Annotated in this window: 51 protein-coding genes (2 of these 51 only partly in view); 18 read left to right on the top strand and 33 right to left on the bottom strand. The window is 55.5% G+C overall.

All coding sequences use genetic code 11. The features are described from left to right. The 3 genes from ACPXSQ_RS02430 to mntR form a co-directional block, all read right to left on the bottom strand. Positions 1 to 708, bottom strand: the 5' portion of a protein-coding gene (locus ACPXSQ_RS02430) for an HlyD family secretion protein (RefSeq protein ID WP_015700686.1). It extends 438 nt beyond the left edge of the window; the window shows 708 of its 1146 coding nt (coding positions 1-708); it begins with the start codon at positions 706 to 708; its stop codon lies beyond the left edge, outside the window. Positions 709 to 850: 142 nt separating this feature from the next. Continuing rightward, positions 851 to 1960, bottom strand: a complete 1110-nt coding sequence (locus tag ACPXSQ_RS02425; protein ID WP_013025175.1) for an SLC13 family permease — start codon at positions 1958 to 1960, stop codon at positions 851 to 853. A 24-nt stretch (positions 1961 to 1984) separates the two neighbouring features. After that, positions 1985 to 2443, bottom strand: coding sequence for a manganese-binding transcriptional regulator MntR (mntR, locus tag ACPXSQ_RS02420; RefSeq protein ID WP_013025174.1), 459 nt, complete (start codon positions 2441 to 2443; stop codon positions 1985 to 1987). 220 nt (positions 2444 to 2663) lie between these two features. On the opposite strand from mntR, the gene ACPXSQ_RS02415 reads away from it, so the two are divergent. Next, entirely contained in the window at positions 2664 to 2852 is a 189-nt protein-coding gene (locus ACPXSQ_RS02415; protein WP_014606238.1) for a hypothetical protein, read from the top strand. A 441-nt stretch (positions 2853 to 3293) separates the two neighbouring features. Here the strand turns inward: ACPXSQ_RS02415 and ompX are convergent, their stop codons facing one another. Continuing rightward, positions 3294 to 3806 carry an outer membrane protein OmpX gene (gene ompX / locus ACPXSQ_RS02410; RefSeq protein WP_014606239.1) on the bottom strand — a complete coding sequence of 171 codons (513 nt, stop codon included), beginning with the start codon at positions 3804 to 3806 and terminating at the stop codon, positions 3294 to 3296. 366 nt (positions 3807 to 4172) lie between these two features. Here ompX and rhtA point away from each other — a divergent pair, with 366 nt between their 5' ends. From rhtA to glnQ, 5 genes are all read left to right on the top strand, one after another. Continuing rightward, positions 4173 to 5084, top strand: a complete 912-nt coding sequence (gene rhtA, locus ACPXSQ_RS02405; RefSeq protein WP_014606240.1) for a threonine/homoserine exporter RhtA — start codon at positions 4173 to 4175, stop codon at positions 5082 to 5084. A gap of 322 nt (positions 5085 to 5406) precedes the next feature. Then, positions 5407 to 5910, top strand: a complete 504-nt coding sequence (gene dps, locus ACPXSQ_RS02400; protein WP_014593274.1) for a DNA starvation/stationary phase protection protein Dps — start codon at positions 5407 to 5409, stop codon at positions 5908 to 5910. Positions 5911 to 6243: 333 nt separating this feature from the next. Continuing rightward, positions 6244 to 6990, top strand: coding sequence for a glutamine ABC transporter substrate-binding protein GlnH (gene glnH / locus ACPXSQ_RS02395; RefSeq protein ID WP_207806343.1), 747 nt, complete (start codon positions 6244 to 6246; stop codon positions 6988 to 6990). Between the two features lie 76 nt (positions 6991 to 7066). Next, the gene (glnP, locus tag ACPXSQ_RS02390; protein ID WP_014593272.1) at positions 7067 to 7726 is read left to right on the top strand and encodes a glutamine ABC transporter permease GlnP; all 660 of its coding nucleotides are present in this window, start codon (positions 7067 to 7069) and stop codon (positions 7724 to 7726) included. Further along, on the top strand, positions 7723 to 8445 hold the full coding sequence (gene glnQ / locus ACPXSQ_RS02385) for a glutamine ABC transporter ATP-binding protein GlnQ (RefSeq protein ID WP_014606242.1): 723 nt from the start codon (positions 7723 to 7725) through the stop codon (positions 8443 to 8445). The genes glnP and glnQ overlap by 4 nt, the downstream gene beginning before the upstream one ends. 35 nt (positions 8446 to 8480) lie before the next feature. On the opposite strand, the gene rlmF is transcribed toward glnQ, so the two are convergent. Then, positions 8481 to 9404: a 23S rRNA (adenine(1618)-N(6))-methyltransferase RlmF gene (rlmF, locus tag ACPXSQ_RS02380; RefSeq protein WP_165836178.1), complete on the bottom strand. Its 924-nt coding sequence runs from the start codon at positions 9402 to 9404 to the stop codon at positions 8481 to 8483. A 237-nt stretch (positions 9405 to 9641) separates the two neighbouring features. Further along, positions 9642 to 10748 carry an SDR family oxidoreductase gene (locus ACPXSQ_RS02375; protein WP_014593269.1) on the bottom strand — a complete coding sequence of 369 codons (1107 nt, stop codon included), beginning with the start codon at positions 10746 to 10748 and terminating at the stop codon, positions 9642 to 9644. A gap of 318 nt (positions 10749 to 11066) precedes the next feature. Here ACPXSQ_RS02375 and ACPXSQ_RS02370 point away from each other — a divergent pair, with 318 nt between their 5' ends. Beyond that, on the top strand, positions 11067 to 11696 hold the full coding sequence (locus ACPXSQ_RS02370) for a flavin reductase family protein (RefSeq protein WP_014593268.1): 630 nt from the start codon (positions 11067 to 11069) through the stop codon (positions 11694 to 11696). 3 nt (positions 11697 to 11699) lie between these two features. Here the strand turns inward: ACPXSQ_RS02370 and ACPXSQ_RS02365 are convergent, their stop codons facing one another. The 7 genes from ACPXSQ_RS02365 to hutI form a co-directional block, all read right to left on the bottom strand. Next, a complete protein-coding gene (locus tag ACPXSQ_RS02365) occupies positions 11700 to 13199 on the bottom strand; it encodes an HAL/PAL/TAL family ammonia-lyase (protein WP_072138657.1) in 1500 nt (499 codons plus the stop codon). Beyond that, a complete protein-coding gene (locus tag ACPXSQ_RS02360) occupies positions 13199 to 13990 on the bottom strand; it encodes an ABC transporter ATP-binding protein (RefSeq protein ID WP_013025163.1) in 792 nt (263 codons plus the stop codon). The genes ACPXSQ_RS02365 and ACPXSQ_RS02360 overlap by 1 nt, the downstream gene beginning before the upstream one ends. A gap of 1 nt (position 13991) precedes the next feature. Further along, complete coding sequence (locus tag ACPXSQ_RS02355; protein WP_013025162.1) at positions 13992 to 14723, bottom strand: ABC transporter permease; 732 nt, start codon at positions 14721 to 14723, stop codon at positions 13992 to 13994. Positions 14724 to 14734: 11 nt separating this feature from the next. Next, entirely contained in the window at positions 14735 to 15454 is a 720-nt protein-coding gene (locus ACPXSQ_RS02350) for an ABC transporter permease (protein ID WP_015700691.1), read from the bottom strand. A gap of 12 nt (positions 15455 to 15466) precedes the next feature. After that, complete coding sequence (locus ACPXSQ_RS02345; RefSeq protein ID WP_426142648.1) at positions 15467 to 16315, bottom strand: transporter substrate-binding domain-containing protein; 849 nt, start codon at positions 16313 to 16315, stop codon at positions 15467 to 15469. Between the two features lie 662 nt (positions 16316 to 16977). Continuing rightward, entirely contained in the window at positions 16978 to 17769 is a 792-nt protein-coding gene (gene hutG, locus ACPXSQ_RS02340) for an N-formylglutamate deformylase (RefSeq protein ID WP_014593263.1), read from the bottom strand. After that, on the bottom strand, positions 17766 to 18983 hold the full coding sequence (gene hutI / locus ACPXSQ_RS02335) for an imidazolonepropionase (RefSeq protein WP_014593262.1): 1218 nt from the start codon (positions 18981 to 18983) through the stop codon (positions 17766 to 17768). Before hutI ends, hutG begins: the two co-directional genes overlap by 4 nt. An 84-nt stretch (positions 18984 to 19067) precedes the next feature. Here hutI and ACPXSQ_RS02330 point away from each other — a divergent pair, with 84 nt between their 5' ends. Beyond that, positions 19068 to 20423 carry a formimidoylglutamate deiminase gene (locus ACPXSQ_RS02330; protein WP_015700693.1) on the top strand — a complete coding sequence of 452 codons (1356 nt, stop codon included), beginning with the start codon at positions 19068 to 19070 and terminating at the stop codon, positions 20421 to 20423. Continuing rightward, complete coding sequence (locus tag ACPXSQ_RS02325) at positions 20420 to 20965, top strand: HutD/Ves family protein (RefSeq protein ID WP_426142645.1); 546 nt, start codon at positions 20420 to 20422, stop codon at positions 20963 to 20965. The genes ACPXSQ_RS02330 and ACPXSQ_RS02325 overlap by 4 nt, the downstream gene beginning before the upstream one ends. On the opposite strand, the gene hutC is transcribed toward ACPXSQ_RS02325, so the two are convergent. Next, complete coding sequence (gene hutC, locus ACPXSQ_RS02320) at positions 20949 to 21704, bottom strand: histidine utilization repressor (protein WP_014606249.1); 756 nt, start codon at positions 21702 to 21704, stop codon at positions 20949 to 20951. The genes ACPXSQ_RS02325 and hutC overlap by 17 nt on opposite strands. A 303-nt stretch (positions 21705 to 22007) precedes the next feature. Here hutC and hutH point away from each other — a divergent pair, with 303 nt between their 5' ends. Both hutH and hutU read left to right on the top strand, forming a co-directional pair. Continuing rightward, complete coding sequence (gene hutH / locus ACPXSQ_RS02315; RefSeq protein WP_014593259.1) at positions 22008 to 23564, top strand: histidine ammonia-lyase; 1557 nt, start codon at positions 22008 to 22010, stop codon at positions 23562 to 23564. A gap of 10 nt (positions 23565 to 23574) precedes the next feature. Continuing rightward, positions 23575 to 25257 (top strand): urocanate hydratase, encoded by a 1683-nt coding sequence (gene hutU, locus ACPXSQ_RS02310; RefSeq protein WP_014593258.1) that lies wholly within the window; start codon positions 23575 to 23577, stop codon positions 25255 to 25257. A gap of 98 nt (positions 25258 to 25355) precedes the next feature. Here hutU and ACPXSQ_RS02305 read toward each other — a convergent pair whose 3' ends face one another. Next, the gene (locus ACPXSQ_RS02305; protein WP_014593257.1) at positions 25356 to 26669 is read right to left on the bottom strand and encodes an MFS transporter; all 1314 of its coding nucleotides are present in this window, start codon (positions 26667 to 26669) and stop codon (positions 25356 to 25358) included. A 72-nt stretch (positions 26670 to 26741) separates the two neighbouring features. Next, entirely contained in the window at positions 26742 to 27938 is a 1197-nt protein-coding gene (locus ACPXSQ_RS02300) for an L-talarate/galactarate dehydratase (protein ID WP_013025150.1), read from the bottom strand. 270 nt (positions 27939 to 28208) lie between these two features. Between ACPXSQ_RS02300 and ACPXSQ_RS02295 the strand changes: the two genes are divergently transcribed. Beyond that, positions 28209 to 29264: a LacI family DNA-binding transcriptional regulator gene (locus tag ACPXSQ_RS02295; RefSeq protein WP_019106162.1), complete on the top strand. Its 1056-nt coding sequence runs from the start codon at positions 28209 to 28211 to the stop codon at positions 29262 to 29264. 142 nt (positions 29265 to 29406) lie between these two features. Beyond that, positions 29407 to 30570, top strand: a complete 1164-nt coding sequence (locus ACPXSQ_RS02290; protein WP_024470907.1) for a M20 aminoacylase family protein — start codon at positions 29407 to 29409, stop codon at positions 30568 to 30570. On the opposite strand, the gene ybiB is transcribed toward ACPXSQ_RS02290, so the two are convergent. From ybiB to ACPXSQ_RS02270, 4 genes are all read right to left on the bottom strand, one after another. Continuing rightward, positions 30567 to 31535 carry a DNA-binding protein YbiB gene (ybiB, locus tag ACPXSQ_RS02285; protein WP_014593253.1) on the bottom strand — a complete coding sequence of 323 codons (969 nt, stop codon included), beginning with the start codon at positions 31533 to 31535 and terminating at the stop codon, positions 30567 to 30569. The genes ACPXSQ_RS02290 and ybiB overlap by 4 nt on opposite strands. A gap of 27 nt (positions 31536 to 31562) precedes the next feature. Then, positions 31563 to 33725: an ATP-dependent DNA helicase DinG gene (gene dinG, locus ACPXSQ_RS02280; protein ID WP_014593252.1), complete on the bottom strand. Its 2163-nt coding sequence runs from the start codon at positions 33723 to 33725 to the stop codon at positions 31563 to 31565. Positions 33726 to 33919: 194 nt separating this feature from the next. Then, the gene (locus ACPXSQ_RS02275; protein WP_072137902.1) at positions 33920 to 34450 is read right to left on the bottom strand and encodes a GNAT family N-acetyltransferase; all 531 of its coding nucleotides are present in this window, start codon (positions 34448 to 34450) and stop codon (positions 33920 to 33922) included. Further along, entirely contained in the window at positions 34447 to 35010 is a 564-nt protein-coding gene (locus ACPXSQ_RS02270) for a helix-turn-helix domain-containing protein (RefSeq protein ID WP_072137901.1), read from the bottom strand. Before ACPXSQ_RS02270 ends, ACPXSQ_RS02275 begins: the two co-directional genes overlap by 4 nt. Before the next feature lie 149 nt (positions 35011 to 35159). On the opposite strand from ACPXSQ_RS02270, the gene ACPXSQ_RS02265 reads away from it, so the two are divergent. Further along, complete coding sequence (locus ACPXSQ_RS02265; protein WP_013025143.1) at positions 35160 to 35894, top strand: MerR family transcriptional regulator; 735 nt, start codon at positions 35160 to 35162, stop codon at positions 35892 to 35894. Between the two features lie 172 nt (positions 35895 to 36066). Here the strand turns inward: ACPXSQ_RS02265 and ACPXSQ_RS02260 are convergent, their stop codons facing one another. The 8 genes from ACPXSQ_RS02260 to bglX form a co-directional block, all read right to left on the bottom strand. Then, complete coding sequence (locus ACPXSQ_RS02260; protein ID WP_072137900.1) at positions 36067 to 36798, bottom strand: ABC transporter permease; 732 nt, start codon at positions 36796 to 36798, stop codon at positions 36067 to 36069. After that, positions 36786 to 37733, bottom strand: a complete 948-nt coding sequence (locus ACPXSQ_RS02255) for an ABC transporter ATP-binding protein (protein ID WP_013025140.1) — start codon at positions 37731 to 37733, stop codon at positions 36786 to 36788. Before ACPXSQ_RS02255 ends, ACPXSQ_RS02260 begins: the two co-directional genes overlap by 13 nt. Then, positions 37720 to 38901 carry an ABC transporter permease gene (locus tag ACPXSQ_RS02250; RefSeq protein ID WP_042677795.1) on the bottom strand — a complete coding sequence of 394 codons (1182 nt, stop codon included), beginning with the start codon at positions 38899 to 38901 and terminating at the stop codon, positions 37720 to 37722. The genes ACPXSQ_RS02255 and ACPXSQ_RS02250 overlap by 14 nt, the downstream gene beginning before the upstream one ends. A 3-nt stretch (positions 38902 to 38904) precedes the next feature. Then, positions 38905 to 39816: a glycine betaine ABC transporter substrate-binding protein OsmF gene (gene osmF, locus ACPXSQ_RS02245; RefSeq protein WP_014606256.1), complete on the bottom strand. Its 912-nt coding sequence runs from the start codon at positions 39814 to 39816 to the stop codon at positions 38905 to 38907. A gap of 181 nt (positions 39817 to 39997) precedes the next feature. After that, on the bottom strand, positions 39998 to 40531 hold the full coding sequence (gene idi, locus ACPXSQ_RS02240) for an isopentenyl-diphosphate Delta-isomerase (protein ID WP_014593247.1): 534 nt from the start codon (positions 40529 to 40531) through the stop codon (positions 39998 to 40000). A gap of 148 nt (positions 40532 to 40679) precedes the next feature. Continuing rightward, positions 40680 to 42575 (bottom strand): methyl-accepting chemotaxis protein, encoded by a 1896-nt coding sequence (locus tag ACPXSQ_RS02235; RefSeq protein ID WP_026021034.1) that lies wholly within the window; start codon positions 42573 to 42575, stop codon positions 40680 to 40682. A 178-nt stretch (positions 42576 to 42753) separates the two neighbouring features. Continuing rightward, positions 42754 to 43860: a suppressor of fused domain protein gene (locus ACPXSQ_RS02230; RefSeq protein WP_072137899.1), complete on the bottom strand. Its 1107-nt coding sequence runs from the start codon at positions 43858 to 43860 to the stop codon at positions 42754 to 42756. Positions 43861 to 44055: 195 nt separating this feature from the next. Further along, a complete protein-coding gene (gene bglX, locus ACPXSQ_RS02225; protein WP_013025134.1) occupies positions 44056 to 46353 on the bottom strand; it encodes a beta-glucosidase BglX in 2298 nt (765 codons plus the stop codon). 151 nt (positions 46354 to 46504) lie between these two features. On the opposite strand from bglX, the gene dld reads away from it, so the two are divergent. Further along, complete coding sequence (gene dld, locus ACPXSQ_RS02220) at positions 46505 to 48208, top strand: D-lactate dehydrogenase (RefSeq protein ID WP_019106157.1); 1704 nt, start codon at positions 46505 to 46507, stop codon at positions 48206 to 48208. A gap of 62 nt (positions 48209 to 48270) precedes the next feature. On the opposite strand, the gene ACPXSQ_RS02215 is transcribed toward dld, so the two are convergent. The 3 genes from ACPXSQ_RS02215 to ACPXSQ_RS02205 form a co-directional block, all read right to left on the bottom strand. Then, positions 48271 to 50721, bottom strand: coding sequence for a DUF3772 domain-containing protein (locus ACPXSQ_RS02215; protein WP_024470901.1), 2451 nt, complete (start codon positions 50719 to 50721; stop codon positions 48271 to 48273). Between the two features lie 135 nt (positions 50722 to 50856). Beyond that, a complete protein-coding gene (gene pbpG, locus ACPXSQ_RS02210) occupies positions 50857 to 51804 on the bottom strand; it encodes a D-alanyl-D-alanine endopeptidase (protein WP_426142635.1) in 948 nt (315 codons plus the stop codon). Between the two features lie 175 nt (positions 51805 to 51979). Further along, the gene (locus ACPXSQ_RS02205; protein ID WP_013025130.1) at positions 51980 to 52567 is read right to left on the bottom strand and encodes a Yip1 family protein; all 588 of its coding nucleotides are present in this window, start codon (positions 52565 to 52567) and stop codon (positions 51980 to 51982) included. A 207-nt stretch (positions 52568 to 52774) separates the two neighbouring features. Between ACPXSQ_RS02205 and ACPXSQ_RS02200 the strand changes: the two genes are divergently transcribed. Next, positions 52775 to 53356: a DedA family protein gene (locus ACPXSQ_RS02200; protein WP_064352691.1), complete on the top strand. Its 582-nt coding sequence runs from the start codon at positions 52775 to 52777 to the stop codon at positions 53354 to 53356. On the opposite strand, the gene ACPXSQ_RS02195 is transcribed toward ACPXSQ_RS02200, so the two are convergent. Next, positions 53350 to 54123 (bottom strand): SDR family oxidoreductase, encoded by a 774-nt coding sequence (locus ACPXSQ_RS02195; RefSeq protein WP_014606261.1) that lies wholly within the window; start codon positions 54121 to 54123, stop codon positions 53350 to 53352. The two genes, ACPXSQ_RS02200 and ACPXSQ_RS02195, sit on opposite strands and share 7 nt — an antisense overlap. Positions 54124 to 54279: 156 nt before the next feature. Between ACPXSQ_RS02195 and ACPXSQ_RS02190 the strand changes: the two genes are divergently transcribed. Further along, a complete protein-coding gene (locus ACPXSQ_RS02190; protein ID WP_014606262.1) occupies positions 54280 to 56094 on the top strand; it encodes a glycoside hydrolase family 15 protein in 1815 nt (604 codons plus the stop codon). Positions 56095 to 56290: 196 nt separating this feature from the next. Continuing rightward, complete coding sequence (locus tag ACPXSQ_RS02185; RefSeq protein WP_013025126.1) at positions 56291 to 57433, top strand: L,D-transpeptidase family protein; 1143 nt, start codon at positions 56291 to 56293, stop codon at positions 57431 to 57433. A 94-nt stretch (positions 57434 to 57527) separates the two neighbouring features. Here the strand turns inward: ACPXSQ_RS02185 and ACPXSQ_RS02180 are convergent, their stop codons facing one another. Next, positions 57528 to 57671 carry the final stretch of a transporter gene (locus ACPXSQ_RS02180; RefSeq protein WP_013025125.1) on the bottom strand. Its footprint extends 879 nt past the window's final position, so the window shows 144 of its 1023 coding nt (coding positions 880-1023); its start codon lies off the right edge, out of view; its stop codon occupies positions 57528 to 57530.

The following is a 57671-nucleotide window of genomic DNA, read 5'->3' as shown; positions in this document are numbered from 1 at the left end:
CTGCTCAACCTGCTCCTGACGCGCTTCAACATTGGTTTCCTGCTGACGGATTTGCAGGGCAACCTGCGAGGCCACTTCCACCTGGGCTTTTGCACTTTGCAGCTGTGCCTGCGCAGAACGGAGCTGTGCAGATGCCGAGTCGATGTTTCGCTGGCTGGTGGCGCGCGGATCGACGCCACGCTGGCGCCGGTAGTCCGCCTGGGCGTTCATGTAGTTGGCTTCGGCTTTCGCCTGATCGGCCAGCGCCTGATCGCGCTGGGCCGGATACTGAACACGAGAGAGCGCTAACTGCGCCTGCGCCTGATGCAGCTGTGCCGTGGCCAGACCCAACTGGGCTTTAGCCTGAGCACGCTGGGCCTCATTGTCACTCGGGTCGATTTCAACCAGCAGATCGCCCTTCCTGACGCGTTGGTTATCGTTAACCAGCAGTTTAACAACATAGCCGGACGCTTTTGCGGCGATGGTGACCGCATTGCCTTCGGTAAAGGCGTCGTCAGTGGTTTCTTCGTTACGGGTCGTAAACCAGAAGAAAAAGGCCACGATTAGCATGACCACCACGACAACGGCCAGGATGATTAACGGTTTTTTGCCGGGGCGTTTGCGCGGCTTTTCGTCGTCATGATCCTGATTGTCATGTGGCTGGCTGTTTTTATCTGGCGCGTTTTCTGCGTCTTCCTGATGTGAATCGCGGTTGTTGTTCTCGCTCATAGTGTCCGTCGCTGGCTAAGGCCCTCTGTCCTGGGCGTAGAAAGTCCACTAAACATTAGATCGAAAACTGACAAAATCCAGTACAACTTTACGTAACTTGAGAAAGGCAGCACATCCTGCACCGCGGCAGGATGTGTCTGAGTCAGGCGACCAGTTTCAGCAACAGCCAACCCGTGAGCATTGACCAGGCGAGTAAGGGCACGGAGAAGAGATGAAAACGCCACCAGATGGCGCGATCTTTGGCCATTCGTAGCGCAATAAGGTTAGCGAGCGAGCCGGGAAGCAAACCAAAGCCACCAATATTGACCGCCCAGGCAAGCACTTCTGTCGGCTGCACTTTTTGCAGTAGCAGGATGGTGGCCGGCACATTACTGATGACCTGGGACAGACCGATGGCCAGCAGATAAAGCTCGCCTTTGCCCAGATGCGTAATGGCATCGAAATGCGCCTGAACGACCGGTAAACGCGTCAGTAAGAAGACATCCAGGAACATCACGATGAAGACCACCAGCAGGCTCCAGTCGATATTGAGCAAGACCTGACGCGCCATAATCAGGAAACACACCATAATCAGCAACAGGGCCCAACCGGTTACATGCCATTCCAGCGCGGCAATAAAAAGCAGATACAGCACGACACTGACAGCAAAAAGGGGTTTCTGCCAGCTGTGAGCTTCGCTGGTCTCGTGCTTGTCAATCGTGCGTTTGGCAAAGCTGAACCAGGTCACCACCATCAGGCTCAGCAGCAGCCAGGCGGCCAGCGGCGTCATTTGCAAGATAAAACCGCCCACGCTCAAAGAGCCGTGGCTCCACAGCAAAATATTTTGTGGATTGCCCACCGGGGTGAGTAGCGAACCGGCATTGACCGCCAGCGCTTCAAAGATAATCAGGCGCGAGATAGGTAAATGCGAAAATTTGCGTAACGTCAGCGTCAGCGGCACCAAAATAAACAGCGCCACATCGTTGGTTAAGAAGGTCGACAGCAGCGCCGCCGCCAGCACCATAAAGAGTGCCAGCGTGCGTTCGTGTTTGAAGCGCGCAATTAACCTGGCCCCGAGAACATCAAAATACCCGCTGGTTTCTAACCCTTTTGTGAGGATAAGTAATCCACTCAGGGTAATGATGGTATGCCAGTCCACCGCGGCGGGAAGATCCGGCCAGCGATAGTCAGCAAGAAACAGCAGAACAACCCCAACAACGACTAACAAGTGCAATATATGGTCATGCAAAAATGAGCGAAGCACGATGGGCATGATGTCCGGCGCCTTACCTGAGGGTTAATTGTTTTCGTAAAATTTCTGGAATACAGCCAGGGTTTCATCACTCACGTGATGTTCAATGCCTTCTGAATCGCGCCGTGCCGTCTCCGGACTGATGCCAAGCGCTAACAGAAAGGTTTCAACAATATGATGGCGGGCGCGGCTCTCTTCAGCCAGCTTTTCGCCTTCACGTGTCAAAAAGACACCACGATAAGGGACCTGCTCTACCAGCCCGGCGGTACCTAATCGCTTTAACATTTTTGCGACGGTGGGTTGCGAAACCCCCAGGCGCGCCGCCATATCGACCTGACGTGCTTCACCAAATTCACCAATTAAATCAGAGATTAGCTCAACATAATCATCAATCAGCTCACGGCGATGCGCCTCGCGCACCTGCCGAAACCCTTCGACATGCTCTTCAATATCTTTTAGTGGTCCTTGCGGGGCAGAAACCACGCTTTTGGCACGACGACTCATTCAGCTTCCTCTTTATTTTTTTCCACACCAGCCCTGCCGTATGGATTTAGCTGCGCTCATTGTAAACCAGGCGCAAATAAGCTCAAATTTTTCGTCGTTAGCCTTGGCTAAACGATATAGCCAATGCTATATTTGTTGATAATGTAAACAGAGTGGTGCATTAAAGCACGATTAGGCCAGTCTGCTTACCGTTGCGTTAAATTAATTGGGAGGTGATGTTATGAGCACCCTGAAAAGCTGCATCGACTGCGGCAAATGCTTTCAGGCAGAAAAATCTACATCAGGTATGAAATCCTGGTGGTGCCTGCTGACGCGTTCCCCTTTTACGCTGCGCCTGATGTTGATCAACAAACTCCTGGGTCACGAACCTGAAGAACGCCACTGCCAGAAACTGATCTGGCGCGGCTAATCGTTGATAACGCCTTCTGGCTGCGAGCCTGAAGGTGCCATCTTCCGGCTGCTCGCCCTTTTTTTTCGCTGTCTGGCTGTGCCATTCGCGCACGATTTGCCTTTTGCTGTCGCCCGTTTGCACACCTCCAGCGCTTCTCACTTTTGCATCACCCTGTCTGTGGCAATCCCACGTTTATTTTGCAACCCACGACCACGTGGCTGTCTCCGGCATCGCCTGGTGGATCGCTTTTTTCATTGTGCAGCCGTCGTTTTCAGCACGAGCAAGCCGGTAAGCTCAGAGGGAGACAGGCTGCGGCGCCGCATCCGGCAGGGAGTCAGGGTAATGGACGATATTGGGAAGGCGTGAAGGCCAGGCTGACGCTCTCTGGCGGGCTGTTTTTTTGTCACCAATAAAAACGGCCCTTAACAGGGCCGTTTTTTTAAACTCGACTAAGATCACTTAGAAGCTGTAACCTACGCCAGCAATCCAGGTGCCAACGTCAACGCTACGGATGCGGCTCTGCTCATAGCCCACGTCCAGTGCAACGTTTTCCATTGGGTTGAACTGCATACCTGCGCCGTAAGAGAAACCGTAATCGCTGGTATCAGTTTTGCCGCGTGAAGCAGTGTCGTTCTGCTGGTATTTACCGTAGCCAACACCGACTACACCATAGATGCTTGCCCAGTCATTCAGACGGAATGCTGGACCACCGGTGATGCCGTAGTACTGGCCTTTATTGTAAATGCCATCTTCGGTACGATCTTTCTCGGTGTAGGTGAATGAGCCGATCCAACCCAGTGGGTTAGAACCGTCTTCATAACGATATTTCAGGTTGAAGCCGTTTGCTTTGTTAGCAACGCCCTGGTAGTCGCTCTGTGCGTAGCCACCGGTTACAGTGCTTTGTGCCATGGCGGAACCTGTCGCTACTGCTAACACACAGGCTAATGCTGAAAGACATGCAATTTTTTTCATAACCACCTCAAATGTGAAAGTACTTCTCTCCTGACAACGCTAAAAATATAACAAAAATTAGCGAGAAACTCTGCCCGCATTTTGTTGTCTAACACATAGTTTGGTGTAACAGGAAGTTAATGAAGTTTCGTATGTCATTCTTTTTTCTTATAAAATACGTCATATGATTGCAACAAACCTGCTTAATAAATTTTCATGCTTTAAGTTAATTCCTAAAAAATCCTGACATTAATTTACTTTTGCAGCCGCAAATGTGCCTAAAATCCAGGCAAACAGACAAAATTAAAATCGGTTTACGTCCTCTTTTTGACCGCCACTTCCATTACACTGGTCATCTTTAGCTCATGTTTGGGAAGTGCCTACAGGATGTCAGCCACCTCATTAAAGTCCATTACACCCGTTTTTATTCCCGTTATTGTTCTGCTTGTCTCAATGTTGTCACTTCAGGGCGGTGCCTCGCTGGCGAAAACCCTGTTTCCCACCGTGGGCGCAACCGGCATTACTGCGCTGCGTCTGGGATTTGGCACCCTGATCCTGTGCATTATTTTCAAACCCTGGCGACTGCGTTTTAGCCGGGAACAACGTACGCCACTGCTGATTTATGGTTTGTCACTGGGCGCGATGAACTTCTTGTTCTACCTCTCCATCCGTACCGTGCCCTTAGGCATTGCGGTGGGCCTGGAGTTTGTCGGTCCACTGACGCTGGCGCTGCTCGGTTCGCGCCGCGCGCTGGACTTTGTCTGGGTCCTGCTTGCCGTGGCAGGGCTGTGGTTCCTGCTGCCGTTTAGCACCGGCATTGCCTCGGTGGATCCGGTCGGCGCGCTGTTCGCGCTGGGTGCCGGCGCCTGTTGGGCGATATATATCTTATCGGGCCAGCGCGCAGGGGCAGAACATGGTGCTGCGACCGTGGCCATCGGATCGCTTATTGCCTCGCTGGTTTTTGTTCCCGTGGGTCTGACGTTTGCCGCCAGTGGCATCTGGCAGTGGAGCGTGGTTCCCGTCGCGATTCTGGTGGCGTTTCTTTCTACAGCACTGCCCTACTCGCTGGAAATGGTGGCATTAACGCGCTTGCCGGCGCGCATCTTTGGCACATTGATGAGCCTTGAGCCTGCAGTGGCAGCTCTGTCGGGGATGATGTATCTGCATGAAAGCCTTTCGGGTAAGCAATGTCTGGCGTTGCTGGCCATCATTCTGGCTTCCGCAGGCGCCACCCTGACGATGCGTCCAAGAAAGAGTCAGTTAAATGAAGTTGAATTGACCGACAACGCAAAAAAATAATCCGCTTTAGCCTGTTGAAAAACAGGCTAAATAACAATAAAAATCATCTTGATAATTATTTCATTAGAAATGTCATTGAAAATTAATATTTTGAAACACACAAAACCTCTTTCCAGAACCCCCACCTAACCAACTGATTTTTATTACCTTTAAAGCGCTGTTAAATTTAACATATTATTAACTCTTTCGGTGTTTACGTCGTTAGAGCTAAGGCAGATGCTATTTCAGCCATTGATAAGGCCAATCCTGCAAACCCTGGAATCGCTGCTATACTTAGTTTCGTACTTGATTAGGACAACCATTGAATGAGAGGACTGAAACAATGAGTACCGCTAAACTGGTTAAAACAAAATCTTCTGATCTACTTTACACCCGTAATGATGTGGCAGATGACGAAAAGAGAGCCACCATTGAGGTGCTCAACCGCCTGGTAGTGGAGTTCATTGATCTGTCGTTGATCACCAAGCAAGCCCACTGGAACATGCGTGGTGCAAACTTCATCGGCGTGCATGAGATGCTGGATGGCTTCCGCACCGCGATTACCGATCACCAGGATACTATCGCAGAACGTGTTGTGCAGTTGGGCGGTGTGGCACTGGGTACGACCCAAGTTGTGAACGACAAAACGCCACTGAAAAGCTATCCGTTAAATATTCACAGCGTACAAGATCATCTGAAAGCGCTGGCCGATCGTTACGGCATTGTCGCTAACGATACACGTAAAGCGATTTCGGAAGTTAAAGACGAAGATACTGCAGATATTTTCACTGCCGCCTCGCGTGATCTTGATAAATTCCTGTGGTTTATCGAATCCAATATCGAATAAAGTCAGACACTGAGGTGTCAGCAGGCGGGGAAACCCGCCTTTTTTACGTCTGTGTAATTATAATTTTATGACTTTGTTAACAGTTCTTACTTCCTGCCCTTCCTGTTTTTCCCGTCTGATGCACACTACCTCTGCACCACCGCAGCACACCGCACCAACACAGAGCACCAAAACAGTGCACACCGTTTGACCTGTGCAGAATCGTGTCAGCGATTGTGTCACAGGCGGTGAATTCTGCGGTTTTTGCAAAGTTGGCATAATTTTTTCATATGATAGCCCGCAAACGATAGCTCGCAAACCTGGCTTTGAGCCCGGTCGTAAAAAGGAAAAATAATGAAATCGCTGTTTAACGTCTCTGTGGCCGCCCTGGCGCTGGCCTTCTCTCTCTCCGCTACCGCAGCCGAAAAGAAACTGATTGTCGCCACTGATACCGCCTTTGTCCCGTTTGAATTTAAACAGGGTGATAAGTACGTTGGGTTTGATGTGGATTTGTGGGACGCCATCGCCAAAGAATTAAAACTGGATTACACCCTGAAGCCAATGGATTTCAGTGGCATCATCCCTGCACTGCAAACGCGCAACGTTGACCTGGCCTTAGCCGGTATCACCATTACGGATGAACGTAAAAAAGCGATCGAATTTTCTGATGGCTATTACAAAAGTGGTCTGCTGGTGATGGTGCGTAATAACGAAAACGGCATCAAAAGCATCAATGACCTGAACGGCAAAGTGGTCGCGGTGAAGAGCGGAACCGGCTCGGTGGATTACGCCAAGAGCCACATTAAAACCAAAGATCTGCGTCAGTTCCCTAACATCGACAACGCCTATATGGAACTGGGCACCAACCGTGCTGACGCCGTGCTGCACGATACGCCAAACATCCTCTACTTTATTAATACTGCGGGCAAAGGCCGCTTCAAGGCAGTCGGTGATTCCATTGAAGCACAACAGTACGGTATTGCCTTCCCGAAAGGCAGTGACGACCTGCGTGAAAAAGTGAATGGTGCCCTGAAAACGCTTAAAGAGAACGGTACGTATAACCAGCTCTACAAAAAATGGTTCGGCACCGATCCTAAATAATAACTGAAACGGTTTTACTTTTTTCAGCAGGGAAGATTTCCCTGCTTTTTTCCATCGCAACAACTGGAGTTTCACCATGGAGTTTGACTGGAGCGTCATTTGGCCAGCCATGCCCGCGCTGCTCGAAGGCGCAAAAATGACCTTAATTATTTCCATTATCGGCCTGGTGGGCGGTTTGATCATCGGGCTGGTCGCGGGTTTTGCGCGCGCTTACGGCGGCTGGATAAGCAATCATATTGCCCTGGTTTTTATTGAAATCATTCGTGGCACGCCTATCGTTGTGCAGGTCATGTTTATCTATTTCGCCCTGCCAATGGCTTTCCCGGATTTACGTATCGATCCTTTCACCGCTGCCGTGGTGACCATCATGATCAACTCGGGCGCTTATATTGCGGAAATCACGCGCGGCGCCGTGCTGTCAATTAATAAAGGTTTTCGCGAAGCCGGCCTGGCGCTGGGCCTGTCGAGCCGTGAAACCCTGCGCTATGTGATTATGCCGTTAGCGCTGCGCCGTATGCTCCCTCCGCTTGGTAACCAGTGGATCGTCAGTATCAAAGATACCTCTCTGTTTATCGTGATTGGCGTGGCCGAACTGACGCGTCAGGGCCAGGAAATTATTGCCGGTAACTTTCGCGCGCTGGAAATCTGGAGTGCGGTAGCGATTATCTATCTTGTGATTACGTTGGTGTTGAGCTTTGTGCTGCGCCGCATTGAGAAAAGGGTGAAAATCCTGTGATTGAATTTAAAGACGTCTCAAAGCATTTTGGCAAAACCCAGGTGCTACACAATATCGACCTGAAAATTAAGCAGGGAGAAGTGGTGGTGATTATTGGCCCATCCGGCTCCGGTAAATCCACACTGCTGCGCTGTATTAACAAGCTGGAAGAGATCACCAGCGGTGAGCTGATTGTCGATGGATTGAAAGTTAACGATCCGAAAGTCGACGATCGCCTGATTCGTCAGGAAGCGGGCATGGTGTTCCAGCAGTTTCACCTTTTCCCGCAGATGAGCGCCCTGGATAACGTGGCTTTTGGTCCGATTCGGGTACGGGGTGCCAGCAAAGAAGAGGCTCGTCAACTGGCGCAAAGCCTGCTGGCTAAAGTGGGCCTGGCCGAACGCGCCGGTCACTTTCCCTCTGAGCTGTCCGGCGGCCAGCAGCAGCGTGTCGCGATTGCCCGCGCGCTGGCGGTTAAGCCCAAGATGATGCTTTTCGATGAGCCGACCTCTGCGCTGGACCCGGAACTCCGTCATGAAGTTTTGAAGGTGATGCAGGATCTGGCTGAAGAAGGCATGACGATGGTCATCGTCACCCATGAAGTCGGCTTTGCACAGAAAGTCGCATCGAGGCTGATCTTTATTGATAAAGGTCGCATTGCCGAAGACGGCGATCCTGACACGCTGATCAGCCATCCGCCAAGTGAACGTCTGCGCGAATTTTTACAGCACGTCTCCTGAGTGATTAACACAGCAGCCCATAACGGGCTGCTGTCTCATCGTGACAGACGCTGTGCGCGTTGGGCGGCGGACATAAAGCTCCACGCCAGAAAACGGCTCTGCTTCTGCCCCTGCGCCATATTGACGACCCGGACCACCGCGGTATCCAGTGCCTGTAACTGTTTTTCCAGCGCAGGCAAATGCTCTTTTCGCGATACCAGTGAGGTAAACCACACCACCTGACTTGCCAGGCCAGCGCTTTCCGCAATCATTTTCCCCACAAACGCTTTTTCACCGCCTTCGCACCAGAGCTCATTATGTTGACCGCCAAAGTTGAGCGGCGCCGACTGCTGTAAGCCCAGATTTCGTGATTTACGCTGTGAACCCGCCGCCGCCTCTGCAGCCGACGCATGAAATGGCGGATTGCAGATGACCGCATGGAAAAACGCACCTTTATTCACAACGCCGTTCAGCACCGCCTGAGGATTTTTTTGCCGACGTAAGCGGATCAGACGCGCCATACCGGCGTTGGCGGCGACAATTTTACCTGCGGCTTTCAGGGCAGCGTCGTCGATTTCGGTTCCGGTGAAACGCCAGCCGTATTCTGCGACCCCAATCAGGGGGTAGATGCAGTTTGCCCCGCAGCCAATATCCAGCACGTCGGCCGAGGGAACCCTGCCCTGATTATCCAGCGCCAGGAGATCTGCCAGATAATGCAGGTAGTCGGCGCGCCCCGGCACGGGCGGACACAGCGATCCCGGCGCCAGCTGCCAGTCGAGTCCGTAGAAGAGTTTAAGCAGCGCCTGGTTAAGCAGCATCACGGCCTCGGGATCGGCAAAATCAACCGACATGACGCCATAACCATTGGGCCGGACCTTTGCTGCCAGCGGTGGATGCGCCGCCGTGAGGGCAGCAAAATCATATTCACCCTGATGGCGGTTTCGGGCGTGGAAAAGCGACGGGCTGGCAGACTTTTTCATACTTTCTCTCATGTTTTCAGGCGCGCGTACAATACGCTGTGACTGGCAGAAAATAAACAGCATTCTCGGCTGAAAGCAGACTTTATGGCGGGCAGGCCAGGTGACGTTATGCAGGCGAACCGCAGTTTAGGGTGTTTTGCAAAGCGAATAAAAGGCAGACGAAGGGAAAAGCATGAGCAGAGAGCAAAATGCGCGCCGCCAGTCATCATGCTGGCGGCGCGACGCACGAATGCGGGATTATTTAAAATCGACGCGCATTAAATCCTGGATGGGCATCCCTTTCGTCGTTTCTACACAACGATCGATATAGCTGGTAAAGCCCGGGGGCGAACTCATTCCCAGACGCAGCAACTTATCATTAGAGAACACGACATTCAGACGGGCAAACTCGCCGTACAGACGCATCGCGCGCAGCATCAGGCGTTCGTTGCAAGGCCCGTAAATCTTTTTAAAGTTCTTACGCTCTTTAACGATTTCGCTGAAATCAACTTGCAGATAGTTAGGTGCCAGCGGTGCACTTTTTTCTGCGGTGGCAAAGGCCGAATCGATCTCAGAGAAGGTGTTGCTGCTGCGCTCACCGGCAGAAATATGGTAGACCATCTCTTTGGTGCAGCCGTGATCCATCAGGAATACCAGGGATTTTGCACAGTAGTCCACCGGGATAACATCGACACGATCATCAAGCGAGCAGAGGAATTTCTCCAGCTTCATCACCATTTTAAATACCCAGAAAATGCTGCCTGACGGCGTACAACCTTCCTGAGAATGGCCAACAACGATGGACGGACGGGCAATGACCAGCGGCAGGTGCGGTAACTCCTGCTTGATCTTGTTTTCGATATAAGATTTGGAATAGGTGTAATCGACAATGTGATCTTCACGTGACGACAGCACCAGGTCCTCTTTGACGACTTCACCCTGATCCGGCGCGGAAGACATTGCCGTGCCCACGTGAACAAATTTTACGAATTCTGGCAGCCCAGCCATTCTGGCAGCCAGCTTAAAGGTGCCTTCGACGTTGACGCGCCAGATATCGTTATTTTCACCAAATGACGCAATCGCTGCGCAGTTGATAACGTGGCTGACCTGATCGATACGCGCATCACCCAGAAAAAGTTCGGGTGCAAGGAGATCGCCGACCAGAATATGATCTGCGGTCAGGCGTTGAATCGCCTGTGCCGAACATGAAAACTTGGTTAAATTTTCTTTAACCCTCTCCAGTCCCTGGTTAGCATCGCTGGCTCTGACAAGCAGCAGCAACTCAACATCCTGGCGCATCAGCAATTCTGCCACAACTGCACCACCAACGAATCCAGAAGATCCTGTAACAAGAATTTTTTTCATATCGACCACGAGAACAATTGATGAGGTTGTATAGTGCACCTAATTCGTTAAACAAATACGAAACTTTGTTAGCACAAAATGTATAAAATGCAATCGTTTACTTTTCGTTTACTTTTGCACCATCTGTTTTCAGCAGTAAAATCGGAAAATAACACTTAAATAACTGATATAAATAAAAATTCATCCGTTAGCACAGAAAGTAACGGCTGTTATTATTCAGGAATAATCCGGTACCTGATCGAGACCTTTTTTACAGATTTGCCCCGCCAACAGCCATTTACCCACTACGCTTGAATCAGCTTTTACAGGGAGACAACCATGAACAAACGTTATTCATACCAGCCACGCGCCGGACACGGTCTGCCGCACGATCCACTCAATGCGATTATCGGCCCGCGCCCCATCGGCTGGATAAGCTCCACCAGCGCCAAAGGCATACGTAATCTTGCCCCTTACAGCTTTTTCAACTGTTTCAATTACCTGCCGCCGATCATTGGTTTTGCCAGTAGCGGCTGGAAAGACAGTGTGCAGAATATTGCTGAAACCAAAGAATTTGTCTGGAATCTGGCGACCCGTCCGCTGGCTGAGGCCATGAATGAAAGTTCGATTTCTGCGCCCGCCGATCAGGACGAGTTTGCCCTTGCCGGTTTAACGCCCCTGGCCGCCTCTCAGGTCAACGCCAGTCTGGTGCAGGAAAGTCCGGTGAATTTTGAATGTAAACTCACGCAGCTGATTCAGTTGCAGGATGCGCAGGGAAAAGCCATCGACAGCTGGCTGGTGTTAGGCGAAGCCGTCGCTATCCACATTGATGAAAGGCTACTGGAAAACGGGATTTATCAGACGGCAAAAGCCGAACCGATTCTGCGCGCGGGCGGCCCCAGTGCCTATTACGGGATCACTGAGGCGCAGCGGTTTGACCTGGTGCGTCCGGATGCGCGGCGGGGATAAATCTCAGAGCACCTCCGGCATCTGGGTTCGAAGGACCTGCACCGCGCGGGCAATCTCCGGTGCCAGCCAGCGATCCTCTTGCCAGCAGGGTACAATCTGACGCAGACGTCGCCAGGCGCGAAGGGTTCCACTTGCCAGTTGCGCCTCACCGTGGAACTCCAGCGCCTGGGCCGCCAGCAGGTATTCAATGGCGAGAATGTGATAGACGTTACTCACGGTTTTCAGCAATTTTAATGCCGCACCGGTTCCCAGGCTGAGGTGGTCTTCCTGTAGCCCGGAGGTGATGTAGTTATCCAGCACCGCCGGCTGAGCCAACTGGCGATTCTCAGCACAGAGCGAAGCCGCCACGTATTGCGCAATCATCATGCCGGAGTTGACGCCGGGCTGGCCGACCAGGAAAGGCGGTAAGCCGCTGACCAACGGGTTGACCAGACGATCCAGGCGCCGTTCGGCAATGCTCCCCAGTTCCGCCAGGGCGATGGCCAGCAGGTCGCAGGCCATCGCGACCGATTCACCGTGTGGATGCGCTTGTGAGACCACGCGCCAGGCCTGCGGTGTGCCCATTACCAGTGGATTATCGGTACAGGCGTTGAGTTCCGTTGCAATCTGACGCTCGACATGTGCAAACTGATCGCGGCAGGCACCGTGCACCTGCGGCATGGATCGCAGGCTCAATGCATCCTGGGTCCGGATGCCGCTGCTTATCTTCAATAGCGGGCTGTCGCCCAGTAAACGCCGTAACCGCTCGCCGCTGCGCTGGATACCCGGGCTGGCTTTAAGGGACAACACCTCTTCATCAAAGGCAACCAGCTGACCACGCAAGGCTTCAAAACTCATGGCTCCGGTAACGTCCGCCCAGTCCAGCAAACGGCGGGCATCATCCAGCGCCAGGCAGGCCAGTCCGGTCATGCACGGCGTACCGTTTACCAGGCTAAGCCCCTCTTTTGCACCAGGTCGATAGGGCGTGAGTCCGGTCCGCGCCAGCGCCTCACTGGCAGGCACAATCTGCCCATCAAATTCCGCCTCGCCCACGCCAATCAGCGTCAGGCTGATATGCGCCATGTGCGTCAAATACCCTACCGATCCCTGCGAAGGCACCTGAGGCGTAATGTGCTGGTTAAGCAGCACCAACAGGCGCCGAACAAGTTCGACCGACACGCCGGATTTCCCGTGACTGTAGTTCGCTATCGCGGCGCATAAGATAGCGCGCACCTCATGTTTTGCCAGCAGCGGCCCCACGCCACAGGCATGACTTAACAGGGTGTTACGCGACAGCTGACTCAGCTCTTCTTCCGCCAGCATAATATTGCACAGCGCCCCCAGCCCCGTGTTGATGCCATAGGCGATCTGACCACTCGCAACGATATTCGTTACGATTTCTCGCCCCCGGGCAATGCGCTGCCAGGCACTCTCGCTCAGCACCAGCTCGGCATCGTGGCGGGCGACCTCAACCACCTCCTGCCAGGCTACCGGCGCGTCTCCCCAGACAACAACGCGACTCATCACACAGACTCCGCTGCATGGTGGCTGGAGATAAACTGCCTGAAGCGCGCCGAGCCGCCCTCACCGAACATGTCATCCGGCGTTCCCTGACAGTCAATGGTGCCTTGATGCATAAATATCACCCGGTTTGATACGTGGCGGGCAAACCCCATTTCATGCGTCACCACTAACATGGTGCGCCCCTCTTCTGCCAGACTGCGCATGACCTTCAGCACTTCACCGACCAGTTCAGGATCAAGTGCCGAAGTGGGCTCATCAAATAACATCACCTCCGGGTCCATGGCTAGCGCACGGGCAATGGCGACGCGCTGCTGTTGACCACCCGACAACTGGGCCGGATAAAAACCTTTGCGATTCAAAAGTCCGACCCGGTCCAGCAGCTGTTCTGCCTGCGCAATACAGGTTTTCTTATCGCGTTTCAGAACATAGTGCGGCCCTTCAATGACGTTTTGCAGCACGGTCATATGGGACCAGAGATTGAAGCTCTGAAAAACCATCCCCAGGCGTGAGCGCAAACGTTCCACCTGTTTGGGATTCGCGGCCAGTTGATGCCCGCGGGCATGGCGTTTCATCTCAATGGTTTCCCCGCCGACGCTTACCACGCCGGAATCGGGTGTTTCCAGCAGGTTAATACAGCGCAGCAAGGTACTTTTGCCCGAGCCGCTGGCGCCGAGGATCGAAATGACGTCACCTTTGTGGGCCTGTAATGAAATGCCTTTCAGCACTTCCATGGCGCCAAATGATTTATGGATATCGCTGGCGGACAGCGTTACGGCGGATGAATCCTGCATCTTAATCTCCCCCAGGGACGGGTTTAATGGCCGCTAGCGGCTTCTTTGCGGGCTGATGAACCGGCGTCAGTCGACGCTCAAGCAGGGCATACAGCTGCACGATGATGAAATTGAGGATTAGGTAAATGGCGGCGGCACACAGAAACACTTCCATCGTGCGGTAGGTACGCTGGATAATCTGCTGCGCCACGCCCGTGACATCCCACACGGTAACCAGGCTGGCGAGTGCGGTGGACTTCACCAGCAAAATGGCTTCGGTTGAATAGGCCGGCAAGGCATAGCGCAACATCACGGGCGCAATAATGCGCCGCAGCAGCAGCCAGCGCGACATACCGCACGCCATACCGGCTTCCACCTGCCCGGCGGGCACCGCCAGCAACGCACCACGCAGGATTTCTGCCGTATAGGCAGCAGTGCACAGGGACAGCGCCAGCACGGCACAGCTGAATGGCTCACGTAAAAACGGCCAGACAAAACTGTGGCGAATCACGCCAAACTGGCCCAGGCCGTAATAGATTAAAAACAGCTGGATCATCAGGGGAGAACCGCGAAACACCAGAATATAGCCACGGGCAAAACTGCTCAGTATGCGCCAGCGGCTCATGCGCAGCGCCAGAATGCCCACCGCCAGCACGCCGCCGCACAGGAATGAACTGATAAACAGGCCGAGCGTAACCGGCAGGGCGGCGCTTAACTTCAGGAAAGTATCAGCAAGAAAGGCAAAATCGATCATGGTGCGGTTCCTTAATGCTGTGCCGCCGTTCGGCTCTGCCAGGCGCGGCCCAGACGAGCTTCCACGCGCAGAAAAGCCCGATTCGACAGCACAGTTAACAACAGATAGCATCCGCCGCCGATCAGATAAAAGGTGAAGTAGTCCCGCGTAGAACCCGCCGCGACCTGACTGGCGCGCATCAGCTCCACGATGCCGGTGACCGAAACCAACGCAGAGTCTTTCAGGCTCATCTGCCAGACATTGGACAGGCCAGGCAGCGCGTAGCGCGCCACCTGAGGCAGCAGGATGCGCTGACGAATTCGCCAACGCGACATGCCTGTTGCCACCGCCGCTTCCACTTCGCCCCGGGACAGCGCCAGCCGGGCAGCACGATAAACTTCAGCCTGATAGGAGCCCGAAATCAGCCCGATCGCCAGTGCGCCGATCAGAAAAGGCGGCGCCTCGATAAATCCCTGCGCACCAAATATTTGACCGATCTGGGTGATCAGGCCTGAACCACCAAAGTAAAACAGGTAGATCACCAGTAGCTCCGGGATGCCGCGAAAAATCACCGAATAGCCCTCACCCAACCAGCGTAAGGGACGGTGAGAAGACAATTTCGCCGCGGCGATGCCTGAGCCTACGACGGCTCCTACCATCAGCGCGACCAGCGACAACAGCAATGTAGTGAGCGTTGCGCTCACTATCAGCCGCCCCCAGCCATCTGCGCCAAAACCCAGCAGGCTCATCATGCTCGACCTCACTTATGGCGTAACGTCAGTTTTAAACCATTTCTCGCTGAGCTCTTTTACGGTGCCGTCAGCCAGCGCGGCCTTGATGGCATCGTCCAGTTTTGCTTTCAGATCGCCGTCTGCCATCCGCACGCCCATGGCTTCACCTTCGCCCCAGATCGGGCCGCCCAGTTGCGGACCGCTGAAGGCCAGGTTGCTGTTGTCTTTGCGCGTCAGCATTGATTTGGCAAAGGTCACATCGTCAAACACCGCATCAATACGTCCAGCCTGTAAATCCAGAATGGCATCGGCAGAGGTGGTGTATTCGCGTATGTCGGCCACGCCTTTGAAATATTTATCGATAAAAGGCGTGTATACCGTGCCGGAGGCAATACCGATGGTTTTTCCTTTCAGGGCCGCCTTTATCGGTGCCAGCGCGGCTTCAATCTCTTTTTCATCATCATGCAACTTCGTCACGCCCTTGCCCGGGGGGAGCAGCGTCCCTTTTACGGCAATAAAGGTGGCTGGCGTAGAGGCATAGGGAAGCGTAAAACTGACCACTTTTTTTCGCTCTGGCGTGATCACAATGGCGTCCATGATCACGTCGTATTTACCCGCATTCAGCCCGGCAATCATGCCATCCCAGTTCTGGACAACCAGTTTGCATTCCATGCCGATGCGCTTGCACAGGTTGGCCATGAGTTCCGGCTCAAATCCCCCGAGTTTGCCGCCGGGCAGCGTCAGGTTCCAGGGTTCATAGCTGCCCTCCGTCGCTATCGTGATCGATTTCCACTCTTTCGCCTGCACCGCAATGGTGCTGAGCAGCAGGCTGGAAAACAGGGTCGTAAGGCAAAAACGGCGAAACGCTTCGGGGTGCTTCATACGGCTTCTCCTGGATGAAAATGCGTTTTAAGAGTGTCAGTGTTGTTTTAACAAAAAACTTACAAGATGATGAATCATGTATATACAAGCTAACATCGTCGAATTCATTGTCGGCTTGATCGTTTTGTGAGCCAGACACGATAAATAGCAACGGGATATCGAACAGAGCTAACTTGTACATACAACCTAGCAAAGGTCGTGCCAGTTCAGGACGCTCGGCAACCGCCGCCCCGTTGCCCGGTGAAAGTGCTCTTACCAGGCCAATGCCCGTTTCAGGTGCAGCACTGCACACATTCAGCGCAAACTTGCGCGCAGTACTGCGGCGGACAGAAACAGATCGGCAACCGATTATGTTATCGCCTGGCGGGGATCACGGATAAGCGCCCTGCATTTAGCCCCTCTCACCGGTCTGGCGAACATCATCGCTCAGCCTCTTCATGCCTGGCGCGCACCTGTAAATGCCTTGCCTGAACAGGCGAAAAGATGCTGAGAGTCGTGGGAGAAAGTCGTGCGGTATGCGGTAAAAGGAGGCAGCCGGGACCCAGCGTGGCGCCCGGCTGTGTGCTATTGTGCCAACGGGCGCTAAGTGGCCGAAGCCCATCAGGTCCGTTATTCTGCGCCGGCCAAAACCGCCAGCCGGGCCGCGGTGATTGGGTTACGCCTCAGCCCGTTTTTCCCTGTTCGAGAAAGCTATGCAGCAGCGGCTTTAACACCTTCTTCAACTGCGCAGCCCGCGCTTCATGCCAGGTAAACGGCGGCGTTTCATCCATATAGTTAATTTGCGACAGCTCCAGCTGCACAGCCTGAACCTGCTGCTGCGGCTGCCCGTAAGCACGCGTGATATAGCCGCCTTTGAAACGGCCGTTCACCACCCAGCTGTAGCGATCCTGCGCGCGGCACACCGAGGTGAGTCCGTTAATCACGGCACTGCTGCAGCTCGCCCCATCGTTGGTACCAATATTGAGATCCGGCAACCGCCCCTCAAACAGACGGGGAATTTCACTGGCAATAGAGTGCGCATCAAACAGTAAGGCGTAACCAAACTCCGCTTTCATTTGCGCCAGCGTCTGCTGAATCTGCTGATGGTAAGGTTGCCAGATAGCGTTGATGTAGCCCTGGCGCTGCGCATCCGTGGGCGTTTTGCCCTCGATAAAAGTCGGCGTGCCGTCAAACAGGGTTTCGGGGAACAGGCCGGTCGTGGCCGTGGTATAGAGCGGTTGATTATCCGACGGGCGATTCAGATCGATAACAAATCGTGAGTAGCGACCGATGATAATGCTCGCTCCCATATCACGCAGAAAATCATAAAGTTGTGGCAGGTGCCAGTCGGTGTCAGGTAAGTTGCGGGCGGCCTCGCTGAGTCCCTCCTCCACTTCCGGTGTCAACAGCGTACCGGCATGAGGGATACTGACCAGTAGGGGAATATTGCCCTGGGTGAAATGAAAAGGTGTCATTGTGCTTCTCCGCGATAGATGACCGTACAGGGCAGTTCACCGCCCAGCCAGTAAACCAGTTCCGCCGGGCGAGCCAGCGGCCAGTGGACAAAACTGGCAACTTTGCCAGCCTCAAGCGAGCCGTGGCTGGCTTCCAGCCCTAGCGCCTTCGCGCCCCACAGGGTGACGCCGGCCAGCGCCTCTTCCGGCGTCATGCCAAATAACGTGCAGCCCATATTGAGCATTAACCGCAGTGACAGGGCCGGAGAGGTACCAGGGTTGGCATCACTCGCCAGCGCCATGGGCACGCCATAGCGGCGAAACAGCGCCACAGGTGGGCGCTGCGTTTCCCGTAACAGGTAAAATGCGCCAGGCAGCAGTACCGCGACCGTGCCGTGCCCGGCCATCGCCTGGACATCCTGCTCGGTAGCATATTCCAGGTGATCGGCTGAGAGCGCGTCATGGCGTGCTGCCAGCGCCGCACCACCCAGCGCAGACAACTGCTCTGCATGAAGTTTTACCGGCAGCCCCAGCGCCTTTGCCCGCTCAAACACCCGGGCTACCTGCTGAGGAGAAAAGGCCAGATGTTCACAGAAAGCATCAACCGCGTCAGCCAGCCCTTCGGCTTTGACCTGAGGCAGCAGGCGTTCGCAGATAATCGCTATCCAGCCCTCGGGATCCTGTTTAAATTCCGGCGGAAAAGCGTGCGCAGCAAGGCAGGTTGCCTGCACATCCGCAGCCACCTCTTTACCCAGTTGGCGGATGGCGCGCAGCATACGTAATTCGCTCTCTTCGTCCAGCCCGTAACCGGATTTGATCTCGACAGTCGTCACGCCTTCAGCCAGTAAACGATTCAGTCGCCAGCGGGCCGATGAAACCAGTGCCTGCTCGCTGGCCGCGCGCGTAGCCCGAACGGTAGAGAGGATCCCCCCGCCCTGTGCCGCTATGTCGGCATAACTGACCCCGTTGAGACGCTGTTCAAATTCCTGACTGCGATCCCCACCAAAAACCAGATGCGTATGACAATCGACCAGCCCTGGCGTGATGATCCCGCCCGGTAACTGATGATGTTTTTGTGCGCTAAAGGCAGGCATATCCGCGGCGGCGCCTACCCACACCAGCTTGTCTGCCTTCACCGCCAGCGCCCCCTGCTCAATCATCGCGTAGCGGCCACCGCGCATGGTCACCACATCAGCACCGGTCCACACACTGTCTACCTGGAGTTCTTCTGCCATTCCTGCCTCTCGTTACTCTCGCCGTTTACAGCCCACTTTAAAGTATGTATATGTATATACAACCACATCCCTTGAGGATCAACTATGGCAACTTTTTTTGCGCCCCGCGCACTCCTGGCTGATGGCTGGTACAAACAGGTACGCATCCACGTCAGTCCGGCCGGAATCATTGAGGCTATCACGCCCAACAGTGATGACCGTCAGGCATGTCGCTTACCCGGCGAGGTCATTCCCGCTATCGCAAATCTGCACTCTCATGCTTTTCAGCGCGCCATGGCCGGTCTGGCCGAAGTGGCGGGCGATCCGCAAGACAGCTTCTGGACCTGGCGCGACTTAATGTATCGCATGGTTCAGCGCCTGACGCCCCAGCAGGTGGGCGATATTGCCGCGTTGCTGTACATCGATATGTTAAAAGGTGGCTACTGCCAGGTTGCAGAATTCCATTATCTGCATCATGACGTTAACGGCGCGCCCTATGTCGATGATGCCATGCTGCAGCAGCTGATTGCCGCTGCTGATATCGCGGGCATTGGCCAAACGTTGCTCCCGGTGCTTTACAGCTACAGCGGGTTTGGCGCGCAGCCGCCTGTGGCCGGGCAGAAACGCTTTATTCAGCAGACCGACAACTACCTGCAACAGCAGGCTCGACTACAGGCGTGGGTGAAAGACAAGCCATTGCACAACGTGGGCCTGTGCTTTCACTCACTGCGTGCGGTGAGCGAAGTGCAAATGCACGAAGTGTTAGCCGCCAGCGATCGGTCGTTACCGGTGCACATCCACGTTGCCGAGCAGGAAAAAGAGGTGAACGACAGCCTGGCCTGGAGCGGCGAGCGCCCGGTGAGCTGGCTGATGAACCGCTTTGACGTTGACGCGCGCTGGTGCCTGATCCATGCCACACATCTTGATGACAGCGAGGTGACGCGCCTTGCCACCAGCGGCGCGGTCGCCGGGTTGTGTCCGACTACCGAAGCCAATCTTGGCGACGGCATTTTCCCGGCGGTGGACTATATCGCTCAGGGCGGTCGCTGGGGCATCGGCTCTGACAGCCATGTCTCATTGAGCGTTCAGGAAGAGCTGCGCTGGCTGGAATATGCTCAGCGTCTGCGCGACCGCCGTCGTAACCGTATCGCCCTGGCTCACCAGCCTTCCGTCGGCGACCTGCTGTGGCAGCAGGCAGCTGCAGGCGGCGCTCAGGCCTGTGGGATCAGGAGTGGTTCACTGGCCGTGGGGCAGCGCGCCGACTGGCTGGTACTGCGCGATCAGGCCTGGCTGGGCAGCGTGAATGACCACGCCCTGCTTAACCGTTGGCTGTTTGCGGGCCAGCGCGATCAGATTCGCGACGTGTATGTGGCGGGCAATCGGGTCATTAACGACGGGCATCATGCCGAAGAACACGCCTGCGCGGCGCGCTTCGCCCAGGCAATGGCGGCGCTGCAATGAGAACGTTATTTTCTCTGGAAAACTTACCCGTCAGCCGCTGGCGCAACGGCGGAGGCGAAACACGCGAGATTATCAGCTTTCCGCCTGATGCCGACGATTTCGCCTGGCGAGCCAGTATTGCGACCATTGCTCAGGACGGCCCGTTTTCGACGTTCAACGGCATAGATCGCACCATTACTCTGCTGAACGGCAGCCCGGTGCTGCTGCGCGGTCCGGCAGGCGAGCACCGCTTACTGCCTGAAGTCCCCTGGGCTTTCGCGGGTGAATGGGCGCTTGAAGCCAGTCTGGAAGGCAAAGAGGCCAGTCAGGATTTTAACGTCATGACGCGGCGTGACGCATGGCGGGCGCAGGCCGACGTCGTTACGGAAGCCGTCTGCAGCGAGCACGGCGTGGCGTGGGTGCTAGCCGGAGAATGGCGCATCGCGGATGACGCGCGGTTAGAGGCGCAGCAGGGGACATGGTGGGTAGATCACTCCACCCTGCTCTCGCCAGCCAGTCCGGAGGCAAGACTGCTGTTCGTGCGCCTTACCCGTGTCCTTTGAAGCGGCCCAGCAGCTTATAGCGCGAGCCCGGATAGAGTAATCGCGCATAGGTCACGATTTTATTGTCGCTCCAGGTCTGACGGCGGATAAGCAGACAGGGCTCATGCTCATCGATCGCCAGATGTTTACGCTGACGCGCATCGGGCATCACCGCTTCAACGATGTGCTCGCCTGCCGTTAACGGCGCCGCCCGCATCAGATAGGTATAAGGCGTGAGCGTATGGTAATCCTGAGTCAGATAGTCCGGAGCCAGCTGCGGATTCACCAGTCGGTCTTCAAGCTGCACCGGCAACTCGTTTTCATAATGCACAATCAGCGAATGAAACAGCGTTTGCCCGGTGGTCAGCCCCAGAACCGAAGCCTGCTCGGGATCGGCTTTGTTCTGACCCATCATCAGAATTTTGCAGCTGTGCTGGTGACCGCGCTGGGCAATTTCATCGGCGATGTTATGCACTTCGAGCATGGCCGTATAGCCTTTCATTTCGGCAACAAATGTCCCCACGCCCTGCATACGCACCAGAAACCCTTCGCTGGTCAGCTCGCGTAATGCACGATTAATGGTCATCCGGCTCACGCCTAGTTCATTGACCAGCTCGCTTTCGGAGGGCACGCGCTGATTTGCTTTCCAGTGTCCTTCACGAATCTGGCTGATGATAGCCTGCTTGACCCGTTGATAAATAGGCGCAGGTTCATCGCTCATGGCCGCCGCCAGTTGTGCAATTGCCGTATGCTCGGCCATAACGTTTTCCTTTCGCAGATAATGCGCAGAGTTTACTGCCTGCAGGGTTGGATGTATATACATCCAGACGCGGTTTCAGCACTTTAACCGTGCACCTGCTGCCTGATAAAGGTGCAGCAATACCGGTCGTTGCTCGCTCCCCCCTGTCCTGACGGCCGATCAATTTTGTGATCGGTTTGGCACGCTGATTGCAACTTGTATAGACAAGAATAGACACTTATGGTTCACTCGCGTTATTCAGTTGATCAGGGTCAATAAAGATGCCCTGCGGCAACCCAACCCTTGTATAGACAGGAGCAGGTTATGTCAGGTTCGACTCAGGTATTACACCTGGTGCCAGGTAATGTTGATCTCGCGACATTACGCGCAATTTATCAGGGCAACGTCACCCTCAGCCTCGACGATGGCGCCCGCCAGGCCGTCGCCGAGGCACAACGCACCGTTGACGCGATCGTCGCCTCCGGCAGCGTGGTTTACGGCATTAACACCGGTTTTGGCAAACTGGCCCAAACCCAGATCCCCGCCAGCCGTCTGGCGGATCTGCAACGTAATCTGGTGCTGTCCCACAGCGTCGGGTTAGGGAATTTACTGCCTGATAACGTCACGCGGCTGGTCGTCGCCAGCAAAGTGATCAGCCTTTCGCGGGGCCATTCGGGTGTACGCATCGAACTGATCGATGCCCTGCTGGCCCTGTTTAATGCCGGCATCATGCCGTGCATTCCGGAAAAAGGATCGGTGGGTGCCTCGGGCGATCTGGCGCCGCTGGCGCATATGTCGCTGATGCTGCTTGGTGAAGGTCAGGTCAGGTTCAAAGGGGAACTTATTGCGGCGACAGAAGGCCTGGCTAAAGTCGGGTTGACGCCCTTTGTTCTGGGCCCGAAAGAAGGTCTGGCATTGCTTAACGGCACCCAGGTTTCCACGGCGCTGGCGCTGCGTGGCCTGTTTGAAGCCGAAAACCTGTTTGCCGCAGGTTTACTGGCGGGCGCCCTGTCATTAGAAGCGATCAAAGGTTCGTTAAAACCCTTCGATGCACGTATCCATCAGGCGCGCGGTCAGCACGGGCAGATTGCCGTGGCCGCCGCGATTACCAGCCTGATTGAAGGAAGCGAAATCCTCGGTTCACATACCCACTGTGGCCGGGTACAGGATCCCTATTCTATCCGCTGCGTACCTCAGGTAATGGGCGCCTGCCTGGATAACCTCTCTCATGCCGCGCGCGTCCTGCAAATTGAAGCCAACGCCGCCTCTGATAATCCGCTGGTTTTCAGCGAAACCGGCGATGTGATCTCCGGCGGCAACTTCCATGCTGAACCGGTCGCCTTTGCAGCCGACATTATTGCGCTGGCCGTGGCTGAAGTGGGCGCTATCTCGGAACGTCGACTGGCCCTGCTGCTGGATACCGGCCTGTCCGGACTGCCACCTTTCCTGGTTCGCGACGGCGGCGTGAACTCCGGCTTTATGATTGCCCAGGTCACTGCGGCGGCGCTGGCATCAGAAAATAAATCGCTGGCCCATCCCGGCAGCGTAGACAGCTTACCGACCTCGGCTAACCAGGAAGATCACGTTTCCATGGCCACCTATGCCGCCCGCCGTCTGGGGGATATGTGCTTTAACAGCGCCGCCGTGGTGGGCATTGAAGCGATGGCCGCCGCCCAGGGCATTGAGTTTCATCGTCCCTTGCAAAGTTCTGCACCGATAGAGCAGGCCATTGGCCGCATCCGCGAACGCGTTGCCTTCCTGGAAGAAGACCGCCTGCTGGCACCCGACATTGAGGCGATGCGTCAGTGGGCAAGCCGCTGCGACTGGCCAGAGGCACTCACCGCATTACTACCCAGCATGGGCACCTATTCAGTTAAATAAGGAATCCGTCATGAGCGAAACCCTGTCTAAAGCGGTAGCACGCGAGATCCGTGCGCCGCGTGGAAATGAACTGCACTGCGCTAACTGGTTAATTGAAGCGGCTTACCGCATGATTCAGAACAACCTGGATCCCGACGTGGCAGAACGTCCGGAAGATCTGGTGGTGTACGGCGGTATTGGTAAAGCCGCGCGCAACTGGGAATGTTTTGAGCAAATTTTACGGTCGCTGCAGCTCCTGCAGCCGGACGAAACCCTGCTGATCCAGTCGGGCAAACCCGTCGGCGTGTTTCGTACCCATGCGGATGCCCCCCGCGTCCTGCTGGCCAACTCCAATCTGGTTCCTCACTGGGCTAACTGGGATCACTTCCACGAACTGGATAAAGCCGGGCTGATGATGTATGGCCAGATGACGGCCGGCTCATGGATTTACATTGGCGCCCAGGGAATCGTTCAGGGCACCTACGAGACGTTTGTCGAGGCCGGACGCCAGCACTATAACAATGATCTAAGCGGACGCTGGATCCTGACCGCCGGTTTAGGTGGCATGGGTGGTGCGCAACCCTTGGCAGGCGTGCTGGCGGGCGCCTGCGTACTGGCGATTGAGTGTCAGGAATCCCGTATCGATTTTCGTTTACGCACGCGTTATGTCGATTACAAAGCCACCTCGCTGGATGAAGCACTGGCCTTGATTGATGAGGCGACCAAAGCGAAGAAAGCCATTTCTGTCGGCCTGCTGGGCAACGCGGCGGAAATCCTGCCCGAGCTGGTTAAGCGCGCCAAAGCGGGTGGACCTAAGCCTGACATCGTCACCGACCAGACTTCGGCGCACGATCCCCTTAACGGCTATCTGCCCATTGACTGGGACGTCTCACGCTGGGAGCAGGAACGCAAGACACATCCTAAAGCCGTGGAGAAAGCTGCCCGTGCCTCTATGGCCGTCCACGTTCAGGCGATGCTCGACTTCTGTCATATGGGCATTCCTACCGTCGATTATGGCAACAACATTCGCCAGGTCGCACTGGATGAAGGCGTCAGCAATGCCTTTGATTTTCCCGGTTTTGTGCCAGCCTATATCCGTCCCCTGTTTTGCGAAGGTAAAGGTCCGTTCCGCTGGGTTGCCCTGTCTGGCGACCCCGAAGATATCTATAAAACGGATGCCAAACTCAAAGAACTTTTCCCGCAACATAAAACGCTGCATCGCTGGCTGGATATGGCGCAGGAACGCATCGCCTTCCAGGGCTTACCGGCGCGTATCTGCTGGCTGGGATTGGGTGAGCGCCATCTCGCGGCCCTCGCGTTCAATGAAATGGTACGCAACGGCGAGCTAAAAGCACCGATTGTGATCGGTCGCGATCACCTCGACTGCGGCTCTGTTGCCTCGCCAAACCGTGAAACCGAAGCGATGAAAGATGGGTCGGATGCGGTATCCGACTGGCCGCTGCTCAACGCCCTGCTGAATACGGCGGGCGGCGCGACCTGGGTGAGCCTGCATCATGGTGGTGGCGTGGGCATGGGCTTCTCCCAGCATTCTGGCGTGGTGATTGTGTGCGACGGCACGGAAGCGGCTGATGCCCGCTTGGGCCGCGTGCTGTGGAACGATCCTGCTACCGGCGTGATGCGTCATGCCGATGCGGGATACGAACAGGCACAGCAGTGTGCGACAAAACACGGTCTGAACTTACCGATGCAATAACCCGCAACGCCGATTTTATTGAGTCGCGTCATGCGGTAAAAAACGCTGTTCCGGGGAGTGCGGTTCCGGAACAGCGGCGCGAAATGCTCGCAACAGGCTTACTCAGGCTTCGTGGACGTCAGCGTAATCCGTTCCAAAGGCCCGACAATAAAGAGATAGGAAATCAGGCCGAGCAGCCCCATCGATCCCACATATAAAATCGCATAATCAAATGATTGCGTATTCGCCAGAATGATCCCGATCACCAGCGGGGTAACGATACTGGCCATATTGCCGCACATGTTGAAAACGCCACCGGCAATGCCCAACACCTCTTTCGGCGATGTATCGCTCAGCACACACCAGCCCAGATTGCCAAAACCTTTGGCGAAAAAGGCAACGCTCATGGCCGCAACCACCACAATTTCCGAGGACGTGTAATTGGCGATAACAATGACACAGGAGAGCAGCATCCCACAGATGACGGGCAGTTTACGCGCAACCGTCAGGCTGTAACCGCGTTTGAGTAACGCATCAGAAAACACGCCGCCCAACAGGCCGCCCACAAAACCCGCGATGGCCGGTATACTGGCAATAAATCCCACTTTCAGAATCGACATGCCCTTGGCCTGATAGAGATAGGTAGGGAACCAGGTCAGGAAGAACCAGGTAATTGAGGTGACACAAAACTGGCCAATGTAGACACCAATCATCATGCGGTTAATACACACGCTTTTAAACTGCGCCAGTGTAATTTTCTCTTGCGCCTTTTTACTGCCTAATGCGGGTTCTCCACCGCCGTCACGAATATACTCGATTTCCTCCTGATTTACTTTGGGATGCTGTAAGGGATCTCTGACTTTAAACAGCCAGACGATCCCTAAAATAACGCCAATCGCGCCGATATAATAAAAAACATAGTGCCAACTTAAATTATGAAGAATAATTGTCATCAAAGGCGTAATAATTCCGAGCGAGATATATTGTGCTGACTGATAAATCGACGTCACAAATCCCCGCTCTTTGTTTGGAAACCACTGCACACTTAACCGACTGTTTGCCGGAAACGCTGGCGCTTCAATGGCCCCCATCAATAAACGCAAAATCACCAGAACGATAAGCGGACTGGCGTAGAGATAAATCGTGCCCTGCAGCATGGTCACCAGCGACCAGCCAATCAGCGCACAGCCGTATACCATGCGGGCACCATAGCGGTCCAGTAACCAGCCGCCGGGTAATTGCATAATGACATAGGCAATACCAAAGGCCGAAAAGGCCAGCCCCATCGCTTCAGGATCAAAGCCCAACTCCTGACTCATAAAAGGCGCGACGACAGATAACGTCGCACGATCGGCATAATTAAATACGGTGGCAAGAAACAGAAATAGCAAAATAGAATAACGTACCTTGGTACGTTTTATTATTGTATTCATCACCCACTCCTGGATATCGGGTTGAGAGAGATTTAAAAGGAGAGGTGGCGGGAGAGATTCCCGCCAAAAAGATTAGGGACGTTTGCCGAATTCACAGGTTAATTGAGTCCAGCTTCGTGCTTGTTCGCTGAGCGTAAAACCAAGTCCGTGGCGATCTGAAACAAACATCCGTCCGTCACGTAATTCCAGTTGCTCATTAAATAACGGGTTCAGCCATTCGAAATGCTCCAGCCAGGGCTCAAGCGGATAGGCCGCCGCCAGATGCAGGTGAACCTCCATGGCGAAATGTGGCGCAAGCTTACGACCGTGCTTCGCCGCCAGATCCATGATTTTCAGGAAAGGGGAAATGCCACCCACGCGCGGCGCATCCGGCTGAACGAAATCACTGGCGTTGCCCAAAATCAGTTGCTCATGCTCACGGAAGCTGGTGAGCATCTCACCGGTCGCAATGGGCGTGTCCAGCGCGGCGGCCAGTTGTGCATGGCCTTCCACATCGTAAGCATCCAGCGGTTCTTCAATCCAGATCAGATTGAACGGCTCCATTTTGCGGCCCATACGGATAGCGGTCTCACGATCCCACTGTTGGTTGGCATCAACCATCAACGGAAAATCGTCGCCCAGCGCTTCACGCACTGCCGTTAAGCGACGAATGTCTTCGGCACAGTTTGGCTGCCCCACTTTCAACTTGATCCCGCCGATGCCGTTTTCACGTGAAATCACCACGTTCTTTAATACCTGCTCCAGCGGTGTATGCAGGAAGCCGCCCGAGGTGTTGTAGCACTGTACGGAATCACGATGGGAACCTAACAGTTTTGCCAACGGCAGCCCGGCGCGTTTCGCTTTCATATCCCACAGCGCAATATCAATGGGAGAGATAGCCTGCACCGCCATGCCGCTTCGTCCTACCGATGCGCCCGCCCACAGCAGTTTGGTGTAGATTTTATCAATATCGTTTGGATCTTCCCCCAGCAGATTATCGGCAATCTCCTTAGCATGCGCGTAAATGCCCTGCCCGCCAGCGCGTTTGGAATAGCTGAATCCCACCCCTTCAAAACCCTCACGGCTACGAATTTCAGCAATGATAATGGCCACTTCGGTTAACGGCTTTTGGCGCCCTGTCAGCACCTTGGCATCGCTGACGGGCGTGGCCAGGGGTAAAATCGACAGGGAGAGTTTGACCCATTCAATACGATCACCGACGTCAGCCGCCGTTTTTGCGTTTACCGTTTTGGCATAGCTCACGGCATTAGAATTTGCGCTTACAGACATAGTTATCTCCTGTGGTCTAAAAATGATTGCGCTAACATTTTTTATCTTTACATCCCGGCCTGCGGCAGAAAACCGCGTTGTGTTTATTTTGAACAACAGATCACATTTACCTTGCATAAAGGGAGCCATGCTGCCAGCGAGATCGCATTTATGACTTTTTCTTCGTGTTAAACAACATAATGATTGCGTTAACATCCATCGCGAATTTTTTTAGTCATGTCAGCGCATACTGCTTAATGCGTAACGCACCGGCTGGAAATGCTCAGGAACATGAAGAATAATGCCAGTGCGAATACCGCCGTCACCGTGAAATGGATTGCCGTGAAAAGTTCGAAACCGACCCATGCGCCCACGCTTGAAGATGTCGCCCGCCATGCCGGACTGTCACCGATGACCGTCAGCCGCGTGCTGAATGCCCCGCAGTTAGTGCGGCCTAAAACGGCAGAAAGAGTCATGGAGGCGGTGCGGGTGACGGGATACATTCCTAATGCGCTGGCGGGAAGCCTGGCTTCAAGGCGCAGTAAGCTCATCGCTGTCGTGGTGCCGCAAATCAACAACAACATGTTCGTGGATACCATTCAGTCGTTGAGTGATGAGCTGGGCTTGCGGGGTTATCATATCCTGCTGAGCGTGGCGGGCTATCGCACTGATACTGAAGCCGAACTGGTGGCAACACTGCTGTCACGACGTCCGGACGGGATTGTTCTGACCGGGATCCATCATTCGGCCGCCCTTAAAAAGGTGATCCTGAATGCCGCGATACCGGTCGTTGAAATCTGGGATCTGACGCCAACGCCGCTCGATATGCTGGTGGGATTCTCGCATCAACGCGTCGGTCAGGCCACGGCAGAATACCTGCTTGAACAAGGCTTCCGTCGGCCCGGCCTGGTGTGGACGTCAGACAAACGTGCCGGACAGCGTAAACAGGGATTATGTGACGTCTTCAGCCAGCAAGGAATTGACGCAATCCCACAGGCAGACGCGGCGCTCCCCGCCTCTCTGGCATCCGGACGCGCCGGTTTAACGCAGCTCTTCGATCAGGGGGAGTATGACGTCATCGTCTGCAGTTCAGACACGCTGGCACAGGGTGCGATTATGGAGGCAGAAAGCCGTGGCCTGCGCGTGCCTGAAGATATTGCGGTGATGGGCTTTGGCGATCTGGATTTTGCTGCCAGCAATCGCCCTGCCCTCACCACGGTCAGCGTCGATCGGGTCGCTATAGGTCAACGTGCCGCTACGCTGCTGGCCGATCGGATTGAACAGCGTCCCTGCGCAGAAAGCATTATTGATATCGGCTTCCATTTAATTAAGCGTGAGTCGGCATAACAGGCGATACGGTTGCACGCTTGTTTATTACTTATTCCATTTTGATTTAGCCCATTCGCTATTTTATCGCGCCTGGCGATAGACGCGCTCTCGCCCGGCCTCTAAAGTGAAGCTTCCTGAATGATATGGAGCGCGACATTGCATGACTCTTTCCTCTGACCTGCTTGATGATGCGCTGCGCTGGCGCCACCAGTTTCATCGCGAACCCGAACTCGGCTATGAGGAACATCGGACCAGCGATAAGGTTGCGCATGAACTTGAGCAGGCGGGCCTGCAGGTATTTCGTGGTCTTGCCGGGACGGGCGTGGTTGGCACCCTGAAAAATGGAAGCGGACCGGTCATCGGCCTGCGTGCCGATATGGACGCGCTGCCCATCAATGAAAAAGGCGAAACCGCCTGGCGCTCCAGTAAACCTGGTGTGATGCACGCCTGCGGCCATGATGGCCACACGGCGATTTTACTGGCGGCCGCCAGACAGCTTGCCGCCACGCGTCAGTTCAGCGGCACGGTGCATTTTATTTTTCAGCCTGCGGAAGAAAACCTCGGCGGCGCCCGGAAAATGGTGGAAGAGGGATTATTTACCCGTTTCCCCATGGATGCTGTCTATGCGATGCACAACTGGCCCGGCCTGCCGCTGGGATCGCTGGCGGTTAACGCCGGTGCGATGATGGCCTCACTGGATGCGTTTGAAATTACGCTGAGCGGTAAAAGCTGCCACGCGGCCATGCCGGAAAGCGGTGCCGACCCGATGGTGGTGGCAGCTGAACTGATTCTGGCCCTGCAAACGATCCCCTCACGTCGCCTTTCTCCCCTTTCCTCAGCCGTGGTGAGCGTCACGCAGATTCAGGGTGGTGAGGCAATTAACGTGATTCCCGAACAGATCGTTCTGCGCGGCACCGTGCGCTGCCTGCAAGACGATGTGCGCAAACGGGTTCATGCGCTTATTGATGATTTTGTCACTACGCTGCCGAAACCCTTTGGCGTCTGCGGCGCGATTCGCTGGCTACCTGGCTACCCGGTGACAACCAACCATACAGGCCCGGCCCGGCAGGTTCACGACGTTGCCGTCAGTACGCTGGGGGAAGAGCAGGTGCGGTGGCAGGTGAATCCCTCTATGGCCTCTGAAGATTTCGCCTGCATGCTGGAAGCCTGCCCGGGGGCCTATTTCTGGCTCGGTGCAGATGGTGCAACCCCATCCGCCCCCTTACATAATGCTCACTACGATTTCAACGATGCGCTCATCCCCACCGGTATCCGCTTCTGGCAAAACCTGGTTGAGCACGCCCTGCCACAGGCTCACCGTTAAAAACCGGCCGCCGCCAGTTTCTCAAGGCCGGCTTCCCGCGAGGCGCACTGACCGCTTGCGCGCAGGCAGCAGGCAATTTGCAGTCGCAGCGCCTCTGGTAGAGGGCGCTGGTGATTCAGCACCTCTTCCGTCCACCGCGCTGTCTCGGCGGCCGACTTGTCGGCGGGCAGCGGCACCGCTACCTCCGGCTGTCTCTCTACCCAGACCTCCGCCTGCTGTGCTGCACCGCCCACATAGCTGATGGCCGGGCAGCGCTGCGGATTGGCATAAACCTCACCTTCGGTCCCGTTCAGCAGAATCGCGGGGGCATCGATAGCGCTAAAAAAGGTCGCCACCCGTGGAACATACTCCGGGTGGGATACGCTTGACAGGCGCAGGGCCTCGCGCTCACCAAACGGCGTGGCCAGCTTCGCCAGCGTGTGGGCGCTGTTACGCACGCCCATGCGCCAGCGTAACGACAGCTGTTTTGCCATGGGTGGGCAGAGGTGATCGATGGTAATAAAGGCCAGCTCACCCCTGTCGAGCTTTGCCTGTGCCTGTTCGGCCGTAGTGACCGGCACGATCCCCAGCGCGGCAAAGACCGCTTCGCTGGTCACGCGCGTGGCATCGTCACTGACGCCGTGAACCAGCACGGGCAGACCGAGCCTGTTAAGCACCTGCGCCAGTAATGGGGTTAAATTTCCCTGACGGCGCGCACCGTTATAGCTGGGAATGACCACAGGCATGGGACGACCGCTCGGCGCCTGCAGGCGCATCACACGCGACTGCATCGCCTGATAGAAGCCGCGCATTTCTGCTTCGCCTTCACCTTTGATTCGCAGGGCGATTAAAATACTGCCCATTTCAAGATCCGGCACCTCGCCGTCCAGCATTGCGCCGTAGAGTGCCAGGGCACTGTCGAAATCGATATCGCGAGCATGGTTCTTACCGCGCCCGACTTCTTTGATAATTTTATTCAGTTCCATCACGCATTTCCGCTCAGTGGCAACGACTTAACGCCGCTTCGCACGCGGTTTGCGCGTGCCGGGATTGGGTTTGGTGTTTCTGGCCTCGGGTTCAGGCGTGACCGGCTGCTCAATTGAAAACACCGGCAGCGCCGCCAGCAGCCGACTGCCGTAAGCTTTACTCAACAGGCGGCGATCGTAAATAACAATCTCGCCAAAACACTGATGGCTGCGGATCAAACGCCCGACCTGCTGAATCAGCGTAAAAGAGGCGCTGGGTAAGCTCTGTACCTCAAACGGATAACGCCTGAGGCTCTTCAGCCATTCGCCCTCGGTTAAAATTACCGGACTGTCTATGGGCGGAAAAGCAATTTTATGGATATGTACCTGACTGAGCAGCTCACCTTTTAAATCCAGCCCTTCCGCAAACGACTGCAGGCCGATGAGAATACTGGTATCGCCCTGCTCTACCCGTTTGCGGTGCAGGGCGATCAGGCGACTGCGGGGCTGATCGCCCTGCACCAGCATCATCAGTCGTAATTCTGGCAGCGCCTCGACAAACTGTTGCATGGCGCGCCCGCTGGCAAATAACACCAGCACGCCTTTATGCTTTTCTGTCTGCATTTGCTGGCGGAAAAAGGCCGCCATCTCCGCGATGTGCTCAGCCTCATTCGCCATCAACGGTTCGTAGCGCATCTGCGGGATCACCAGCTTGCCCTGATCGACGTGGCTGAACGGCGACGCCAGTGCCACAAAACGGTCGCCCGCCTTTTCATTCAACCCCGACATTTCCTGCAGGCGGCTAAAGCTGTTCAATGAGCGCAAGGTCGCGGAGGTCACGACAACGTGAGGAATCTTGCGCCACAGCATTTTTTCCAGCTGATCGCAGACGCGAATTCCCGCGCAGTGGAAGAACAGGTGTGCCTGACCGTCGCGCAGTTCACGGGTTATCCATTTTGAAACGGGCGCACCAGAGGCTTTTTCCATCGCAGCCAGTCGCCACAGCTTGCTGACTGATTCAAACCAGCCAAAGTGGCGGTTGAGCTGCAATAAATTGCGGTGCAGACGCACGAGATCGACGCTTCCGGTTTGTTCACTCAAGGCGTTAATCAACCCTTCGCTGAGCCCACGTAGCCCGTCGCTCAGCTTGAACAGCCGGGCGCACAGCGCCAGCAGCTCGTCAGGTAAGGTGCCCAACACGAAACGAAACTCGCCGGGCTGATTGTGCGGCGGAAGCAATGGGCTTAATGCCTCACTTATGGTGGCAAGGCGTTCGCGCAGTTCATCACAGTGGGCTTTAAGACGTTCGGGATTAGCCAACGGCGGGGGTGATTTGGGCCGCATCTGGCTCATAATCGCCTCCACCAGCTTCACAAACAGATCGAGCTGCAGGCTGGTCCAGCCGGGCGTGATATCGGCGCTCATCTCCAGTGCATCACGCGCCACTTCAGGCAGGTGATGCCCTTCATCCAGCACCAGCATCAGATTTTTGGCCGGGGGCAGCACCGATTCGTTTTCCATGGCCGCCATCACCAGCGCGTGGTTGGCTACCACGACATCGACCTGCTCGATTTCCCGCCGGGCAACGAAAAACGGACATTCGCGGTACCAGCGGCAATGCACGCCAAGGCAACTGGCTTTGTCAGTAGACAGACGCTGCCACAGGCTGTCGCTGACGTTCTCCTCGCTGTGATCGCGCAGGCCATCCCACTGGTAGCGATCCAGTGACTTTTGCAGCCGTCCGCACTGGATCTGCTCTTCTTTGGTGCTGCTGACCGCTTCGTCATCCAGGTAGAACAGCAAATCGGCCTGCTGATTATCGTCTGCGACCAGCGCGGCCAGATTGCGCGGACACACATAGCGCCCGCGCCCAAAGGCCGCAGTAAAGGTGAGATCCGGAATGATTTTTTTAAGCAACGGCAAATCTTTGCTGAAGATCTGATCCTGCAAGGCGACGTTGGCCGTGCTGATCACCAGCCGCTTCTCTTCCGCGCGGCTGACGGCGATGCCCGGAATAAGATACGAAAGCGTTTTGCCCACGCCAGTCGGCGCTTCTACAGCCAGGTGGCGCCCGTCATCACCCGACAGACATTTCGCGACCTCCGCGATCATCTGCCGCTGAGCAGGACGGGGAATAAAGTCTGGCACCTGTTGCTGCAGCGCTTTATACCACTGTGCGATCTGGCTTTTTAATGCTGCTGTCAGGGCCATGTTAAGATTACCACTTTACTCGATGGCCTGTATTTTTACACAGTATCGCAGTGACGTCAGCTTTCGGGTCTTTTTTTTCGTGCTGGCTTCAGAAAAGGCCTGCTCGTGCTGTCGGGTCAACAGCAGGCCACAGCCGCCGTATCGTGTTGTCGCGTGTTGCGCAGGGATAAGGCGGCGGCCCGAAGGCCTGTACTTCAGCCGCCGTGCGAATCCAGCACCTTAAACATCACCGTGGTCGCGTCCAGTTTTCCCTCAATAGACTGCGCATAGGCAGGAATCTCACCCGCAACCTGCCAGTGCAGCGCGCGATAAAGATCGCTGGCCACGTCCCCGGATCGGGTGTCCAGCACCAGCAGGCGCTTTCCCTTCTGATACGCCCGCTGTTCTGCCTGCTGCATTAACCTGCGCGCTATCCCCTGCCGCCGCGCCTGCGGATGCACGAGCAGCTTACTGACTTCGGCCCGATGGCTTCCATTGGGCATGGCGCTGTCATTGAGCATCACGGTGCCCACCACCCGGCCATGCTGGCGGGCAACCAGCAGTTCACTCTGGCCTTTTTCCAGCGCGGCAAGCTGATTTTGCCAAAAAAGGGTCATCACACTGATGTTTTCAGGATCGATAAAACCGATGCTGGCACCCTCGGCCACACAGGCCTGTAAGACCTGGGCCAGTTCGGGTAAAACCTGTTGTGCCTCAGCGGCGCTGAGTTGTTGATACGTCATCATGATTTGCAGACCACCAGTAAGTAGCGGGCACCTTCAGTAAGATGTGCCTGAAAAGCGGACGCGCCGCTAAGATGAAAACGCAGGCTGTCGCCGGGTGCTAAGGTCCAGCTCTGCGCGCCCATGGTTATCGTCAGCTGTCCCTGTTGCATCCAGATATGTTGTTCCATGCCCTGTAGCGGTGGCGCGTCGTATTCGACGCGCGCGCCGGGCCGCAGTGTGCCTTCGATCAGCTCACAGCGGAAATTATGGGCGGGCGGTGAGACATTGCGGCGGCTAAATCCACTGACTTCGTCGTTCCAGATCGGCTGGCGCTCGCGAGGGATCAGGAGATCGCTTTCCGCTTCCACTTCACTCAGCAGGCGCGACATGGTCAGACTGTAAGCCACACACAAACGATTAAGCAGGGCAGCCGTTGGGCTGGTTTCAGCACGCTCAATACGCGATAATGTGGGCCGGCTAATGCCGGTGGCGGTTGAGAGTTCATCAAGTGACCAACCCTGCTTCATCCGTAATTCTGCAAGGCGGGCTGCTAAGCGTTGCTCCGTATTATCAAAAGACATGTTTCATCTCATTTATGAAAAATAAATCTCATAATTGAGATAGAACAACAATTAAGCGCAGCCGTCAAGTTGTACATCTAAAAATTGGTTGTACAACTTAACAGGCTTCGTTATGGTGTTTTAACTCAGGTCAGTTTAAAGAGGTAAATATGACCTTATACAGTATCGGCGATGTCGCCGAACGCTGTGGCATAAATCCGGTTACCTTACGCGCCTGGCAACGACGTTATGGATTATTGAAACCACAACGTACCGAAGGCGGTCATCGACAGTTCGATGAAGAAGATGTTCAGCGTATCCAGGAAATCATGCGCTGGATTGAAAGTGGAGTACCAGTAGGCAAGGTCAAAGCACTACTGGAAGGTGGAGATGTTGATTCCAACGATGGCTGGACCGCCATGCAGGACGAACTCATCAGCATACTGCGCCATGTAAGACCGGCTAAGCTACGCAACAAGATCGCTTTAATTGGTCGCGAACATGCGGTTGATGCCTTGATCGATCACGTTTTTATGCCCATAAGGCAGAAACTCAGCCTGGATCAGAATACAGCACGGACAATGTGCAGCCTGCTGGATGGCATCCTGATCGACTACGTGGCTTTTTGTCTGGCAAGCAGTCGCAAAAAAGCCGGTAAAGAAGCGCTGATTATTGGCTGGGGCATTGAAGATCGCACGCGCATCTGGCTGGAAGGATGGCGACTGTCGCAGCACGGCTGGCGCATCGACGTGCTTGCCGAACCGCTTGATGTTCCCCGGCCCGAGTTATTTCCGGGGCTGAATATGTTTGTTTTTACCGGTAAAAGACTGACGCGCCGTCAGCAGGAACAGCTGGCACACTGGCAGGAACAGGGATTCTCTGTACGTTTGCACGACGCACACTGAAATAAAAACGCACGCTCGGCACTATGACGGCTGCCTTGCGCGCGCTATTATCCCCGCCTTGACGTAAACACCCTCAGGTTAGTTATGAACTGGAAAAAAACATTTTTTGCCACGCTGTTTGCCATTATGGCTATCGGCGGCACCAGTGGACTTATGCTGGTCGGCTATTCACTTATCGTTCATTCACGCTAAGACGGCGCTGCAGCCGTTCAAACAGGCGATCGCTGACGATCGCTAACAGCCCGACCAGCAACGCGCCTTGTATGACATAGGCGGTATTAAAGCCGCTCAGGCCGATGATGATGGGCGATCCCAGGCTCTTTGCCCCGACGGTAGAGGCGATGGCCGCCGTGCCGATATTGATGATGACGGAGTTACGTATCCCGGCAATGATCACCGGTGCCGCCAGCGCAAGCTCAACCTGCCACAAACGCTGCCAGCCACTCATGCCGACACCCACGGCGATCTCTCGACTGCTGGCCGGGACGCTGTCCAGCCCCGCCAGTGTGCCCTGTAAAATTGGCAGCAGCCCATAAAGCAGCAATGCCACCACGGCAGGCCACGCGCCAAATCCCATGACAGGCACGGCTATCGCCAGCACCGCCACCGGCGGGATCGTCTGACCGGCGGCGGCGATGGTTTCCAACAACGGGCGAAAAGCCCGTCCCGCAGGGCGAGTGACCAGCACGCCGCTGCCGACGCCGATAACAACCGCCATCAGGCTGGCGGTTACCACCAGAAAAAGATGTGCCAGGGTGAGCTGCCAGAAACTGTCCTGCTGATAAAGCGGGCGGGCCAGATCGGGAAACCAGGCGGCAAACACGGGGCCGCTGTAGGGCATGACCGCCAGCAGGCTGAGATAAAACAGGACCAACCACAGCAGAGGATCGGCTAGCCGTCGCATTGTTGAGCCTCTGCGTGATGAAGGAGATCGCTGAAGTAGAGCACGCCCAGCGGTTGCTGATGCGCATCTACGACGGGCAGTTTATCCGTGCCGCGGCTGATAAACTGTGACAACGCTTCGCGCAGGCTCAGCGTCGCCGCCAGCGGCTCGGCATCCAGCCATTCCCCACGACGTACTGCGCGTCCCACCTGGCCAAGCGCCAGCAGACGCAGCCCTATCTCGCTGCGCCCCAGAAAATCACGCACAAAGTCGTTGCCTGGTCGGGTCAGCAATTCAAGCGGTTTACCCTGCTGAACGATCTCACCGTCGTCCATAAGTACAATATTGTCGGCCAGCGTCAGGGCTTCATCAATATCGTGCGTGACCAGCACGATGGTGCACCCTGAGGCACGGTGAATGCGTAACATCTCCTGCTGAAGCGCAGTGCGCGTGACCGGGTCCAGTGCGCCAAAGGGTTCATCCATCAGCAGTACGTCAGGATCCGCCGCCAGCGCCCGCGCAACACCAACGCGCTGCTGTTGTCCCCCGGAGAGCTGATGCGGATAGCGGCGAAGTAATGCCGGATCCAAATTCAGCAGTGCGATCAACTCGTCAATACGTTCGCGCCTGCGCGCTTTTGACCAGCCCAGCAAAGCAGGGACGGTGGCCATGTTCTTTTCAATCGTCCAGTGCGGAAACAGACCAATCGACTGAATGGCATAGCCGGTACGGCGGCGCAGCGCCTGGGCATCCATCTGACGAATAGATTCGCCTGCAAAGCGGATTTCCCCTTCATCGTACTCCACCAGACGATTAATCATTTTAAGCGTGGTCGATTTACCTGAGCCCGAGGTGCCCAGCAGCACGGTAAAAGTTCCTTTTGCGATGGTCAGCGACAGGTTTTTAACCGCGGCTTTACCCGCAAAGAACCGGGTGACGCCATCAAACTGAATCATCTTTTCTCTCCAGCAGGGAAATCAACAAGCGGAATAACGCATCCAAAGTCACCGCCATCGCAATCACCGGGATCACGCCTAACAGCACTAAGTCCAGCGCGTTGCTCAGCAGCCCCTGGAAAATAATCGCGCCGAATCCGCCTGCGCCGATCAGCGCCGCCACCACGGCCATGCCCAGTGTCTGCACCACCACCACCCGTATGCCCGACAACCACACCGGCAAGGCCAGCGGCACCTCCACGGCGAAAAACTGCTGCCTGCCGCTCAGCCCCATGCCGCGCGCACTTTCGCGCACGTCTGGCGGCACCTGTTGCAGTCCGGTTACCACGCTGCGCACCAGCGGCAACAGGGCATACAACACCAGCGCGATCAGCGCGGGCGCCATGCCAATGCCGCTGATGCCCCAGGCACCTGCCCAGGGAAAGCGTTTTGCCAGCCCCGCCAGTGGGGCAATGAGTAAGCCAAACAGGGCCACGGAGGGCACCGTCTGAACCACATTCAGCACGCCGAAGACGCTGCTTTGCCAGCCGGATCGCCGGTAAAGCACGATGCCCAGCGGGAAAGCAATCAGTAAAGCAGGCAGGACGGTGGCGGCCAGTAGCGTCAGATGACGCAATAAGGCCGCATCAAAGACCGACTGGCGGTTGGCATATTCTTTCAGTAACGACAGGTCGTCCAGCTGGCCGCTGAACAGCAGCCAGAGGGGAAGGATCCATACCAGCAGATTCAGCACCAGTTGCCACAGCCTGCGGCGGGTGAGCGCACGCGCGGTATCGGTGATCAACAGTAGCGTCAGCGCGCTGCCGCACCACATGCCGCTCGCAAAGCTGGTTCGCGCCAGTCGGCTGCCCTGCCCGGCCAGCACCCTGGCCTGGTCGCCGCTGAGCCAGATCATGACCGCCAGCACCAGCCCGGCGCTCATTAACTGCAACGCGCAGCGAAACCCCGTCTGTCTGGCCCACAGCAGTAACCACAGCAACGCCAGCGGGGGCAGAAGCGCCATGCCGTGCGACATTTGCCAAAGCATCACCGGCTGGCCGGCAACCAGACGATTGGCCGCAAAGCTGACAAACGGCAGGCAGCCTGACGTCAGGCTCAGTAACATAATCAGTACCAGCGCCACCGGCTGCTGTCGAGGCCGGGATATCGCCTCCCGCGATAGCCACATCGGTTACAGCAGCTTTTTCTGTTCTAACCACGCTTTCGCCACGCTGCTGGCGTCCTGCCCTTCAACGGCAATTTTGGCGTTGAGCTGCTGCAATGTCTTTTCATCCAGCGCACTGAAAACGGGTTTAAGCCATGCAGCCATTTGCGGGTAAGCCTGGAGAACCGCTTCACGCACTACTGGCGCAGGCGCATAAATGGGCTGAACGCCTTTTGGGTCACTGAGCGTTTTCAGGCCCAACGCGGCAACTGGGCCATCCGTACCGTAAGCCATGGCGGCATTGACGCCTGACGTTTGCTGCGCGGCTGCGCCGATAGTCACGGCGGTATCGCCCCCGGCCAACGATAACAGCTGATCCTGTTTTAACGTAAAGCCATAGGCTTTTTCGAATGCGGGAAGCGCATCACTGCGTTCGATAAATTCCGCAGAGGCAGCCAGCTTGAACGTGCCCCCTTTTTTCAGATAGGCGCTGAGATCGTCAAGGGAGTTAAGGTGATTTTTCTCCGCGACGTCGTTACGGACTGCGATGGTCCAGGTGTTGTTCGCCGGCGCGGGCGTCAGCCACACGAGGTGATTTTTTTCGGCATCAAGTTTTTTCACTTTTTCATAGCCTTCGCGGGCATGCTTCCAGGCACTGTCTTTTTCGTCATTAAAAAAGAAGGCTCCGTTGCCGGTGTATTCCGGGTAGATATCCAGTTCGCCCGCGGTGATGGCGCCCCGCACCACCTGGGTTGCCCCCAGCTGGATTTTGTTAACGGTCTTGACGCCGTGCTTTTCCAGCACCAGCAGGATGACATTGCCCAGCAGTGAGCCTTCAGTATCTATCTTGGAACCCACACGCACCGGGTCGGCCGCGTGCGCCGTTCCCAGACTCAGCAGTAAAAGGCTGATGCCGGCCAAACCGCGAATGTTTGCCATGATGCTTTCCTTATTGATGTATTTATCTGGAAGTACGGTTGGCCGTAGGGATAACCTGACAGGCACGCCCACCGTTTTAGAGGTTGCAATAAAAGCGTAGCCTGGCAATCGCATTCCGCGATCTGTTTTGTCCTGAAATCAGATGCGGCTAACCCTGACCGCATCGGCCAGGGCTCGGTGATTAAGCCGGGAAAGTGAAACTGTCGAGACAGGCAGGAATACGGGGAAAGGTATGAAGGAACCAGGGCGTAAACTGCTGGGGCTGCTGCTGCATTTGCTGGGCAATATCCTGCATTGAGCGGTAGTCAAATGCATCCGCCTCCTGCGGATTAAGCACGGGCAGCGCGTCGCTCACGGCAAAAAAGACATGGCCGTACTCGTGCTCTGTCAGGCCATTACTGAGTGGCAGGTTATAGCTCAGTTCGAAGACAGGCGTCAGCGACAGGATCATGCCCATTTCTTCGCGCAGACGGCGTTCTGCCGCCTCTTTAGTCGATTCATGAGGATAAGGATGACCGCAGCAGGTATTGCTCCATAATCCGCCGCAGTGATATTTGTCACTGGCGCGACGCTGGAGCAGCAGCTCCTGCCGGGTGTTAAAAACGTACACCGTGACAGCGCGGTGCAGTAATCCTTTTTCATGCACTTCCAACTTTTCCATTTTGCCGGTGGGACGATCAAGATGGTCGACGAGGATAACTTCAATAGCAGACATGAGGATTCCTTGAGTGTATTCCTCATTATTCTGGCACAAGATTGGGGAGGTTGAGGGGATAAAATTGTGCTGTTTATGCACAAATCTGTCAGACGGCAATGGCGATTGTCGAAAACGTCAGGCCAGCGGGCGCTGGCCTGACTGTGAATTACAGTTTGAAGCTTTGTACAACCTGTTCCAGTTGCAGACTCTGGGCTTCCATCGCCTGCGCGGCAGAGGAGACCTCTTCCACTAAGACGGCGTTCTGCTGCGTGGTGCCGTCAAGCTGAGTAATGGCAACGTTAACCTGTTCGATGCCCATGCTCTGCTCACGACTGGCGGCCATGATCTCGCTCATTAGCGTAGTGACGCTGCTCACGCCCTGCACCAGCTCGTCCATGGTTTGTCCTGCCTGTTCGACCAGCTGACTGCCTGCATCGATATTCGCGACCGACTCCTCGATCAGTTTTTTGATTTCACGTGCGGAGTTGGCCGAACGCTGCGCCAGATTACGCACCTCCGAGGCGACCACGGCAAAACCACGGCCCTGCTCGCCAGCACGCGCGGCTTCAACGGCGGCGTTGAGTGCCAGGATATTGGTCTGGAAGGCAATGCTGTCGATCACGCTGATGATATCGACGACTTTACGCGAAGAGTGGTGAATTTCGCCCATCGTGCTCACCACCTGACGAACCACTTCCGTTCCGCGCGACGCCACTTTAGAAGCCTCACCCGCCAGCTGGTTCGCATGCGTTGCGTTGTCGGCGTTCTGGCGTACAGTGCCGGTCAGTTGCTCCATAGAAGCCGCCGTTTCAACAATCGAGCTGGCCTGCTCTTCCGTACGCGAGGAGAGGTTGGTGTTGCCGCTGGCAATTTCACGCGACGCCGCAGAGATGGCCAGGGCGCTGCTGCCGACCTGCTGCATTAACCCCTGCAGATAGCTGATAAAGTGGTTAAAGCTCTGCGCAACGGCGTTAAATTCCGGGCTGTTACTGGCTGGCAGACGCTGCGTGAGATCCGCGCCCCCTGTCGACAGCGCTTCGATATTTTGGTTGAGCATGCTCAAACGCTTCATCATGGCGCGCATGAAACCCAGCATGACCAGCAACAGAATAATGGCCAGAGGGATCTGCACCAAACCCAGGCGCATCAGCATATTGTGGGACTGGGCTTTCAGCAGGCTGGACGGTACGCTGCTGGCCAGATACCACGGGCTGCCCGGAATAGCCTGCAGAAACAGCGTTTGCTCGCCATCGTTGCTGCTATAGGTTGACTCTGCGGACTTTGTCCCCGCACTGGCAAGCATCGCTTTCAGCGGCGCAGCCATAGGATTTTGCAGATCGCTCAGGTTTTCGAGTTTCGGCGTGCCGTTAACCAGCGCCGCGTTACCCACGACTTTGCCGTCAGACTCAACGATCAGGACGTCTCCATGAATCGCCTCGCCCATCTTTTTAGCCAGTTGGTTGAAGAAACCCAGCGTAACGTCGATGGTGGAAACGCCCCAGACTGTCCCGTCGCGGTAGATTGCCATGGCACAGTTGGTACGCGGCTGTGGGCTGGCGGCATCCTGATAAGCTTTAGCCCAGGCGCACTGCCCTTTCGGCGCGGCCATGCCGTCTTTATACCAGGGCTGCTCCCAGTATTTGTCCGCGGCTTCAGAGTTCCAGTAGGTGTTAACCTGAAGCTTGTTGCTGGCGTCACGTGCAAAAAAGCTGCTGTCTTTCTCTTTACCCGCCTCGCGACGATGGGGTAAAGGCCAGATACCGCCACCGAAAACGTTACTGTCCTGATACTGGTTAACCAGTGCAGGTAATAAGGTGTCGATGGCGGCGCTGTCGATGACCGAGGCGGCCTCGGTAATGGCACGTTGCTGTGCCTGAACACGGTTCATTTGCTCAACGATGCCGGTTGCCAGCGAATCCACCTGATAGCGAATCAGGCGGCTTTCATTGTCTACCAACTGAGGCGCGACAAACTGGTTGATCACCCAAATAGTGACCAACACTAGCGCAACAAAAAAACCGATAAGCGTTGCTGTGAAGCGGGATTGCGTGGTCTTTAACATCATTGTTCCCCTGGACCTTTTGCGGCGCTATTGCCTGATCGGGGTTAACGGCACGGCAAGGGGGAACTTGAGTAGACCAGATCACAAATTTAACAAGTCTTTTAACAATAAAGATATTTAGTTACGCCAGGTCAGTAACTTTTTCCACCAGGCGGAAAAATCGCCCTGTCTCCGGCGTTTATTCTGTGTTCACGACCTGTTCACGCGGTCGAAATATGTGCGTATTTCCCCCGGCGGTGAGCCGTTCACGCAGATGCTGCCCGCCCTGGGCTTCGCTCTGGGCAAATTGCCGTTCCGCTTCGGTTACCGGCGTGGCCCACAGCAGCGTGGGTCTGTCGCCATCCTGTCTCGGCAGCGCGAACTGGGCCTGTTCCGAGGCCAGCTCGTTGGCTAACAGGTAGCTTTCGAATCCCACCGGTGCCACCTCAGAGGCCAGCGTATGGCCTTCACCCAGCCAGGTCAGCCGCGCCCACGGCAAATGGACAAATTCAGCCAGCGCGCTGGCCATCTGGACCGCATTGCTTTCTGTCATGACTTCGCCATCGACCGCCATCGCCAGCTCTGCCCGGCGGTACTGCGGGGCCAGCTCATCGAACAGAAAATCAACCTGCGGCATGGGGCGAATGCTCATGCCCAGGGTCAGAAAGTACCAGATGCCGTTATGGTAGTGCTGAGAGAGCGCCATGGGCGGCCAGTTGCCCTGATCGATCGCATAGTATTTGACCGACTCGCCAAACTGCGCCTGATAACAGGCCAGCAAGTCCTGTTGCACCTTGTCCCATTGGCTGCCGTCATGCCATTCACGCCAGAACTGGCGCTGCTGTTCGGCAAGGGCATAGTAATGATTGGTCGAGGCTGAACCGAGCGGCGCGGTCAGACGGTTTTTTTTGATACAACCGGCGGAGAAACTGACCTGTTTATCCTGGTAAAGGCTCCAGCCAGGAATCACGGCAAGAAGTTGCCCGTAGTACCACAGTGCCGCTCCCGCATCTCCGGGTTCCCAGAGAATTTGCAGACCTGCGGGATCCAGCGGCGGTTCAGCTTCCAGATTACGGCAGTATTCTGCACTCAGCAGGGGGGCAATGCCCTGTTCCATCGCCTGGTGATCTTCCTGAACCGGCGCAGGGAGCAGGTTTCGTAACCAGCAGCCACGCACCGCAAACTGGCTACGAAACAGATCGGTTGGCCAGATATAGAAATAAGCAGTCCGCGCATCCTGTTCGACAATTGCCGTCAGGGTGCGCTGCTGATTGTGGACTTCAGCAATCAGTGATTGATACGTCATAGCGCCTCGACAGTACTTGAGGAATCCATTTTCCCCGAGGATAGAGCAGGATCACGTCTGCTGCCACGACAGGCAAGGGTAAAACTCTCAAAGTGAATCGATGAAGGCAGAAGGCAGGAACGGAGGATAAACCCGCCTCCCCGAACGGGGAAGCGGTGACATCAGCAGGAACCTGGAACCAGGTCCGTCTGAGGTTTACTGATAGGTGAACTGGGTGTTTTGCGTGCGGACTGAGTCCAGACCAATCATGACGTTAAATTTACCCGGTTCGGCAACGTGCTTCATCTGCTGGTTCCAGAACTTCAGCGCATCCACATCAATCTTAAAGGTCACCTGCTGAGATTCACCGGCTTTGAGCATAATGCGCTTGAAGCCATGCAACTCTTTTACCGGACGGCTGATGCTGGCAACGGGATCGTTAAGATAGAGCTGTACCACCGTGGCACCGTCCACTTTGCCGCTGTTCGTTACGGTTACGCTGGCTTCGATACTGCCGTTGTGCGCCATCGTTTCTGATGAAAGCGTGACTGGCGACACGGTGAACGTGGTGTAGCTCAGGCCATAACCAAACGGATAAAGTGGGCCGTTTTCCGCATCGTAGTAGTGCGATGTGTACTTGTTGGGCTTGGCAAAATTGTACGGGCGGCCTGTCGGTAAATGGTTGTAATAGATGGGAATCTGGCCTACGGAACGGGGGAAAGACATCGGCAGTTTACCCGATGGGTTGTAATCGCCAAACAGCACATCCGCGATAGCATTGCCCCCTTCTGTTCCGCTGAACCAGGTTTCCAGCATGGCATCGGCCATTCTGTCTTCATCAACCAGCGTCAATGGGCGACCATTCATCAGCACAATCACCAGCGGCTTGCCTGTCGCTTTCAGCGCGGCTAACAGCTTCTGTTGCGAAGGCGGGATCATCAGATTACTGCGGCTGGACGCCTCGTGCGCCATGCCCTGCGCTTCCCCTACCGCCGCCACGATGACATCGGCCTGCTTCGCTTTCTCGACCGCCTCATCAATCATTGCCTGCGGCGAACGCGGATCGACCGCCACGGCCGGTTCATACATGTTGAGGAAGTCCTGAATGCCTTTGTTATCTGACACGTTCGCGCCTTTGGCGTACAGCAGCGTGGCTTTGCCTTCGGTGGCGTTTTTCATGCCCTGCAGCAGGGAAACCGACTGTTTGGCGACGCCCGCCGCCGACCAGCTGCCCATGACGTCACGCTGGCTGTCGGCAAGCGGTCCAATCAAGGCAATGGTGCCAGATTTCTTCAGCGGTAAGGTATCAAGGCGGTTTTTCAGCAGCACCATACTCTTGCGGGCCACATCGCGGGCTTCCGGGCGGTGTAAGCGGCTTTCTGCGTTGGTATCCTGCGGATCGCTCTCTTTCGGGCCAAGATGACTGTAGGGATCGTTAAACAGCCCCATATCGTATTTCACATTGAGCACGTGCCGGGCCGCATCATCGATTTCGGCTTTGCTGACGATGCCGCGCTTCACCAGGTCGGGTAAATACTGGCTGTAGTATTCATCGCTCATACTCATATCTACGCCAGACTTAATGGCAATACGCACGGCATCCTGGGGATCGCTCGCCACACCGTGCTTGATCAGCTCTTTAATCGCCCCGTGATCGCTGATGGTTATTCCTTTGAATTTCCATTCATGACGCAGCAGATCTTTCAGCAGCCAGCTGTCGGCCGTCGCGGGCACGCCATTAATGGAATTCAGCGCGACCATTACGCCGCCGCTGCCGGCATCCAGCGAGGCTTTATACGGCGGCAGGTAGTCCTGGAACATGCGCTGTGGGCTCATATCCACGGTGTTGTAATCGCGTCCGCCTTCCACCGCGCCATAGAGCGCAAAGTGTTTCACGCTGGTCATAATGTTGTAGCGGTCTGCGGGGCTTTTGCCCTGCATCGCCTGCACCATGGTGCGTCCCATGGCAGAGGTTAAATAGGTGTCCTCGCCGAACCCTTCAGACACGCGGCCCCAGCGCGGTTCACGGCTGACGTCGACCATCGGTGCCCAGGTCATATTTAACCCATCGTCCGCCGCTTCATAGGCAGAAATGCGCCCCACTTCATTGACGGCGTCGAGATCCCAGCTGGATGCCAATGCTAAGGGAATCGGGAAAATCGTTCGCTGCCCGTGTACCACGTCATAGGCAAAAAACAGCGGAATTTTCAGGCGGCTTAGCTGCATCACTTGGTCCTGCATCGCGCGAATATCCTGACGCGTCACGGTATTAAAAATGGCGCCAACCTGACCTTTGTGGATCATCTCACGTACGGCTTCTTTTGGCGTATCCGGGCCCACGCTGATTAAACGTAACTGGCCGATTTTCTCGTCCAGCGTCATTTTTTTCAGCAGGTTGTTCACGTAGGCATCACGCGCCTGTTCGGTCATGGGATGGTGAACGGTGGGCTCCCCGGCAAATGCAGGTTGCAGAGCAAGGGAAACAGCGAGGCTAACAGAGCAAATCCATTTCATCAGGTTGGGTTCTCTTAAGTAACTGCGCAATATCGACTAAATGCAGAATGCCATCTTCAGAGCATAGCATGTCACCTGCGGCTATCACACTGCGCCCGACGCAACTCACGTGCTACAGTAATGACGCATGCATAAGACAAGGGAATTGCCCATGATGACACCTTCTGCCCTGATCGCCGATCTCCGCCGCCAGGTCGGCTCTGGTAACGTACTGACCGAGGCCGCCCATACCGCCCGCTATCGTAAAGGCTTCCGTTCCGGTGAGGGAGACGCGCTGGCGGTCGTCTTTCCCGCGACGCTGCTGGAACTGTGGCGCGTCCTGCAAACGCTGGTGACTGCCGATGCCATTATTCTGATGCAGGCGGCGAATACCGGCCTCACCGAAGGCTCAACGCCGCAGGGTAACGACTACGATCGCCCGCTGGTCATTGTCAGTACCCTGAGGCTGGATAAGCTACAGCTGATCGACAACGGCAAACAGGTGCTGGCCTTTCCGGGGAGTACGCTGTATCAGCTGGAAAAAATCCTCGCGCCGCTGGGCCGCGAGCCGCATTCCGTTATTGGATCATCCTGCATTGGCGCGTCGGTGCTGGGTGGCATCTGCAACAACTCCGGCGGTTCACTGATTAAACGTGGCCCGGCCTACAGTGAGATGGCGTTGTTTGCCCAGATTGATGCCCAGGGACGGCTGAAGTTGGTTAACCACCTTGGTATTGAGCTTGGCACCACGCCGGAAGAGATTCTGGGGCGGCTGGATGATGATCGCTGGCAGCCCGGGGATGTGCTGCATGACGGCCGTCATGCCTCCGATCACGACTACGCCGAACGGGTGCGTGATGTTGATGCCGATACGCCCGCCCGTTTTAACGCCGATGCCCGCCGCCTGTTTGAAGCGTCGGGCTGCGCAGGCAAGCTGGCGGTATTTGCGGTGCGCCTGGATACGTTTGCGCGCGAACCGCAACAGCAGGTGTTTTATATCGGCACCAATGATGCCTCGGTACTGGGTGACCTGCGCTGCCATATGCTGGCGAATTTCAACAATCTGCCCGTGGCCGCGGAATATATGCATCGGGATATCTACGACATCGCCGAAGTCTATGGCAAAGACACCTTCCTGATGATCGACAAGCTTGGCACCGATAAGATGCCGCTGTTTTTCAGTCTCAAGGGCCGGGTCGATGGCTGGTTGAACAAACTGTCGTTTATCAAACCGCATCTGAGCGACCGACTGCTGCAGCGCGTCAGTCGCCTCTTCCCCGCCCATCTTCCCAAACGCATGAAACAGTATCGTGATAAATACCAACACCATTTAATGCTGAAAATGTCGGGTGATGGCATTGCGGAGGCGCGTGACTATCTGCGTGAGTTTTTTCGTGAGGGCGGCGGCGAGTTTTTTGAATGCGAAGGAAAAGAAGGTGCGCATGCCTTTCTGCATCGCTTTGCGGCCGCGGGCGCGGCAGTGCGCTATCACGCCGTTCATGCGGATGAGGTAGAAGATATTCTGGCGCTGGATATTGCGTTGCGTCGCAATGATAAAGCGTGGTTTGAGAGCCTGCCTGATGAGATTACCCAGTCGATAAGCCATCGCCTTTATTACGGGCACTTCTTCTGCCATGTCTTCCATCAGGATTACATTGTGAAAAAAGGCGTGGATGTTCATGCGCTGAAAGAAAAGATGCTGGCGATTTTGCACAGCCGCGGGGCGGAATATCCGGCAGAGCATAATGTCGGGCATCTGTATCAGGCCCAGCCACAGCTCACCGCATTTTACCGCAAGCTCGATCCCACCAACAGCTTTAATCCGGGCATCGGTAAAACCAGTAAGCTAAAAGGCTGGGCGGTAAAACAGCCCTGACTGGGCAGGTCGCACCTGAACAGAGTAAAACGGGCGGCCAGCGAAAATGACCGCCCGTTTATTTAGCGAGGAGGTTCTTCGGTTACCGCATCAGAAGAAACCAGCTGACGGCGCTCAATAATCATGGTCTGCGGCGTGGACAGCACAATGCCCTCTTTACGCAAGCGGGTCAGAATATCGAACAGTAGATCGCTCTTCGCGCCCGCGATCTGGCGCTGACTGGCAACGTTGCCGGTGACGCTCAGCACGATGCCCTGGGCGGTAAGATCTTTAAAGGATACCGAGGGTTCCGGGTTCTCCAGAATACGCTCGTTTTCCTCATAGACCTTCAGCAAAATCTCCCGCACCTGTACCGGATCGATATCCAACGGAAACGTCAGGCTAATGGTCACCACGCCCTGCGCATTGCCCATTGTCGCATTACGTACGTTCTGAGAGATGAACTGAGAGTTAGGCACGATCACGGTGGATTTATCACCCAGCTGAATTTCCGTTGCGCGCACGTTGATGCGGCGAATATCCCCTTCAACGCCACTGATCGTCACCAAATCCCCGACTTTGACCGGACGTTCAGTCAGCAAAATCAGACCGGAAATAAAGTTTTTAACGATTTCCTGCAGGCCGAAACCGATACCGACCGACAGGGCGCTGACGATCCAGGCCAGCTTGTTCCACTGCAGCCCCATAATCGACAGCGTCAGCAAAATAATCAGGACATAGCCAACGTTGCTGAACAGCGTGACCAGCGACATGCGCATGCCGCTGTCCATGGTGGTCTTCGGCAGAAAATCGGTATCAAGCCAGCGACGTACCGAGCGCAGAATATAGATGCCCACAATCAGGCACAGCAGCGCGTTAACCAGGTGGGCAGGCACAATATTCAGGGATTCAAGGCCCTTACCGCCCCAGAACTCAATCGCCTTTTGCAGCAGCTCAATCGGTGTTGAAGAGGCAAAGGTGCCGTTAAGCAGTGCCAGCGCGACAAACATGATCAGCAAGGTTTTACCGATCGCCGCAAGAATGGTGGCGACCTGCTGCAGATGTCGCTCATCAATGTTTAGCGAGCCCTGAATACGCTTGCCCGTCGTATTATTGACAGAGAAAAGGCTTTCACAGCCGTCGTTAATCAAATGACTGAGTATGTAAAACGAACCAAACAAAATGCCACACCACACCAGCTCGTAGCTTAAAAAACGCGCCAGGGTGACGTAACCAATCACCAGCGAAGCCAGAATCGTCAGCGACGTCAGCGTCAGGGCCATCTGAATCAGCCCGACCAGCGTTGAGCGCGCTTCCGGCGGCGTGCCTTCCTGCGCCAGACGCCGACGAACGCGCTTGGTGCGCATGCTGATTGCCAGCGCCGTGCTGCCGATCAGCAATGCCGTCAGGCCGTTAGCAAAGATACTGGTATTCAGGCTGGTCCCGGCGGTGTAGTTAAAGGACTCTACCGTCTGGAAAATAAACACCAGCAAGGCGGTGATAGGTGGGAAAGGTTTCAGGGCCAGCGCCACCTCGTTCGAGATGGTGGGTAAACGCCAGCTTGGCCGACGCGTGGACAAAAATGCCCGCCCGAGCCCGGCAATCAAACCACAATAAACGCTTAATTCGACCAGACGATAAATAAAGTCCTGCACGTCGCTGGAAACTTCATCGCGGCGGGTAAAGGCCTGGGAAATAAAGGCAAAGGTCAACACCACCGCCACCAGGCTGGTCAGGGCCACGGCCGTCGCCAGAAAGCTGCGGCGCAGGCGTCCTTCCGGCAGTTTATTAATGCTGACCCAGGCTAAAAATTCTTCGCCATAGCGGCGTCCCAACGTCATCACCAGCACGGCGGCCAGCAACCAGCCTAGCGTACCCAGACGCCAGCCTGACTCCCAGGACAGCGCAGCGGTATCTTTCAGCTCGTTTAAGAAATCGCCAATCTTCTCATCGTCAAGATCCTGACTGCTGAATACCGGCGACCAGAAACGTGGCCCTAAAATGCTGCCAGAGTTAAGCGCCAGTTTGTTTTTCAACTGATCGCGGCGCAGATTGACGATTTGCGATGACAGCATCAGGGCGCTGTTTTTAATGCCCTCCGCCTGCTTAATCTGATCGTCGAGCTTACTTTTCTGACTTTCCAGCGCGCTACGTTTACGCGTGACGTCTGCCGTCTCTTTGACGCCGCTTTCCGGTTTGGGGGCTGGGCCAAGCACGGCCAGCTGGGCCTCAAGCTGCTGACGGTCAGGCTGCAACGCCTGGGCCAGCGTATCCGTATTGCCTGACAGCTCCAGCGCCATTTCATTCAGCCGACTCAGCTTATTTTCATCGCTTTCAACGGAAACCTGACTTTTAATTTTGTCGAGGATTTTCTGCATCTTGGGCAGCTCGACCGAGGCGTTCACTTTCGGCTTGTCGTCAGGCTGCTGGGTAGTGGTGGCCTGAGCCGGATCGTCTGCGGCGATGCTCAGGATGGGAACGGCGGTGAACAATGCTAAAAAAATCAGAACAATAAAGGATCGTAACGTGAGCATATGAATGAGATTCCGGCACAGTAATCAGGCGAATCACCCTCGCCATTTGCGGGTAGTTTAGGTTTTCGCCTGGCGTGAAACTATAGGAATACCGATCAATATTGGTCGGGCCGCCCGCGGCGGCCCGACGGGATATTACTCTACTTCAGAACCGCTGGCAGCGTTGCTGGCAACCTGACCTGCTTTCTGTTTTTTATAGGCCAGCGCGGCCGCCGGAACCGGCGCCGCTTTGCCCGTTTCCAGCCAGTCGCGCAGACGGTTAGCATCGGCAAAATGGGTATATTTACCAAATGCATCCAGCACCACCAGTGCCACCGGGCGGTTTTTAATCATGGTGCGCATGACCAGGCAATGTCCCGCTTCATCGGTATAGCCCGTTTTGGTCAACTGAATGTGCCAGCCATTCTTATACACCAGATGATTGGTATTGCGGAACGGCAGCGCGTAGCTGGGATGGGTAAATACGGCGGTTTCTTCTTTGGTCGTGCTCAGCTCGCCCAACAGGGGATATTCGCGCGTGGCTTTTAACAGCTTCACCAAATCTTCTGCGCTGGAGACGTTCTGAATGGAGAGACCGGTAGGTTCAACGTAATGGGTATGGTTCATGCCCAGCGCACGCGCCTTAGCATTCATCGCCTTAATAAAGGCGTTATATCCGCCGGGATACGCATGGGCCAGGCTGGCCGCCGCGCGGTTTTCAGATGACATCAGCGCCAGCATCAGGATGCTCCGACGGCTTATCTGGCTGTTAAGCTTCACGCGTGAAAACACGCCGCGCATCTCTGGCGTCTGACTGATATCAACCGTGACCATCTCGTTCATCGGCTGATGCGCATCCAGTACCACCATTGCCGTCATCAACTTGGTGATCGAGGCAATCGGCCGCACCCGGTCAGGGTGACTGGAAAATAACGTTTTCCCGCTCGTCAGATCGACGATCAGGGCGCTGCCTGAGGCAATTTGCGGCTGAGCAATGGGCGCCATTTGCGACAGCGTCGTGGTCGCCTGTGCTGGAAGGGAAACAACCTGCCCGGAAACGAGCAGCGCCAGCGTTAACAGTGAAAAGCGAATTTTTGCAGGCATCGTGAAAAAAAGACCCGGTTAAGATTGTGCGCTGTGTAAACACAGGCCGCCGACGACTGAGCAGGCAGTGCGCGGGCTGGCCGCAGCATCATACTCTGAAGCGGTAAAATTATCCTGGTGAGATTGTTTCTGAGCGTTAAAAAGATGTTGCCGCCCTGCAGGCGGCAACAGCACGTTAAAACAGGTGCGGGCCATAGCCCCACAGAATCACGGTTAAGGCCAGCAACACTTCAAATACCAGCACGCCGATGGCCAGAGTGGAACTGGAAAAACGCAGGCTTTCATCCCGGTCAATGTTCAGAAACAGCGGGATGCCCACGTACAGCAGATAGCCGGTATACAGCAGCGCCAGCGCACCCGCTAATACGCACAGCCATACCAGCGGATAAAGTGCCACGAGTCCGCTTAAAAACAGCGGCGTAGCCACATAGCCCGCAAACACCGTACAGCGTTCAACGCCAGGGCGCTGCGGGTAGTCACGCGCCATCCAGTGAATAACGCGTCCCATCACCGCCACGCCGCCCAGAATCAACAGATAAAACAGAATACCCAGGCCCAGTGCTGTCAGGAAATTCAATTGTACATACTGCCCTTCACCCAGATTCCAGCCTGAGTTCGTGGTGCCGATTATGGCGCAAATAACCGGAATGGCTGCCATCAGCAGAACGTGATGAGTGTAATGGTGCGAAACCGTTTCGTTCTCTTGCTTGATATTGCGCATTTCCTGATTAGGATGCGCTAACAAACCCCAGACATGGTTCATACGCTTACTCCTCTGATGCCGTTGGGCTACCCCGTTTTGATGCAGCATCCACGAAAGGGCAGCATTGCTTATAGTATAAACGGCAAGGCAACTTCTGTGGGGCCTGCGCAAAAAAACAGCGAAAAAGATCGCTGATTAACGCGTAAACGGATGGCTTAACGAATCAGGTATAAACTGAAAGAAATTTCTTTACACAGGAAGTGCACCTTGCATTTGGATATCAACGCATTAATTACGCAGTACGGCTATCTTGCACTGTTTATCGGCTGTATTGCCGAAGGGGAAACATTTCTGTTGCTGGGCGGCGTAGCCGCGCATGAAGGATTACTGCATTACGCGGGTGTGGTACTGGCGGCGATGGCAGGCGGCATTCTGGGCGACCAGCTGCTCTTCTGGATTGGCCGGCACTTTGGTACAGGCATCCTGCGGCGGTTTAAAAAACATCAGGACAAAATTGTTAAAGCTAACCGCCTGATTAAGCGGCGTCCCAGCCTGTTCGTGATCGGCGCGCGCTTTATGTACGGCTTTCGCCTGATTGGTCCCATTATCATTGGGGCAAGCCGCCTCAATCCGCTGAAGTTTCTGGCGCTTAACATCATTGGGGCGGCATTATGGTCACTGCTGTTTGTGACACTCGGCTATTTTGCTGGCGGAATCATTGCCCCCTGGCTGCACAAGCTTGATCAGCACTTTAAACATCTGCTGTGGCTGGCTGCCGCCGTGCTCTTTGCCTTTGGGGTTCGCTGGGCCATTCGCCACTGGAATAACCGCCGGGCCGACGATCAGTAACCCTTGAACTGGGGATTTGCCAGCATAAAGCCGCCATCGATGATAAATGACTGGCCGGTGGTATAGGTGGCCCATTCAGAGCTCAGCCAGGCCACCATGCTGGCAATTTCGTGCGTATCTCCTGGACGACCCGCAGGGATCTCAGGCATTTTGACCTTGTGCGCATCGCCATCGGTCATTTTGTTCATCGGCGTGGCGATCGCGCCTGGCGCCACGGCGTTCACCAGAATATTGTGGGGCAGCAAACTCAAGGCCATCGATTTAGTCAGCCCGCCTGCCGCATGTTTGGCCGCGGTGTAGGCAACGGAACCCGGCAGCGGAGTGTGTTCATGCACGGAGGTGATGTTGATGATACGTCCGCCCTGCCCCTGCTTGATCATGTTGCGTGCCGCAACCTGGCCGCAGATAAACACGCCATCCACATCTACGCTAAATGTCTTACGCCAGTCTTCCCAGGTCACGTCCATAAAGTCCGCTTTGAAATTCGCCCCGGCATTGTTGACCAGAACATCAATGCGGCCCAGCTTGTCTATAAGCTGCTGCAGCACCTTGCCCCCTGCGGGCGGATCGGCCAGGTCGAGCTGGATCGTCTCAGCTCGCTGCCCAATCTCCGCCACCCGTTTTGCCGTGCGCTGTGCGCCTTCCTCATCAGACCGCCAGGTGATGCCAATATCAAACCCCTGCTCTGCTAACATTTCAGCACAACGACTGCCAATGCCTGAATCCGACGCGGTAACGATTGCAACTTTTCGTTGTGGTGTAGTCATGACGGTCTCCTCTGGAAGTGTATGAAAAGTATATACCGCAATGAAAATTGTGCCGTTTGCGGACGGCCCGGCGCCCGGATTAACGATCTGTGTCAGAACACAGCGCGATGAAGGCACCTGGCTATAGTTAAGGCTGACACTGACAGGGAGAAACCGATGAGTAAGGTTAAACGTAAGATTGACGACCATGGCGTAATAGGCGATTTACGCACCTGCGCCCTGGTCGCAAACGATGGCACTATCGATTATCTCTGCTGGCCAGAACTGGACAGCCCATCGGTGTTTTCCGCCCTGCTGGACAGCGACGAGGCCGGCCTGTTTTCCCTGGCACCCGACTGGCAAAACGCCCGTCGCCAGCAAATCTATCTGCCTGATACCAACATCCTGCAGACCCGCTGGCTGGCCGAAGAAGGCGTCGCCGAGATCACCGACTACATGCCGATTTGCGACCGGCAGGATAAACTGCCGCGTATCATCCGTCGGGTAAAGATGGTTCGGGGCCGGGCACGCTTTAATATGGTGTGCTCCCCGCGCCATGATTACGCCCGGGCGGACACCCGCGCTGAGGTACAGCGGGGCTGTATCGATTTTCACGCCACCGATCAGCCCTCGCTGCGCCTGGCAGCAACGGTGGTGATGACGCTGGAAGGCAATCACGCCACCGCCAGTTTTGAGCTTAAAGCCGGTGAACATGCCGAATTCGAATTTGGCAGCGTACAGGATGCCCACATCGAAAAGCTGGCCACCGCCAACTGCTTTGAAGAAACGCTGAGCTACTGGCGGGAATGGAGCAGCCGCAGCACCTATCACGGTCGCTGGCAGGAGATGGTACAACGCTCTGCGCTGGTTCTTAAGCTGCTGACCTCCTGGCAACACGGCTCCATCGCCGCGGCTGCCACCTTTGGCCTGCCCGAGGAGCTGGGCGGCGAGCGCAACTGGGATTACCGCGCCTCCTGGATACGGGATGCCTCATTCAGCATGTACGCCCTGATGCGGCTGGGTTACGTGGACGAAGCCAAGCACTTTACGGAATGGGTCGGTCGCTGTGTAGAAAACAGCCACCACGATGAAATGCGGCTGCAGGTGATGTACCGCCTGGACAGCAGTACGGATCTTCAGGAGATGTCGCTGCTTAACCTGTCCGGCTATGCCAACTCCAGTCCGGTGCGCATTGGTAACGATGCCTGGCGGCAAAAACAGCTAGATATTTATGGCGAACTGATGGATGCCATCTACCTGTCCAACAAATACGGCGAGGCCATTTCTCAGCGGGGCTGGAATCATGTGTCAGAAATGCTGGACTGGCTGTGCGATAACTGGCATCAGCCCGATGCCGGCATCTGGGAAATGCGCGGCGAGCCGGAGCACTTCCTTCACTCACGTTTAATGTGTTGGGTCGCTCTGGATCGGGGCCTGCGGCTGGCAATGAAGCGTTCACTGCCGATGCCTTACGATCGCTGGGACAAAACCCGTCGCGAGATCCGCGATGATATCTGGAAGAATTTCTGGAACAGTGAACGCGGGCATTTTGTTTCGACCCGCCACGGTGAACACCTTGATGCCTCCATGCTGCTGATGCCGCTGGTGCGTTTTGTGGGCGCCACCGATCCGGACTGGATCGCAACGCTGGATGCCATCCAGGTGAACCTGGTGAGCGACGGCATGGTACGTCGTTATAACATTCACGAAACGCCAGCTGATGGGCTAACGGGCGCAGAGGGCTCTTTTGGTGCCTGCTCGTTCTGGTATGTGGAATGTCTGGCGCGTGCCGGACGCATTCGCGAGGCACATTTTGAGTTCGAGAAATTACTGAGCTACGCTAATCCGTTGGGTTTGTATGCGGAAGAGTTTGACAGTCATGGGCAGGCACTGGGAAATACGCCCCAGGCGTTGACGCATCTTGCGTTGATCAGCGCCGCGTTTTTCCTGAACCGTAAGCTAAACGGGGACGTCACGCTTTGGCAGCCATAATGGGCTGTTTTTCGCCCAAATTGGTAAAGAACAAAGGCAGATAACGCAGGCGAGTCAGGTAAAGTATTTTAAAGCGGTTAAAATCCTGATTCACAACATCAGTTTAATGAACATATAATGCGCAGCAGGTCATAGTGACCAGCATGGGTTCGATACATTGACAAGCCTGAAACATGGCGATAAAGACTTGTAAAATATGAAAAAAAGCATTCGCGCGTTCGCTTCACTTGCATTGGCTTTGGCGGCATTCAGTCAGTCAGCCCTTGCTGTTGTTTACCCGTTACCGCCGGCAAACAGCCGTCTGACCGGGCAAAATATTGAAATTACCATTCCCGAGGACAGCAAATTACCTCTGGAAGCTTTTGCAGCTCAGTTCCAAATGGGCCTCAGCAATATGCTGGAAGCCAACCCGGGCGTTGACGTTTATCTGCCAAAACCTGGCAGCAAACTGATTATCCCACAGCAGTTACTGTTACCTGACGCGCCGCGTGAAGGCATTGTGATCAACAGTGCTGAAATGCGTCTTTACTACTATCCGAAAGGCACCAAAACGGTGGTTGTACTGCCTATCGGTATCGGTGAACTGGGTAAAGACACGCCGCTGAACTGGACCACCACTGTTCAGCGTAAAAAAGATGGTCCGACGTGGACGCCAACGAAAGCGATGCACGCGGAGTACGCTTCACGTGGTGAAAACCTGCCTGCCGTGTTCCCGGCCGGTCCGGATAACCCGATGGGGCTGTATGCGCTCTATATCGGTCGTCTGTATGCTATTCACGGCACCAACGCAAACTTCGGTATTGGCCTGCGGGTCAGTCACGGTTGCGTGCGCTTACGTGCCGACGACATCAAATGGCTGTTCGATCATGTGCCGGTTGGCACGCGCGTGCAGTTTATCAACCAGCCGGTGAAAGCCTCGGTTGAGCCAGACGGTTCACGCTGGATGGAAGTGCACAATCCGCTCTCGACCACGGAAGAGCAGTTTAACTCTCGTGAGCTGGTGCCAATTACGCTGACCCAGGCCGTTGGCAAAGTTCTGGTAGACGGCAGCGTCAACCAGTCTCAGGTTGATAAAGCGATTCAGAACCGCTCCGGTATGCCCGTACAGGTTAACGCGCCAGAAAACAACGTGGTGCCCGCGCCTGTTCAGGTAACCGAAGGCGAAGACGCCGAGCCGAAGGAAGAGCCGATGACGCCGGTGATGTCACAGCCAACGAATCCGGTCGCTGTACAGCCTGAGCCTCAGCAGTCGCAACCGGCAGAACAGCAGCCGCAGGTTCAGCCTTCACAGCCTGTGCAGCCGTCACAGCCTGCGCCAGCAAGCAATGGTAATCTGTAAGGTCTGATCCTTAACAGGGTAAAAAGCCAGTACCGGTTAACCGGGCTGGCTTTTTTTTTGTGCCCTTTACAGGCTTTGTCACCGGGCGCAGCCTCTACACGCTGGGCCTTCGCAAGGCCAGCCAGCCCGCCAGCAGGGTAAACGCGAGCACGATCAGCACCAGCAGTAAAAACCCGTGCGGATTCGCTGCCAGCGGAATACCGCCTACATTCATGCCAAAAAATCCCGCCACAATATT

It is taken from the genome of Pantoea sp. EEL5 (genome assembly GCF_049892805.1).
GTDB lineage: Bacteria > Pseudomonadota > Gammaproteobacteria > Enterobacterales > Enterobacteriaceae > Pantoea > Pantoea ananatis.
Note: the sequence above shows the minus strand (reverse complement) of the source record. Positions and strands in the feature narration are given on the sequence as shown.

Bases quoted from the DNA above. Each gene is read 5' to 3' on its own strand.
- ACPXSQ_RS02425 (WP_013025175.1), bottom strand. From the start codon at position 1,960: ATGCCCATCGTGCTTCGCTCATTTTTGCATGACCATATATTGCACTTG.
- mntR (WP_013025174.1), bottom strand. From the start codon at position 2,443: ATGAGTCGTCGTGCCAAAAGCGTGGTTTCTGCCCCGCAAGGACCACTA.
- ACPXSQ_RS02415 (WP_014606238.1), top strand. From the start codon at position 2,664: ATGAGCACCCTGAAAAGCTGCATCGACTGCGGCAAATGCTTTCAGGCA.
- ompX (WP_014606239.1), bottom strand. From the start codon at position 3,806: ATGAAAAAAATTGCATGTCTTTCAGCATTAGCCTGTGTGTTAGCAGTA.
- rhtA (WP_014606240.1), top strand. From the start codon at position 4,173: ATGTCAGCCACCTCATTAAAGTCCATTACACCCGTTTTTATTCCCGTT.
- dps (WP_014593274.1), top strand. From the start codon at position 5,407: ATGAGTACCGCTAAACTGGTTAAAACAAAATCTTCTGATCTACTTTAC.
- glnH (WP_207806343.1), top strand. From the start codon at position 6,244: ATGAAATCGCTGTTTAACGTCTCTGTGGCCGCCCTGGCGCTGGCCTTC.
- glnP (WP_014593272.1), top strand. From the start codon at position 7,067: ATGGAGTTTGACTGGAGCGTCATTTGGCCAGCCATGCCCGCGCTGCTC.
- rlmF (WP_165836178.1), bottom strand. From the start codon at position 9,404: ATGAAAAAGTCTGCCAGCCCGTCGCTTTTCCACGCCCGAAACCGCCAT.
- ACPXSQ_RS02375 (WP_014593269.1), bottom strand. From the start codon at position 10,748: ATGAAAAAAATTCTTGTTACAGGATCTTCTGGATTCGTTGGTGGTGCA.
- ACPXSQ_RS02370 (WP_014593268.1), top strand. From the start codon at position 11,067: ATGAACAAACGTTATTCATACCAGCCACGCGCCGGACACGGTCTGCCG.
- ACPXSQ_RS02365 (WP_072138657.1), bottom strand. From the start codon at position 13,199: ATGAGTCGCGTTGTTGTCTGGGGAGACGCGCCGGTAGCCTGGCAGGAG.
- ACPXSQ_RS02360 (WP_013025163.1), bottom strand. From the start codon at position 13,990: ATGCAGGATTCATCCGCCGTAACGCTGTCCGCCAGCGATATCCATAAA.
- ACPXSQ_RS02355 (WP_013025162.1), bottom strand. From the start codon at position 14,723: ATGATCGATTTTGCCTTTCTTGCTGATACTTTCCTGAAGTTAAGCGCC.
- ACPXSQ_RS02350 (WP_015700691.1), bottom strand. From the start codon at position 15,454: ATGATGAGCCTGCTGGGTTTTGGCGCAGATGGCTGGGGGCGGCTGATA.
- ACPXSQ_RS02345 (WP_426142648.1), bottom strand. From the start codon at position 16,315: ATGAAGCACCCCGAAGCGTTTCGCCGTTTTTGCCTTACGACCCTGTTT.
- hutG (WP_014593263.1), bottom strand. From the start codon at position 17,769: ATGACACCTTTTCATTTCACCCAGGGCAATATTCCCCTACTGGTCAGT.
- hutI (WP_014593262.1), bottom strand. From the start codon at position 18,983: ATGGCAGAAGAACTCCAGGTAGACAGTGTGTGGACCGGTGCTGATGTG.
- ACPXSQ_RS02330 (WP_015700693.1), top strand. From the start codon at position 19,068: ATGGCAACTTTTTTTGCGCCCCGCGCACTCCTGGCTGATGGCTGGTAC.
- ACPXSQ_RS02325 (WP_426142645.1), top strand. From the start codon at position 20,420: ATGAGAACGTTATTTTCTCTGGAAAACTTACCCGTCAGCCGCTGGCGC.
- hutC (WP_014606249.1), bottom strand. From the start codon at position 21,704: ATGGCCGAGCATACGGCAATTGCACAACTGGCGGCGGCCATGAGCGAT.
- hutH (WP_014593259.1), top strand. From the start codon at position 22,008: ATGTCAGGTTCGACTCAGGTATTACACCTGGTGCCAGGTAATGTTGAT.
- hutU (WP_014593258.1), top strand. From the start codon at position 23,575: ATGAGCGAAACCCTGTCTAAAGCGGTAGCACGCGAGATCCGTGCGCCG.
- ACPXSQ_RS02305 (WP_014593257.1), bottom strand. From the start codon at position 26,669: ATGAATACAATAATAAAACGTACCAAGGTACGTTATTCTATTTTGCTA.
- ACPXSQ_RS02300 (WP_013025150.1), bottom strand. From the start codon at position 27,938: ATGTCTGTAAGCGCAAATTCTAATGCCGTGAGCTATGCCAAAACGGTA.
- ACPXSQ_RS02295 (WP_019106162.1), top strand. From the start codon at position 28,209: ATGAAGAATAATGCCAGTGCGAATACCGCCGTCACCGTGAAATGGATT.
- ACPXSQ_RS02290 (WP_024470907.1), top strand. From the start codon at position 29,407: ATGACTCTTTCCTCTGACCTGCTTGATGATGCGCTGCGCTGGCGCCAC.
- ybiB (WP_014593253.1), bottom strand. From the start codon at position 31,535: ATGGAACTGAATAAAATTATCAAAGAAGTCGGGCGCGGTAAGAACCAT.
- dinG (WP_014593252.1), bottom strand. From the start codon at position 33,725: ATGGCCCTGACAGCAGCATTAAAAAGCCAGATCGCACAGTGGTATAAA.
- ACPXSQ_RS02275 (WP_072137902.1), bottom strand. From the start codon at position 34,450: ATGATGACGTATCAACAACTCAGCGCCGCTGAGGCACAACAGGTTTTA.
- ACPXSQ_RS02270 (WP_072137901.1), bottom strand. From the start codon at position 35,010: ATGTCTTTTGATAATACGGAGCAACGCTTAGCAGCCCGCCTTGCAGAA.
- ACPXSQ_RS02265 (WP_013025143.1), top strand. From the start codon at position 35,160: ATGACCTTATACAGTATCGGCGATGTCGCCGAACGCTGTGGCATAAAT.
- ACPXSQ_RS02260 (WP_072137900.1), bottom strand. From the start codon at position 36,798: ATGCGACGGCTAGCCGATCCTCTGCTGTGGTTGGTCCTGTTTTATCTC.
- ACPXSQ_RS02255 (WP_013025140.1), bottom strand. From the start codon at position 37,733: ATGATTCAGTTTGATGGCGTCACCCGGTTCTTTGCGGGTAAAGCCGCG.
- ACPXSQ_RS02250 (WP_042677795.1), bottom strand. From the start codon at position 38,901: ATGTGGCTATCGCGGGAGGCGATATCCCGGCCTCGACAGCAGCCGGTG.
- osmF (WP_014606256.1), bottom strand. From the start codon at position 39,816: ATGGCAAACATTCGCGGTTTGGCCGGCATCAGCCTTTTACTGCTGAGT.
- idi (WP_014593247.1), bottom strand. From the start codon at position 40,531: ATGTCTGCTATTGAAGTTATCCTCGTCGACCATCTTGATCGTCCCACC.
- ACPXSQ_RS02235 (WP_026021034.1), bottom strand. From the start codon at position 42,575: ATGTTAAAGACCACGCAATCCCGCTTCACAGCAACGCTTATCGGTTTT.
- ACPXSQ_RS02230 (WP_072137899.1), bottom strand. From the start codon at position 43,860: ATGACGTATCAATCACTGATTGCTGAAGTCCACAATCAGCAGCGCACC.
- bglX (WP_013025134.1), bottom strand. From the start codon at position 46,353: ATGAAATGGATTTGCTCTGTTAGCCTCGCTGTTTCCCTTGCTCTGCAA.
- dld (WP_019106157.1), top strand. From the start codon at position 46,505: ATGATGACACCTTCTGCCCTGATCGCCGATCTCCGCCGCCAGGTCGGC.
- ACPXSQ_RS02215 (WP_024470901.1), bottom strand. From the start codon at position 50,721: ATGCTCACGTTACGATCCTTTATTGTTCTGATTTTTTTAGCATTGTTC.
- pbpG (WP_426142635.1), bottom strand. From the start codon at position 51,804: ATGCCTGCAAAAATTCGCTTTTCACTGTTAACGCTGGCGCTGCTCGTT.
- ACPXSQ_RS02205 (WP_013025130.1), bottom strand. From the start codon at position 52,567: ATGAACCATGTCTGGGGTTTGTTAGCGCATCCTAATCAGGAAATGCGC.
- ACPXSQ_RS02195 (WP_014606261.1), bottom strand. From the start codon at position 54,123: ATGACTACACCACAACGAAAAGTTGCAATCGTTACCGCGTCGGATTCA.
- ACPXSQ_RS02190 (WP_014606262.1), top strand. From the start codon at position 54,280: ATGAGTAAGGTTAAACGTAAGATTGACGACCATGGCGTAATAGGCGAT.
- ACPXSQ_RS02185 (WP_013025126.1), top strand. From the start codon at position 56,291: ATGAAAAAAAGCATTCGCGCGTTCGCTTCACTTGCATTGGCTTTGGCG.